The organism is Pectobacterium parmentieri, assembly GCF_001742145.1.
Lineage (GTDB): Bacteria > Pseudomonadota > Gammaproteobacteria > Enterobacterales > Enterobacteriaceae > Pectobacterium > Pectobacterium parmentieri.
This window is the reverse complement of the sequence record NZ_CP015749.1, coordinates 115,343-173,013: the sequence shown is the minus strand read 5'-3', so window position 1 is coordinate 173,013 and position 57,671 is coordinate 115,343. Positions and strand designations below refer to the sequence as shown.

At 51.8% G+C, this 57,671-nt stretch carries 54 protein-coding genes (1 of these 54 cut by a window edge); 26 read left to right on the top strand and 28 right to left on the bottom strand.

Annotation, left to right across the window (positions count from 1 at the left end; all coding sequences use genetic code 11):
• Positions 1-1,775, bottom strand: the 5' end (the start) of a protein-coding gene (gene tamB, locus A8F97_RS00760; protein ID WP_033071927.1) for an autotransporter assembly complex protein TamB. The gene continues 2,254 nt to the left of window position 1, outside the view; the window shows 1,775 of its 4,029 coding nt (coding positions 1-1,775); the start codon lies at positions 1,773-1,775; its stop codon lies beyond the left edge, outside the window.
• Positions 1,772-3,487 carry an autotransporter assembly complex protein TamA gene (gene tamA / locus A8F97_RS00755; protein WP_033072087.1) on the bottom strand — a complete coding sequence of 572 codons (1,716 nt, stop codon included), beginning with the start codon at positions 3,485-3,487 and terminating at the stop codon, positions 1,772-1,774. The genes tamB and tamA overlap by 4 nt, the downstream gene beginning before the upstream one ends.
• 615 nt (positions 3,488-4,102) lie before the next feature.
• Between tamA and msrA the strand changes: the two genes are divergently transcribed.
• Together msrA and paeA are read left to right on the top strand one after the other, a co-directional pair.
• Complete coding sequence (msrA, locus tag A8F97_RS00750) at positions 4,103-4,741, top strand: peptide-methionine (S)-S-oxide reductase MsrA (RefSeq protein ID WP_015731127.1); 639 nt, start codon at positions 4,103-4,105, stop codon at positions 4,739-4,741.
• Positions 4,742-4,913: 172 nt separating this feature from the next.
• Positions 4,914-6,239 carry a polyamine export protein PaeA gene (gene paeA, locus A8F97_RS00745; RefSeq protein WP_014701231.1) on the top strand — a complete coding sequence of 442 codons (1,326 nt, stop codon included), beginning with the start codon at positions 4,914-4,916 and terminating at the stop codon, positions 6,237-6,239.
• A gap of 59 nt (positions 6,240-6,298) precedes the next feature.
• On the opposite strand, the gene A8F97_RS00740 is transcribed toward paeA, so the two are convergent.
• The gene (locus tag A8F97_RS00740) at positions 6,299-6,505 is read right to left on the bottom strand and encodes a DUF1107 domain-containing protein (protein ID WP_005974755.1); all 207 of its coding nucleotides are present in this window, start codon (positions 6,503-6,505) and stop codon (positions 6,299-6,301) included.
• Positions 6,506-6,851: 346 nt separating this feature from the next.
• Between A8F97_RS00740 and A8F97_RS00735 the strand changes: the two genes are divergently transcribed.
• Positions 6,852-7,430 (top strand): YtfJ family protein, encoded by a 579-nt coding sequence (locus A8F97_RS00735; RefSeq protein ID WP_014701232.1) that lies wholly within the window; start codon positions 6,852-6,854, stop codon positions 7,428-7,430.
• 2 nt (positions 7,431-7,432) lie between these two features.
• On the opposite strand, the gene cysQ is transcribed toward A8F97_RS00735, so the two are convergent.
• Positions 7,433-8,173, bottom strand: a complete 741-nt coding sequence (cysQ, locus tag A8F97_RS00730; protein WP_015731130.1) for a 3'(2'),5'-bisphosphate nucleotidase CysQ — start codon at positions 8,171-8,173, stop codon at positions 7,433-7,435.
• A gap of 205 nt (positions 8,174-8,378) precedes the next feature.
• Between cysQ and A8F97_RS00725 the strand changes: the two genes are divergently transcribed.
• Both A8F97_RS00725 and A8F97_RS00720 read left to right on the top strand, forming a co-directional pair.
• Entirely contained in the window at positions 8,379-10,331 is a 1,953-nt protein-coding gene (locus tag A8F97_RS00725) for a bifunctional 2',3'-cyclic-nucleotide 2'-phosphodiesterase/3'-nucleotidase (RefSeq protein ID WP_014701234.1), read from the top strand.
• A gap of 186 nt (positions 10,332-10,517) precedes the next feature.
• Positions 10,518-11,072 carry a flavodoxin family protein gene (locus A8F97_RS00720; protein ID WP_033072089.1) on the top strand — a complete coding sequence of 185 codons (555 nt, stop codon included), beginning with the start codon at positions 10,518-10,520 and terminating at the stop codon, positions 11,070-11,072.
• Between the two features lie 53 nt (positions 11,073-11,125).
• On the opposite strand, the gene A8F97_RS00715 is transcribed toward A8F97_RS00720, so the two are convergent.
• Positions 11,126-11,548, bottom strand: a complete 423-nt coding sequence (locus tag A8F97_RS00715; protein ID WP_014701236.1) for a DUF2502 domain-containing protein — start codon at positions 11,546-11,548, stop codon at positions 11,126-11,128.
• A 345-nt stretch (positions 11,549-11,893) separates the two neighbouring features.
• On the opposite strand from A8F97_RS00715, the gene ytfE reads away from it, so the two are divergent.
• Entirely contained in the window at positions 11,894-12,559 is a 666-nt protein-coding gene (ytfE, locus tag A8F97_RS00710) for an iron-sulfur cluster repair protein YtfE (protein WP_014701237.1), read from the top strand.
• Positions 12,560-12,636: 77 nt separating this feature from the next.
• On the opposite strand, the gene fklB is transcribed toward ytfE, so the two are convergent.
• Complete coding sequence (fklB, locus tag A8F97_RS00705) at positions 12,637-13,257, bottom strand: FKBP-type peptidyl-prolyl cis-trans isomerase (protein ID WP_014701238.1); 621 nt, start codon at positions 13,255-13,257, stop codon at positions 12,637-12,639.
• 272 nt (positions 13,258-13,529) lie between these two features.
• Here fklB and A8F97_RS00700 point away from each other — a divergent pair, with 272 nt between their 5' ends.
• The gene (locus A8F97_RS00700; protein ID WP_014701240.1) at positions 13,530-14,243 is read left to right on the top strand and encodes an OapA family protein; all 714 of its coding nucleotides are present in this window, start codon (positions 13,530-13,532) and stop codon (positions 14,241-14,243) included.
• Here the strand turns inward: A8F97_RS00700 and A8F97_RS00695 are convergent.
• The 6 genes from A8F97_RS00695 to yjfP all read right to left on the bottom strand — a co-directional run bounded on the left by A8F97_RS00695 (position 14,240) and on the right by yjfP (position 17,107).
• Positions 14,240-14,602, bottom strand: coding sequence for a DUF488 domain-containing protein (locus A8F97_RS00695; protein ID WP_033072090.1), 363 nt, complete (start codon positions 14,600-14,602; stop codon positions 14,240-14,242). The two genes, A8F97_RS00700 and A8F97_RS00695, sit on opposite strands and share 4 nt — an antisense overlap.
• Positions 14,603-14,728: 126 nt before the next feature.
• Entirely contained in the window at positions 14,729-15,181 is a 453-nt protein-coding gene (rplI, locus tag A8F97_RS00690; RefSeq protein WP_033072091.1) for a 50S ribosomal protein L9, read from the bottom strand.
• Between the two features lie 41 nt (positions 15,182-15,222).
• Complete coding sequence (gene rpsR / locus A8F97_RS00685; RefSeq protein WP_005974788.1) at positions 15,223-15,450, bottom strand: 30S ribosomal protein S18; 228 nt, start codon at positions 15,448-15,450, stop codon at positions 15,223-15,225.
• Between the two features lie 4 nt (positions 15,451-15,454).
• Complete coding sequence (priB, locus tag A8F97_RS00680; protein WP_033072092.1) at positions 15,455-15,766, bottom strand: primosomal replication protein N; 312 nt, start codon at positions 15,764-15,766, stop codon at positions 15,455-15,457.
• A gap of 14 nt (positions 15,767-15,780) precedes the next feature.
• Positions 15,781-16,173 (bottom strand): 30S ribosomal protein S6, encoded by a 393-nt coding sequence (gene rpsF, locus A8F97_RS00675; RefSeq protein WP_005974793.1) that lies wholly within the window; start codon positions 16,171-16,173, stop codon positions 15,781-15,783.
• 181 nt (positions 16,174-16,354) lie between these two features.
• Positions 16,355-17,107, bottom strand: coding sequence for an esterase (gene yjfP / locus A8F97_RS00670; RefSeq protein WP_033072093.1), 753 nt, complete (start codon positions 17,105-17,107; stop codon positions 16,355-16,357).
• Positions 17,108-17,402: 295 nt separating this feature from the next.
• Between yjfP and A8F97_RS00665 the strand changes: the two genes are divergently transcribed.
• The gene (locus A8F97_RS00665) at positions 17,403-19,343 is read left to right on the top strand and encodes a methyl-accepting chemotaxis protein (protein ID WP_015731134.1); all 1,941 of its coding nucleotides are present in this window, start codon (positions 17,403-17,405) and stop codon (positions 19,341-19,343) included.
• On the opposite strand, the gene A8F97_RS24945 is transcribed toward A8F97_RS00665, so the two are convergent.
• On the bottom strand, positions 19,340-19,468 hold the full coding sequence (locus tag A8F97_RS24945; protein WP_257785657.1) for a hypothetical protein: 129 nt from the start codon (positions 19,466-19,468) through the stop codon (positions 19,340-19,342). The genes A8F97_RS00665 and A8F97_RS24945 overlap by 4 nt on opposite strands.
• Before the next feature lie 159 nt (positions 19,469-19,627).
• Between A8F97_RS24945 and A8F97_RS00660 the strand changes: the two genes are divergently transcribed.
• Positions 19,628-20,749: an RNA ligase RtcB family protein gene (locus A8F97_RS00660; RefSeq protein WP_014701246.1), complete on the top strand. Its 1,122-nt coding sequence runs from the start codon at positions 19,628-19,630 to the stop codon at positions 20,747-20,749.
• The gene (gene prfH / locus A8F97_RS00655) at positions 20,746-21,369 is read left to right on the top strand and encodes a peptide chain release factor H (RefSeq protein ID WP_014701247.1); all 624 of its coding nucleotides are present in this window, start codon (positions 20,746-20,748) and stop codon (positions 21,367-21,369) included. Before A8F97_RS00660 ends, prfH begins: the two co-directional genes overlap by 4 nt.
• 86 nt (positions 21,370-21,455) lie before the next feature.
• Here the strand turns inward: prfH and A8F97_RS00650 are convergent, their stop codons facing one another.
• Complete coding sequence (locus tag A8F97_RS00650; RefSeq protein WP_014701248.1) at positions 21,456-21,854, bottom strand: DUF350 domain-containing protein; 399 nt, start codon at positions 21,852-21,854, stop codon at positions 21,456-21,458.
• A gap of 355 nt (positions 21,855-22,209) precedes the next feature.
• On the opposite strand from A8F97_RS00650, the gene A8F97_RS00645 reads away from it, so the two are divergent.
• Entirely contained in the window at positions 22,210-23,742 is a 1,533-nt protein-coding gene (locus A8F97_RS00645; protein ID WP_014701249.1) for a methyl-accepting chemotaxis protein, read from the top strand.
• 55 nt (positions 23,743-23,797) lie between these two features.
• Here A8F97_RS00645 and rlmB read toward each other — a convergent pair whose 3' ends face one another.
• The 3 genes from rlmB to nsrR form a co-directional block, all read right to left on the bottom strand.
• On the bottom strand, positions 23,798-24,529 hold the full coding sequence (gene rlmB, locus A8F97_RS00640; protein WP_014701250.1) for a 23S rRNA (guanosine(2251)-2'-O)-methyltransferase RlmB: 732 nt from the start codon (positions 24,527-24,529) through the stop codon (positions 23,798-23,800).
• Between the two features lie 104 nt (positions 24,530-24,633).
• The gene (gene rnr / locus A8F97_RS00635) at positions 24,634-27,090 is read right to left on the bottom strand and encodes a ribonuclease R (RefSeq protein ID WP_014701251.1); all 2,457 of its coding nucleotides are present in this window, start codon (positions 27,088-27,090) and stop codon (positions 24,634-24,636) included.
• A 41-nt stretch (positions 27,091-27,131) separates the two neighbouring features.
• Entirely contained in the window at positions 27,132-27,557 is a 426-nt protein-coding gene (gene nsrR / locus A8F97_RS00630) for a nitric oxide-sensing transcriptional repressor NsrR (protein WP_005974824.1), read from the bottom strand.
• Between the two features lie 288 nt (positions 27,558-27,845).
• Here nsrR and A8F97_RS00625 point away from each other — a divergent pair, with 288 nt between their 5' ends.
• Together A8F97_RS00625 and A8F97_RS00620 are read left to right on the top strand one after the other, a co-directional pair.
• Positions 27,846-29,417 carry a methyl-accepting chemotaxis protein gene (locus A8F97_RS00625; protein ID WP_033072094.1) on the top strand — a complete coding sequence of 524 codons (1,572 nt, stop codon included), beginning with the start codon at positions 27,846-27,848 and terminating at the stop codon, positions 29,415-29,417.
• A gap of 504 nt (positions 29,418-29,921) precedes the next feature.
• Complete coding sequence (locus A8F97_RS00620; RefSeq protein WP_014701253.1) at positions 29,922-31,754, top strand: sensor domain-containing diguanylate cyclase; 1,833 nt, start codon at positions 29,922-29,924, stop codon at positions 31,752-31,754.
• Here A8F97_RS00620 and A8F97_RS00615 read toward each other — a convergent pair.
• A complete protein-coding gene (locus tag A8F97_RS00615) occupies positions 31,723-32,739 on the bottom strand; it encodes a type IV pilus twitching motility protein PilT (protein ID WP_014701254.1) in 1,017 nt (338 codons plus the stop codon). The genes A8F97_RS00620 and A8F97_RS00615 overlap by 32 nt on opposite strands.
• A 21-nt stretch (positions 32,740-32,760) precedes the next feature.
• Here A8F97_RS00615 and A8F97_RS00610 point away from each other — a divergent pair, with 21 nt between their 5' ends.
• From A8F97_RS00610 to A8F97_RS00575, 8 genes are all read left to right on the top strand, one after another.
• Positions 32,761-33,474 carry a YggS family pyridoxal phosphate-dependent enzyme gene (locus A8F97_RS00610; RefSeq protein WP_014701255.1) on the top strand — a complete coding sequence of 238 codons (714 nt, stop codon included), beginning with the start codon at positions 32,761-32,763 and terminating at the stop codon, positions 33,472-33,474.
• A gap of 76 nt (positions 33,475-33,550) precedes the next feature.
• Positions 33,551-34,372, top strand: coding sequence for a pyrroline-5-carboxylate reductase (gene proC, locus A8F97_RS00605; RefSeq protein WP_033072095.1), 822 nt, complete (start codon positions 33,551-33,553; stop codon positions 34,370-34,372).
• Between the two features lie 49 nt (positions 34,373-34,421).
• Positions 34,422-34,991 carry a YggT family protein gene (locus tag A8F97_RS00600; protein WP_014701257.1) on the top strand — a complete coding sequence of 190 codons (570 nt, stop codon included), beginning with the start codon at positions 34,422-34,424 and terminating at the stop codon, positions 34,989-34,991.
• Entirely contained in the window at positions 34,988-35,278 is a 291-nt protein-coding gene (yggU, locus tag A8F97_RS00595; protein ID WP_033072096.1) for a DUF167 family protein YggU, read from the top strand. The genes A8F97_RS00600 and yggU overlap by 4 nt, the downstream gene beginning before the upstream one ends.
• 17 nt (positions 35,279-35,295) lie before the next feature.
• Positions 35,296-35,889 carry an XTP/dITP diphosphatase gene (locus tag A8F97_RS00590; RefSeq protein WP_014701259.1) on the top strand — a complete coding sequence of 198 codons (594 nt, stop codon included), beginning with the start codon at positions 35,296-35,298 and terminating at the stop codon, positions 35,887-35,889.
• Positions 35,882-37,021 (top strand): radical SAM family heme chaperone HemW, encoded by a 1,140-nt coding sequence (hemW, locus tag A8F97_RS00585; protein ID WP_014701260.1) that lies wholly within the window; start codon positions 35,882-35,884, stop codon positions 37,019-37,021. The genes A8F97_RS00590 and hemW overlap by 8 nt, the downstream gene beginning before the upstream one ends.
• Before the next feature lie 370 nt (positions 37,022-37,391).
• Positions 37,392-37,961 carry a histidine phosphatase family protein gene (locus A8F97_RS00580; RefSeq protein ID WP_050512691.1) on the top strand — a complete coding sequence of 190 codons (570 nt, stop codon included), beginning with the start codon at positions 37,392-37,394 and terminating at the stop codon, positions 37,959-37,961.
• Positions 37,962-38,198: 237 nt separating this feature from the next.
• Positions 38,199-38,327 (top strand): entericidin A/B family lipoprotein, encoded by a 129-nt coding sequence (locus A8F97_RS00575; RefSeq protein ID WP_025919328.1) that lies wholly within the window; start codon positions 38,199-38,201, stop codon positions 38,325-38,327.
• 94 nt (positions 38,328-38,421) lie between these two features.
• Here the strand turns inward: A8F97_RS00575 and A8F97_RS00570 are convergent, their stop codons facing one another.
• From A8F97_RS00570 to aas, 3 genes are read right to left on the bottom strand one after another with little or no spacing between them, the layout of a single operon-like run.
• Positions 38,422-38,877 (bottom strand): GNAT family N-acetyltransferase, encoded by a 456-nt coding sequence (locus A8F97_RS00570; protein ID WP_015731144.1) that lies wholly within the window; start codon positions 38,875-38,877, stop codon positions 38,422-38,424.
• Between the two features lie 11 nt (positions 38,878-38,888).
• Complete coding sequence (gene lplT / locus A8F97_RS00565) at positions 38,889-40,112, bottom strand: lysophospholipid transporter LplT (protein ID WP_015731145.1); 1,224 nt, start codon at positions 40,110-40,112, stop codon at positions 38,889-38,891.
• Positions 40,113-40,117: 5 nt separating this feature from the next.
• Positions 40,118-42,295: a bifunctional acyl-ACP--phospholipid O-acyltransferase/long-chain-fatty-acid--ACP ligase gene (gene aas, locus A8F97_RS00560; RefSeq protein ID WP_033072097.1), complete on the bottom strand. Its 2,178-nt coding sequence runs from the start codon at positions 42,293-42,295 to the stop codon at positions 40,118-40,120.
• Positions 42,296-42,939: 644 nt separating this feature from the next.
• On the opposite strand from aas, the gene A8F97_RS00555 reads away from it, so the two are divergent.
• The gene (locus tag A8F97_RS00555) at positions 42,940-44,595 is read left to right on the top strand and encodes a methyl-accepting chemotaxis protein (protein WP_014701265.1); all 1,656 of its coding nucleotides are present in this window, start codon (positions 42,940-42,942) and stop codon (positions 44,593-44,595) included.
• A gap of 365 nt (positions 44,596-44,960) precedes the next feature.
• Here A8F97_RS00555 and A8F97_RS00550 read toward each other — a convergent pair whose 3' ends face one another.
• A complete protein-coding gene (locus tag A8F97_RS00550) occupies positions 44,961-45,413 on the bottom strand; it encodes a GNAT family N-acetyltransferase (protein WP_025919331.1) in 453 nt (150 codons plus the stop codon).
• A gap of 304 nt (positions 45,414-45,717) precedes the next feature.
• Between A8F97_RS00550 and A8F97_RS00545 the strand changes: the two genes are divergently transcribed.
• Positions 45,718-46,731: a LacI family DNA-binding transcriptional regulator gene (locus tag A8F97_RS00545; protein WP_015731148.1), complete on the top strand. Its 1,014-nt coding sequence runs from the start codon at positions 45,718-45,720 to the stop codon at positions 46,729-46,731.
• A gap of 61 nt (positions 46,732-46,792) precedes the next feature.
• Here the strand turns inward: A8F97_RS00545 and A8F97_RS00540 are convergent, their stop codons facing one another.
• The 5 genes from A8F97_RS00540 to lysA all read right to left on the bottom strand — a co-directional run bounded on the left by A8F97_RS00540 (position 46,793) and on the right by lysA (position 54,019).
• A complete protein-coding gene (locus A8F97_RS00540) occupies positions 46,793-47,947 on the bottom strand; it encodes a CdaR family transcriptional regulator (RefSeq protein ID WP_014701268.1) in 1,155 nt (384 codons plus the stop codon).
• Between the two features lie 325 nt (positions 47,948-48,272).
• The gene (gene pyk, locus A8F97_RS00535) at positions 48,273-49,715 is read right to left on the bottom strand and encodes a pyruvate kinase (RefSeq protein ID WP_033072098.1); all 1,443 of its coding nucleotides are present in this window, start codon (positions 49,713-49,715) and stop codon (positions 48,273-48,275) included.
• Between the two features lie 97 nt (positions 49,716-49,812).
• Positions 49,813-50,973 carry a glycerate kinase gene (locus A8F97_RS00530; protein ID WP_015731151.1) on the bottom strand — a complete coding sequence of 387 codons (1,161 nt, stop codon included), beginning with the start codon at positions 50,971-50,973 and terminating at the stop codon, positions 49,813-49,815.
• Between the two features lie 9 nt (positions 50,974-50,982).
• Positions 50,983-52,287, bottom strand: coding sequence for a GntP family permease (locus A8F97_RS00525; RefSeq protein ID WP_014701271.1), 1,305 nt, complete (start codon positions 52,285-52,287; stop codon positions 50,983-50,985).
• 469 nt (positions 52,288-52,756) lie between these two features.
• Positions 52,757-54,019: a diaminopimelate decarboxylase gene (lysA, locus tag A8F97_RS00520; RefSeq protein WP_033072099.1), complete on the bottom strand. Its 1,263-nt coding sequence runs from the start codon at positions 54,017-54,019 to the stop codon at positions 52,757-52,759.
• Between the two features lie 118 nt (positions 54,020-54,137).
• Here lysA and A8F97_RS00515 point away from each other — a divergent pair, with 118 nt between their 5' ends.
• Positions 54,138-55,061: a LysR family transcriptional regulator gene (locus A8F97_RS00515; RefSeq protein ID WP_033072274.1), complete on the top strand. Its 924-nt coding sequence runs from the start codon at positions 54,138-54,140 to the stop codon at positions 55,059-55,061.
• 11 nt (positions 55,062-55,072) lie between these two features.
• On the opposite strand, the gene A8F97_RS00510 is transcribed toward A8F97_RS00515, so the two are convergent.
• Positions 55,073-55,990, bottom strand: coding sequence for a LysR family transcriptional regulator (locus A8F97_RS00510; protein ID WP_033072100.1), 918 nt, complete (start codon positions 55,988-55,990; stop codon positions 55,073-55,075).
• A 107-nt stretch (positions 55,991-56,097) separates the two neighbouring features.
• Here A8F97_RS00510 and A8F97_RS00505 point away from each other — a divergent pair, with 107 nt between their 5' ends.
• Together A8F97_RS00505 and A8F97_RS00500 are read left to right on the top strand one after the other, a co-directional pair.
• On the top strand, positions 56,098-56,979 hold the full coding sequence (locus tag A8F97_RS00505; protein WP_033072101.1) for an MBL fold metallo-hydrolase: 882 nt from the start codon (positions 56,098-56,100) through the stop codon (positions 56,977-56,979).
• Positions 56,967-57,623: a DsbA family protein gene (locus A8F97_RS00500; protein WP_033072102.1), complete on the top strand. Its 657-nt coding sequence runs from the start codon at positions 56,967-56,969 to the stop codon at positions 57,621-57,623. Before A8F97_RS00505 ends, A8F97_RS00500 begins: the two co-directional genes overlap by 13 nt.
• Positions 57,624-57,671: the final 48 nt, after the last annotated feature.

Below are 57,671 nucleotides of genomic sequence, written 5' to 3'. Positions count from 1 at the left end.
CCCCGCAGTTCACCTCTGGCGGCGAGCTTATTCGCTTTCACATTGCCATCTAGCCGCAGTTCCGGCACCTGCAACTGCCAGCTACCGCCATAGACGCTGCCGCGCGTCGTAATCTTGCCATCTACTTTCGCAGGCCATTCGGGCCACTGTTTCGCCGTATTGATTCCGTTCAACTGTAGCTCACTACGCCAACTGATCGCTTTACTCCAGTCGATAAGCGCACTCAGATCGGCATTGCCCTGCAAGGCAGCCAGCCGCAAGCGGCCCAGCGTAAACTGCTGTTCGTTGCCTTTGCCATCCAGCAACAGCGTTGCAGGGGGAATGTCTGCCCCACTCAGGTCGCCGCGCAGCGACAGCGCATAGTCGGTCGCTTTGCCATTAAAACGCAGCCTTACATTGCTCGCCTGATACTGTGTTGCCCCCGTTAGCGGCCAGCGCACACGTTCGGTTTGCAGCGTCAACGACAGCGGTAGCCCGGCTTCCGCCAGTTTGGTTTGCAACTCCAACTGCGCACGCTGTGGCCCTGAGAGGTTCAGCGCTACATTCAACTGTTCGCGCAGACCGCCATCGACTGTCAGTTTCAGCGTTTCACCCTTGAGCGGCTCGACGTTCAATACGCCGTTCGCCGCCAGCGAGACGGGCCAGTTATCACGGAGCGTCGCCTCACCACGCACATTCAATCCACCCTGCGGCGATTGCACGATCAGCTTGTCCAGACGCAAATGCTGCTGTTGGGTCGACGCCTGTACGAACAGGTTAGTAATCAAAATGTCCTGATCGCCCGTCAGCCGCAGTTGTTCACCGTGAATCTCAACGATATTCAGATCCAGCGGCAGCGTGAACTGCGGTAAATCCGCCAGCAGCGGTTTGGAGAACAGTTCGCTGAGGCGCTCGCCCAGTGGCTTCTCAGGCACCGCGGGTTTGTCCGAGGCATTATCTGTTTTCGCCGTTGGTATCGGTGTCGTCGTCGTGGCAGCCGCGACCGTGTTATTTGCTTCTAGCACTTTATCGATGTGAAGCGTTTGTGAGGTGCCTTGCTCAGCGGCTTCACGGACATTTGCTGCCGTTTCTTTGATGACAGACGCCATTTCAGCCGCCGTCACTTTGCCATCTTCCAGCACATTGACAGGCGTTTTTGGCAAGGCCACCAGCAGCGCACTGATTTTGGTCGGCAACAACGTCAATGAGCGTCCTTCCCACTGCATTCCGGTGCGGAATTCGCCCAGTGAAATCGCCGTATCATCGACGGTAACCTGAACGCCGTTGAGCACCAGTTGACGCAGAGAGATAGGGAAAGGCGCGGAGATTTCTGTGACCGGTTCTGAAGGCGTTGTAGGTTCTTCTGATGCCGGCAACGCGTTGGTATCCACCACCACGTCAATGCGATTAGCCGAGAGGTCATTGATACACAACTGGCTTTTACGCAGACAGTCCAGCGCGAGCGACAGGTGAAATTCTTCACTTTTTACCGTTACGCCCGGCATCTCGTAGCTAACGTTTTTCAGCGTTAAATCACGCCAGCCGCCGCTCACGCTGGCAATATCCAGCCCCGGCACCACGCGCGCGACGGTATTCAGCAGCAGATGCAGGCCTGGTGTGGTTCCCACCAGCAGACCCACTCCAACAACCAGCAGCAATAAGAAGGCGACGATGCCAATGCCGATGCGTTTCCACCAGCGTCCTTTTCGTGCTGGCGTCGTCGGTACATTATCCTGCGCAACCTTTTCTTCCGTCACCGCTACTGGTGCGTTGTTGTCGTTTTTATCATCCATCATAATTCAGGCCCCAGTGCGATATAGAACTGAACATCGTTCTTCTTCTCTGCATCGCCGATCGGCATAGCGACATCGAATTTCACCGGGCCAATCGGCGAGGCCCAGCGTACGCCGACACCTGTGCCGGTCTTGAAGTTACTCCGTTTGATGTCATTCACCGCTTCACCTGAATCAACAAAAACCGCGCCCCACCATTTTCCCGTCACGTTGTATTGGTATTCGAGCGAACCGGTCGCCAGCTTGGACGCACCGGTCAGTTTGCCGTCGCTGTCGCGCGGAGAAATAGATTTGTATTTATACCCACGGATGCTGCGATCGCCACCGGCAAAGAAACGCAGTGAGGGCGGAACGCGGGAGAAATTATTGGTTTCAATCCAACCCAGATTGCCACGTGCGACAAAACGGTGTTTATCCGCCAGCGTGCGAATCCAGACGTTTTGTGCCTGAACCACGGCAAAATCGATATCCGATCCCCACATAGTGTCGGAAATATCGATGGAGTAACGCTGCGTATCCCCCCATACCGGCATCAGCCCGCCGCGTTGGCGGGTTCGGTTAATGCTGACGCCCGGATAGATCAACATCGTGGTATCCGTTACGCTCGCTTGCGTAAAGTGGTCGAGGCTCCAGCGCAGATTAATCGCCCGTTGCCAACCGCTGGAGAGATCCCAGTAGCGTGCCACGTTCAGCGTGGTGCCATCGGATTGGGTATCGTTGAGATCTTCGCGCTTGAAGCCACCTTGCAACAGGTAATACTGCTCAAGTGGGTTCTTCAACAAAGGGATTTTATAGCTAAAATCAAGCGATTGCTCCGGTGCAGACACGCTCAGACTGCTTTCCAGGCTATGGCCCCGTGAATTCACCCAAGGTTTATTCCAGGTCGTTTTAACGCGGGGGCCGACATCAGTAGCATAACCTACCCCGGTTTCGATGCGGTTACGGGTGCGCGGCGTGACGACAGCTTCCAGCGGCAGCACCTTGGATTTTTTTGACTGGTCGAAATCGGGCGACACTACGACGGAATTAAACCACCCCGTCGCAGAGAGACGGCGATTTAACTCACCGAGATCTTCGCTGGTATATACATCACCGTCATGAAACGGCACCAGATTTTGCAGATAATCCTCGCGGATTTGTGAACCCTGAAAGTGTACAGCGCCAAAGCGATAGCGTTCCCCGCTATCAAAATCGATATCCCAAAAGGCTTCTTTCTCTTCGCGCATCACGCCGAGCTGACTTTGCAGGAAACGCGCGTCGAAATAGCCTTTGCGTAGCGACAAACCGTTCAGCCCACTTTTAAAACGATCGTAATCACTATGATTCAGCACCGAGCCGATGTCGGGGCGATCGTCTTTAACCAACTGTTGGTAATCTTTATCATCGTGCGCACCGCCGCGCAGCGTGATGTTCACCCCTGCAATTTTTACCGGGTCGCCGGGGGTGACAGTGGCAATCAATACCGGTCGCCCGCCATTAACGGCAGGTCGAAATTCAAAACCAATCTGCGGATCGTAATAGCCAAGCGCACGTAATCCCTGACGGATCGCTTCATCGACGCGTGAGCGGAAACGCCCGTCGGCATTCACCTCATCGCCCGCAATGGTGGATAAACGCGCCCGCACATTCTTCTGTAACGGCCCTTCCAGCCCCGTGACTTGCAGACGCACATTCGCCGCCTGGCTTTCAGGCACCAACATGAGCAACGCACACATCAGGCCAAATATCCGGTATCGCGGTACACCGCCACTGCCAGCAAGGCCGGTTTTTCTTCCCGCTATACCTTCTTTCCCGGCGGCACTTTTTTTTCCAATGAAACGGTTCTTTGAAGTGAAACGTCTTTTTGCAATGAAAATAGTCACTGAGCTCCCTGATCAATCGGTCTGTCACCCAAAATCCATATACCCGTCATACTTCAAGCTGCATGGGCGTTGGCAATACTTAGCTCATCTCTGAACTTCGCCCTGAAGGGCCGCTGCAAGCGGCGTTCAAATCGGTTAAGTCAATTTGTCCCGCAGCTCGAATTCTTTAGGGTATAGCATGGCTTCTATCACTTCGCCCGCCGCACTGACGGTCATAGAGGTTCATGTTTTCAAACAAAACATCATGTAAAGCAGAAACAGGCGAGTAACCTTGCATTAAATTAGTGATAAGTACTAATTTTTTACCTTAGTAGTAGATATTAACCTGCAATTGTCACTTTTTCGCGTTATGGACACGCATTACCTTAACAGTAAACACTTTTAAGATATAAAGACAGGTCAATACTTCTTGGTTATGCTCTCAGTGAAAGAGGGTCATTCACTAGTTCTGTTGGAGTCAACAACGTGATGAGTTCGATTGATAAGACACAGCGGATTACGCAATCCGATGCTTTACCGGGGCGTTCAACCCCAATGCCAGTGGCCAGGCTGCATGTCGTAAATGAACATTCGATGACGCATGTGCCAGATCACATGTCTGTGGCTATTTTTGCGATGGGCTGCTTCTGGGGCGCAGAGCGTTTATTCTGGCAGCAGCAGGGTATCTACAGCACGGCGGCGGGTTATATTGGCGGTTATACCCCCAATCCAACCTACCGTGAAGTATGCAGCGGCCAGACCGACCACGCTGAAGCAGTACGTGTCGTTTTCGATCCTGCGGTCATCAGCTACGGCGAGTTGCTGCAACAGTTCTGGGAAAATCACGATCCCGCGCAAGGTATGCGTCAGGGCGGCGATATCGGCAGCCAGTATCGTTCCGCTATCTATACGCTTACGCCTGAGCAGGAACAGGCCGCGCAGGAAAGCCTTCAGCGCTTTCAGCAGGCGATGAGAGAGAACGGCGATAGCCGCGCTATCAGTACAGAAATCGAGCCTGCGGGTCCGTTTTATTATGCAGAAGATGATCACCAGCAATACCTGCACAAGAATCCAAACGGCTACTGTGGATTGGGCGGTATCGGCGTCTGTCTGCCGCCACCGCGTTGACCACTGGCGGTAATTTCGCCGCTCCTGCTATAATGCGCCCGGACCGGGCCTATCCTCGCCCGGTTCGAGCCTTCAATAACGATCATAATGTGTTCACCTTTATGTGTTCACCTTTCTGAGGATCGCTGCGTCAATTTCGGCTCATGCGAAAACTTACCTAAAGTTAAAAACTATGTTAAACAGTCTATTACTGATTTTTTTCCTTATTGCCATCAGCGCATTCTTCTCGTTGTCCGAGATCTCGCTGGCGGCGTCTCGTAAAATTAAACTCAAACTGATGGCCGATGAGGGAAACCTTAACGCCGATCTGGTGCTCAAGTTTCAGGAAACGCCGGGCATCTTCTTTACTGTGATTCAAATTGGCGTCAACGCCGTCGCCATTCTGGCTGGTATCATCGGCGATGCGGCATTTTCTCCTACCTTTTCCATGCTATTTGAACGCTTTATGTCACCCGAAGCCGCCGATAAAGCCAGCTTCATCTGTTCATTCGTGCTTGTCACTAGCCTGTTCATCCTGTTTGGCGATCTCACCCCGAAACGCATCGGTATGATTGCGCCGGAAACCGTAGCGGTCCGCATAATCAACCCCATGCGCTTCTGCCTGTTCCTTTTCCGCCCGCTGGTCTGGATATTTAACGGCCTGGCTAACGTCATTTTCCGTCTGCTCAAGCTGCCGATGGTACGTAAGGATGACATCACGTCCGATGATATTTATGCCGTAGTGGAAGCGGGGGCGCTGGCCGGTGTACTGCGTAAGCAGGAACATGAGCTCATCGAGAACGTATTTGAACTGGAATCTCGCACCGTACCTTCCTCAATGACCTCGCGCGAAAGCGTGGTTTACTTCGATCTGCGCGAGCAGGAAGACAGTATTAAGGAAAAAATTGCCCAACAGCCGCATTCCAAGTTTCTGGTGTGCGATGGCACAATTGATCAGATCGTCGGCTACGTGGATTCCAAAGACCTGCTGATCCGGGTGCTGGGAAACCAAAGCCTGACGCTGAGCAGCGGCGTGCAGATTCGTCCGGCGCTGATCGTACCGGATACGCTGACGCTGTCTGAAGCATTGGAAAGCTTCAAAACGGCAGGCGAAGATTTCGCAGTCATTCTGAACGAATACGCCCTGATCGTCGGCATCATCACGCTTAATGACGTGATGACCACCCTGATGGGCGATCTCGTCGGTCAGGGCATGGAAGAGCAGATTGTGGCACGCGATGAGAACTCCTGGCTGGTCGAAGGCGGTACACCGATAGAAGACGTGATGCGGGCGCTGAATATTGATGACTTCCCGCACTCCGGTAACTACGAAACCATTGGTGGCTTCATGATGTATACGCTGCGGAAAATCCCCAAACGTACCGATGCAGTGCGCTTCTCAGGCTATAAGTTTGAAGTAGTAGATATCGATAGCTATAAGATCGATCAGCTATTGGTCACTCGTCTGGAAGACCGCCCTGTCGTCTCATCCAGCGAGCGGGCTGATAGCGCGGACTAACGGTTATAATCAGCGAGTGATATACCAGAACGGCCCGCTACGGGCCGTTTCTTTATCATTCATCCCATCTCGGCCTGAAGCCGGATGACCTGGCGATTCACTTCGGACATCACCAGAAGATGTTGCTTATCCTGTTTCTTTGGCAAAAGAATTTTGCCGTAGTCGAACTCAAAAGCACCAACCCCTTTTATATACAGCCGCCCGCGAAACAGGGTTTTCACATACTTGGCGACTTTCAAAGGATTGTAACGTTCGAAGATCCTCATCGTTTTACTCTCCCGTTTTATTTTTCTACGCTCTCCCTGTCGCCAACATGGCTGAGGTTCTGGAGCGCTAATGAGATAACGGATACTGCTAATTAGTACTGTAAAACGGCTTTTAGTTCCCCACTATTCAGTATTCTTAACTGCTTTTACAGATTTTTACAGAACAGTGTTTAAATAAACCCCTACCCATCAGTATAAACCTTCAAAAATAAGGGTTTTGTGCACTAAACCACAAACCGTTTGAGCACGAAGCAGGACAGACCGGTTTCCTGACTCTACGCTTATGCCATCGCTCGACGTTTTCCATCATTGACATCGCATCGGGCCCCCCACAGAAGGAAATACCATGATAAAAATACGTCGCCTGCTCCTCGCGCTCTTTATCACGCCCTTATTGGGATTTGTTTCACTCACAGCCTCAGCGCATACGCTGGTACTCAACCAATTGGTTCCCCCCGTCGGCATCGCAGACAAAGGAGAACTTCAGTACCAGAATAATCAGTTTAGTTATAAAAACTGGAACAGCGCACAATTGCCCGGAAAAGTACGGGTGATACAACATATCGCTGGCCGAACCGCCGCCAAAGAGATGAACGATCCGCTTATTTCCGCACTGAAGGCCGCTAACCTACCGCATGATTATTACCAAACGACGACAATCGTGAATACCGACGATGCCATTATCGGCACCAGCATGTTTGTGCGTAGTAGCCTTGAGGACAACAAAAAGGCGTTTCCGTGGTCGCAGTTTATTGTCGATAGCAATGGCAATGTGCGCAAAACCTGGCAGCTACAGCCGCAAAGTTCAGCTATCGCCGTACTGGATAAACAAGGGAAAATTCGGTTCGTGAAGGATGGTGCGTTAAGCGGGCAGGAAGTGCAGCAGGTGATGTCCCTGCTGCGTCAGTTGCTGGAAGAGAAATAACGCTAAAATAAAGAGACGCGAAAACCGGGGTTGAGGAAGGATTCACGCGGCGTGTAGGACAGCGGTTGCCCCTGCCAATCGTGAATCTGCGCCCCGGCGGCCACAGCCACCGCATGGCCCGCCGCCGTATCCCAAATGTTAGTCGGTCCAAAGCGGGGGTAAAGCTGCGCGTCGCCTTCTGCCACCAGACAAAATTTTAGCGATGACCCAATCGCCACCGTCTGGTGCTCGCCCAGTTGGTTGAGATAATCCTTTAACTCACTATCGGCATGAGAGCGGCTGACCACCACCAGCGGCGGGTGCGCGTGCTTCACCGAAATTTGCCAACGCTGACCATTTTCTTCTTTCCAGGCTTTGCCTTCCGCTGCGGAATACATCACGCCCGTAACTGGCACGTAAACCACGCCCAGCACCGCCTGACCGTTCTCGATCAGCGCAATGTTTACCGTGAATTCACCGTTGCGGCTGAGAAACTCTTTCGTACCGTCCAGCGGATCGACCAGCCAATAACGCTGCCAGTGCCGACGGGTTTCCCATTCAGGCGGATCTTCTTCTGACAGCAAAGGAATATCGGGAAACGCGGCGGCCAGCCCATCCTTAATGACCCGATGTGCCGCAAGATCGGCGGCGGTCACGGGTGAATCATCTTTCTTGTGCGCAACATCCACCGGATGTTGGCCGTCGTAAACCTGCATAATGGCAGCACCGGCGTCACGAGCCAGTTGGCAAATAGGTTCTAGCATGATCGACCTCGTCGTTATTGGTTGCGCGTAACGCAGATTTCATCTCTGTCATTCATTATACATCTGTGAGGCAATCTACGATTATTGCCATTATTGATGTCATCCTCAGAATTTAGAGACGATAATCACTTTAACTTCATCATGATATGAAAGACACCCCCCGGTCGCCTCACACATCGATAATCACTGCACAAGGAGTTACGCAATGAAGCATTCACTGGCACTCAGCCTACTTGCTACGCTGGTCGCCACGACCGTTCATGCCGCTACCGTTGATTTACGGGTATTGGAAACTACCGATCTGCACAGCAATATGATGGATTTCGATTACTACAAGGATACGCCAACCGATAAATTTGGTCTGGTGCGTACCGCCAGCCTGATTCACGCCGCGCGCGACCAGGCCACTAACAGCGTGCTGGTTGATAATGGCGACCTGATTCAGGGCAGCCCGCTAGGCGACTACATGGCGGCGAAGGGGCTGAAAGCAGGCGATGTACACCCGGTTTATCAGGCGATGAACACGCTGGATTATTCCGTCGGCAATATCGGTAACCACGAATTCAACTATGGCTTGGACTACCTGCACAAAGCGCTGTCAGGCGCGACATTTCCTTATGTGAACGCCAACGTGCTGGATGCAAAAACGGGTAAGCCGCTGTTTACGCCATATCATATTGAAAACAAATCGGTTAAAGATCGCGATGGCAAACAGCATACGCTGCGCATCGGCTATATTGGCTTCGTCCCGCCGCAGGTCATGGTGTGGGATAAAGCCAATCTGACAGGCAAAGTCACCGTAGAAGACATCACGGAAAGTGCCAAAAAATGGGTGCCAGAAATGCGTAAGCAAGGTGCCGATCTGGTGATCGTTATCCCTCATTCCGGCCTGTCTGCCGAGCCATATAAAGCCATGGCAGAAAACTCCGTTTACTACCTCAGCCAAATTCCTGGGGTTGATGCCATCATGTTTGGCCATGCTCACGCGGTTTTCCCCAGCAGTGACTTTGCCAATATCAAAGGCGCGGATATCAAACAGGGAACGCTTAACGGCGTGCCTGCCGTAATGCCGGGACAATGGGGTGACCACCTCGGCGTTGTCGATTTCACGCTGAATAACGACAGCGGCACCTGGAAGGTGGAAAAAGCAAAAGCAGAAGCCAGACCGATCTATGACAAAGCGCAGAAGAAATCACTGGCAGCGGAAGACGACAAGCTGGTGAAAGTGCTCTCCGATGCGCATAAAGATACGCGTGAGTTCGTCAGCAAACCCATCGGCAAATCCGCAGACAACATGTACAGCTATCTGTCGCTGGTTCAGGACGATCCGACCGTGCAGATCGTCAACAATGCCCAGCGCGCCTACGTAGAACACTTTATTCAGGGTGATCCCGATCTGGCCGATCTGCCGGTACTTTCCGCCGCCGCACCGTTTAAAGCCGGCGGACGTAAAAACGATCCAGCCAGCTATGTCGAAGTAGAAAAAGGCCAGCTCACCTTCCGTAACGCTGCCGACTTGTATCTCTACCCGAATACGCTGGTGGTGGTGAAAGTCAACGGACAGCAGGTGCAAGAATGGCTGGAGTGCTCTGCGGGGCAGTTCAAACAAATCGATCCGAACAAGCGTGAACCGCAATCTCTACTCAACTGGGACGGCTTTCGCACGTATAACTTCGACGTGATCGATGGCGTCAATTATCAGATTGATGTCACGCAGCCTGCCCGCTATGACAGCGAGTGCACGTTAATCAACGAGAAATCGCACCGTATCAACGCTCTGACGTTTAACGGCAAACCGCTCGATCCCAAAGCAACCTTCCTGATCGCCACCAATAACTATCGCGCTTATGGTGAGAAATTTGCCGGTACGGGTGAGAAATCTGTGGCCTTTGCATCGCCGGATGAAAACCGTTCCGTACTCGCGGCTTACATCAGTGCGGAAACGCAAAAGTCGGGAGAAGTGAAGCCACAGGCGGATAACAACTGGCGCCTGGCGCCTATCGTCAGCGATACGCCGCTGGATATCCGTTTTGAAACATCACCGTCAGAGAAGGCCGCCGCGTTTATCAAAGAGAAAGCACAGTACCCGATGACGTCCGTCGGGAATGATGAGACGGGCTTTGCGGTTTATCGTATTGATCTGCAACACGCGAAATAAGCACTGACAGCCTTGTCAGGCTCCTGCTGCGGTGGGAGCCTGAATTCCCCGTAATTCAAACCCGGTTATCTCCCATTTTCACTCCGGTATCATAATGTTACAGAGTAATGAAACAGGGATAATCTTTTCTCGGTGTAAAGTAGGTTATCTACATACCGATACAACATAGAAAAAATGGGGACAATAATGTCAAAAAACGTCGTTATTTATCATTCCGGCTATGGCCACACACAACGTCTGGCACAATCCGTAGCAGAAGGTGCGCAAGCAGCGCTGATCGCGATTGATGCAGAAGGAAATATTACCGATGCCGAGTGGGAGCAACTCACCGCTGCCGACGCGATTATTTTCGGTGCGCCGACTTACATGGGAGGCGTTCCCTGGCAGTTCAAGAAATTTGCGGATGCCAGCTCTAAAGTTTGGATGTCCCGCAGTTGGAGCAACAAAGTGTTTGGCGGCTTTACTAATAGTGCCAGCCTGAATGGGGACAAACAGGTTACGCTGATTTATCTGCAAACGTTGGCTTCACAGCACGGCGGGATTTGGGTCAGCCTGAACCAGTTGCCTTCTAATGCCAAAGCAGCAAAACGTGACGATCTGAACAACCTAGGTGGTTCCGTGGGCCTGCTGGCACAAACGCCTTCTGATGCCAGCGCAGATGAAGTGGTCGCTGGCGATCTGGCGACCGGTAAGCTGTATGGCCAGCGCATCGCTGACATCGCCGCGAAACTGGCAAACTAAACCCCCTTCGCTGACGGACACGCGCCGCCCTTTCGCGGCGCTTTTTTATTTAGCTAATCGCGGAACGACCCTCGCCCATTGCGGTAATAGCCATTTCCTCGCTCATGCCCGCGCCTGTCCCAATCACCACGACGCGGACCCCGCTCGTCAACATAGCGCGGTGGATCAAAGCGTCGATTGTCATAACCGCGTCTGTCGTGCTGGCTCTCACGCCACCAGCGGGCATCACGCCAGCGCCAACCATCCCAGTAGTAACCGTGCCGATTACGCTCACCACGGTAGTAACCCCGGTGCTCCTGCCACCAGCGCTCGCTGCGCCAATCATAGCCATCCCAGTAGTTACCACGTCTGTCACGCTCGCCGATATTCAACGTGACGCCGGGCATCAGATCGATGCTGGCCCCCTTAGCCTCTGGCGCTGGCATAACCGCAAACATTCCCACAAACAGGGCGCTGATAACGAGTGGCTTAAACATAGGGGTACTCCTTGCTCACCGCGACTGCGGCCTGGCAAAGATATACGGGGAATTCCTCTATCCCACTATCAGATAAATACGCATTTTCCTGATTTTACCCTTCTTAACGTTTCGCTCACATGATTCATCGGTGGGCTATTCATCCACTATAAATTCTGCCATTTCCGATCGGTATCCAATTTCTCTTTCTTTTGGGCTACAACAACTCACCATCGCTGAGATCCGGTCATAGGCGACGTTAATCGCGCCATGCATTTTACCGCCTACCTCGTAAGCGGTATATTCAACACATAAAGATGCATTTAAAATGCAATTTATAAACTGCATTTGTTGAGAGGCATCATCATGGCATATCGCGATCAATCCTTGGGTGAGCTGGCTATCGCTATTCCGCGCGCTACCAAACTCTTTCGTGAACTCAATCTGGACTTCTGCTGCGGCGGAAAACAAACGCTAAGCCGCGCGGCTGGCAAAAAAGATCTCAATATCGATGAGCTAGAAGCTCAGTTAAATGAGCTGGCCGCACAGCCTTCTGATGCACGAGACTGGCGTGAAGCCCCGCTGGCTGACATTATCGCGTACATCATTCCTCGCTTTCATGACCGCCACCGTGAACAACTGCCTGAGCTGATTTTGATGGCAGAAAAAGTAGAACGCGTGCATCACGATAAAGCGGACTGCCCACACGGCCTCGCCGCACAGTTGACCGCCATCTATAACGAACTGTCTCAACATATGATGAAAGAAGAGCGCATCCTATTCCCGATGATCGGTCAGGGAATGGGGGCAAATGCTGCTGCACCGATTTCAGTGATGGAGCATGAGCATGATGACGCCGGGCGTGACGTGGAAGTGGTAAAAGAGCTAACCAATGGCGTCGTACCGCCGGAAGGTGCCTGCAACACCTGGCGTGCCCTGTACTCTGGTATTAACGAGTTTATTACCGATCTAATGGAACACATCCATCTGGAAAATAATTTGCTGTTCCCACGCGCACTGCGCGGTGAGTAATGTCGCTTCAATAAAAAATAAAAAAGTCAGTAAAAACCAGAAAGGCGCTCAGTGAGCGCCTTTCTTTTGTCTGGAATTTACAGAATTTCCAGCAGTTCCACTTCAAAAATCAGTGCGCTGAACGGCGGAATGGAAGCACCCGCACCACGTTCACCATACGCCAGATTGTGCGGAATATAGAGTTCCCACTTAGAACCCACTGGCATCAGCGTCAACGCCTCAATCCAGCCGGGGATCACACCGCTTACGGGGAACTCAGCAGGTTGACCACGCTCAACGGAGCTATCGAACACGCTGCCGTCAATCAGGCGACCGGTGTAATGCACACGAACACGATCCTGACGAGCAGGAATCGCCCCTTCACCCTGTGTTAACACGCGGAATTGCAAACCAGATTCCGTGCTATCTACGCCTTCTTTTTGCGCGTTTTCCGCCAGGAATTGTTGGCCTTCTACCGCCAGCACCTGTTGGCGATCGCGGCGGACGGCGTCAGCACGCTCATGAACTTCACGCAGCGCACGATGAACCACATCCACAGGCACCGCTGGCGCATTACCTTCCAGCGCATCGCGTAGACCAGCAAGCAGAGCTTCTGGGATCAGACCTTCAAGACCTGATTCCTGTAACTGTTGACCAACCTGTAAGCCGATGCCGTAACTTGCCTGCGCTTCGACGCTATCAAAAGAAGGAGTTGTCATGGATGTTCCTTTTAATCTGTAAAAAACTGAAAGCGCAGCATAACAGCGACGAGGATTGGGGTAAAATCTTGTGTGCAGATAATCACGTTAACCGAATACCAGCTAAACCATTGCCGGAAGCTGGCCTATACTGGTAGTTCTGCTCTTTCTAACGCGTCGGTAGTCTTGATCATCAACGTGTTAACTAGTCACCTAAGGAAAATTATCGGTATACTGAACGCATTCTTATCCTGATACTGTTTTTATACTGAATGGTAGTAAGAGAGGTCACCATGGGCAGAATTGCGCCCAGGAAGCGGAAAAACACCTGGGATTATCAAACGCTAGTACGCTTCTGCCGGCGAATCATCCAGCGGCAGCCCTCAGATGCTGTAGCCGTAGAGAACGATGAGGCTAATGAAGAGCAGACGCGTCTGTCCCCCCCTTCCCTGCGCGAGCGTATGGGTGCCACACTGCAAAAAATCTGGCATCTGCCCGACAGTTACCACTGGATGGAGCCATTGCCGCTCCTCCATCGTCGCTGGATTTTAATCGCTATTGCCCTATTGCTGATGGTATTGCTCTGGCCTTACAGCCCACAACACCCACAGCCTCTCCATTCTACGCCCGTTCCTCTGACTCAGGCGGATAATCAGGCTGCGATGCAGGCCGTAATTATTGAAAACCCGCCTTCCACGTCACAGCAACAGCATGCGACGACACCGCCGCCGGATCAGCAGTCAGCGCCGTGGCGGAATTATGAAATATCATCAGGGCAAACGCTGGCCCAGCTCTTTCGCGATAACAATTTGCCCGTCAGCGATGTGTTCGCTATGGCGCAGGTGGAAGGCCGGGATAAGCCGCTCAGCAATTTACGGGCAGGTCAGGCAGTCAAATTACAGTTGAATGCACAAGGCATGGTGGCAGAGCTGGAAATCGAAACCACAGCGAACCAGACGATTCGGTTCACGCGAGGTGCGGACGGCGCATTCACCCGCACACGTTAGTGGGCCAGCCGCTCCAATAGGAAATTGCGCAGGACGATAGCATGATTGTGCTGCGCATCTTTACTGCCATAAAGCAGCGTGATGGTCTTCTTCTGCTCAAGTAACGCCAACAGCTTGTTGCGTGCCGTCCCCTGCGCCAACTCATTACGATAGTAATCCACAAACTCCGACCAGCGTTCAGGTTCAGCGTGGAACCATTTCCGCAATTCACTGCTCGGCGCAATGTCTTTAAACCACTCAACCCCTTCCAGACGCGTTTTACTGATGCCACGCGGCCACAGGCGGTCAATAAGAAAAGTGGGAGAAGAGAAAGGGGCATACGCGTCATACACGCGGGTGAGGTGAATCAAATCAGACATGTGACCGCCCTCCTTGCCAGGTATCGATAATGATAGATCATTTTCCAATCCCTAAAATGCAAAACGCTGGCACAAGGCCAGCGTTTCACATGTTAACTAAAGTGTTAATTCAGCGACGAACGCGAATTATTCTTCAGCAACAACAACGACATTCAGTTCAGCAAATACATCGCTGTGTACCTGGAAGCTTACTACGTGCTCACCTACAGTACGCAGAACGCCGTTCGGTAAACGAACTTCGCTCTTAGCAATGTCAACACCGGCAGCCGTTACCGCATCAGCGATATCGCGAGTACCGATGGAACCGAACAGTTTACCTTCGTCGCCTGCTTTAGACGCGATGGTAACGCTAGCCAGTTCTTTGATCTTGGTGGCGCGAGCTTCAGCAGCAGTCAGAACGTCAGCCAGTTTGGCTTCCAGTTCAGCACGGCGTACTTCGAAGAACTCAACGTTTTTCTTCGTTGCCGGCACAGCTTTGCCCTGCGGAACCAAGAAGTTACGAGCATAGCCCGCTTTAACGTTTACCTGATCACCCAGGCTGCCCAGGTTTGCTACTTTATCAAGCAGAATAACTTGCATTACTTTATCCTCTCAAAGTCTCGTTAATGGACAGTGGCCGATTACTGATGACGGTCAGTGTACGGCAACAAAGACAAGTAACGCGCACGCTTGATAGCGCGAGCCAGCTGACGCTGGTATTTTGCACGAGTACCGGTGATACGGCTCGGAACAATCTTGCCGCTTTCAGTGATATAGTTTTTCAGCGTAGCGATATCTTTATAATCAATCTCTACAACGCCTTCCGCGGTGAAACGGCAGAATTTGCGACGACGGAAATAACGTGCCATGTGGCTAGTCTCCAGAATCTATCAATTCAATCTGCTCGGCATGTAACACTATCTTGCTCAGACCATTGCGCCCTTGATGGCAGCTAATGAATCCGTGCACGGTAAGTTGCGTGCCGACCGTTATACTGTGGGTAACTGCTTGTGACGAAAGTCCGCTGACAATCACGGGCATACGACACCATGCTTGTCGCTTCAATCCGGCTTCCTCTTGCGTCGAGCGGTGCTCAAGCACGAACTGACAGTGAGGAATACCTGACGGGCTGACCTTACGAATGGGCGTCTTGCACACGGTGCCAGACAACACCAGACGGTTCATCGTCACCACAACAATTACTCTTCAGAATCCCCTGCATCCACATCATCGCCAGCTTCAGCGAAATCTTCACGACGCTCACGGCGTTCGTCTTTCGCTTTCACCATTGGAGATGCTTCAGTTACCGCGTGCTTAACGCGCATAACCATGCTGCGGATAACGGCATCGTTAAAGCGGAAGTTTGTTTCCAGCTCATCGATCGCTTCCTGCGGCGCTTCAACGTTCAGCAGAACGTAGTGAGCTTTGTGCAGTTTGTTGATCGGGTAAGCCAGTTGACGGCGGCCCCAGTCTTCCAGACGGTGGATCGTGCCCTGCGCACCAGTGATGGTAGCAGTGTAGCGCTCGATCATGCCCGGAACCTGTTCGCTCTGGTCAGGATGAACCATAAATACGATTTCGTAATGACGCATCGAATTGCTCCTTACGGATTATTCAGCCTCCTGTCTGGGTCAACCGCGGCCCGTGGAGGCAAGGAACGTGTATGTGTGCGGCTGAAAAAATGACGCGTAAGTATAGTGCTCGACATTAAAGAACACAAGGAAGAAACACAGGAGTTTTCTACGCTGTGATATTTGCAGAATCAATGTGGAATTACAGCGTCCGCTGGAAGAAATCAGCCCCCGCCTGCAACGCCGTCGGCGTAATGCGGTGCGCCACACCCGGCTCGGTCAAATACGTCAGATTAACCAGCTTGTCGCGCGCCTGTAATGCCTGATAGAGACGGGCGCTTTCTGCCGCTGGCACGACATCATCCGCTTCACCGTGCCACACCAGCAGCGAACGTTCGGACAGCGCGTCCAGACGTGCAGTGACATCATATTCAGCCAGTTTGCTCGCTAACGTCTGTAACACCGCCTGATTTTCCTCACTATCGGCAGGAACCGGAGGAAATAGCATTGAAGATAACGTGGAGAAATAGCCAGAGCCCATAAATGCCGCCACCGCCGTAATCCAGGGATAGCGAGCCATGCACCCCAGCGCGCTCATTCCACCAAGTGACGCGCCGCAAACGCCAACACGTTCCCCGTCGATCAGGCCACGCTGCCGATATTCCGCGACATAATCAGGAAGTTCTTCAATGTTCGATTGCAGGATATCCCAAAAATGACGCAACCGCTGCGCGTCATCCCCGTCATAGCGGGCACCGTGCATGGCAGCATCGGGGAGAATCACTCTGAATCCAGCCTGGGCCAACGCATAGCCAAAATACGAATACACCTCTTTTGACGAGCAATAACCGTGGAAGAAAAAAATCGTCGGCAACCGTTGATCTCTTCTTCCCGCAGGCACCGCGTGAATTGCTTCGATACCGCTGTCGAGCTTATCCAGTGACATTTCGACCATATTTCCCTCGCTTTCAGTTCTGTCAGCACGTTTTTATGTAGCGAAATCGTATTTAGCGGCAGAGCCACTACCTTTTACGATAAATCCGCACACAGCACTCTTCCTATTCTCAGCACCGCCATTAATTTCATGCTGATTTAATAAGCGTATTTATGTAAATAAAAAAAATGCATTGATCGGGATCAATTACTGAAATGGACATTTACACTCCGTGAGTAAATTTTTTTTATTTACTGCCGTTAACGCATATGAAGTAAGACTAAAAAATAACCTTTTTATTATAAGAGACACACATATGTTGGGACTTTCCTTTAAGCACTGGGGTTTGGGTATCAAGTTATCAATTATCGCCTCCCTAAGCGTGGCGATATTGTTCATTGCCTTCACCCTCACTCTTACCCGCTCTGCAGGCGATCAACTAAAATCGTTGACCCTCAATGACATGCAGAGCCAGGTGAATGGAGTCACCGACATGATCAACATGTACGATACCAGCCTACAAGCCGAGGTTAGCAACTATACGCGGCTGCTGGCGAGCTTTCTGCCGACGCGCTTTTCACTGGATACCGTTAACCGCACCCCGTTTGGCAGCACACCTCAGCCGACACTAAAGGCTGGCGATACGATACTGAACCTCAACACCGAGGTGCCAGATGACTTCCTGAGCCGTACTCACGCGATCTCAACGATTTTTGTCCGCGATGGAGAGGATTTTACGCGTATCGCAACTTCACTGAAGAAAGAAGATGGATCGCGTGCAATGGGCACCCAACTCGATCGTGAAAGCCCGGCCTATGCACTTGTAATGAAAGGTGAAACCTACAGTGGGTTAGCAACGCTGTTCGGCAAACAGTACATCACCCAGTATCAGCCAATACGCGATAGTGAAAACAAGGTTATCGGTATTCTGTTCGTCGGCGTCGACATCACGAAGCAATTTACCGAGATGCAACAAACTATTCTGAACAAGAAAATGGGTGAAACAGGTCATTTCTTTGTCCTTAGCACGAAAAAAGGAAAGGATGCAGGTAACTATCTTTACCACCAAAGCAGTGCCAACCAACGCCCTGACTGGTCAGAAGGTGCATTAGAGAAAGTGCTGGCAACCGGTAATGGTACGATCGAATATGACAACAACACGATGACGGGCGAAGAAAAAACCCGGATCATGGTGTACCGCAGCATTCCACAGTGGAACTGGATTGTGGCGGGTACTATCAGCAAAGAAAGCCTGATGGCGGAGATTAACCGGACCCGTAACCTGTTTTTGGGCGGTGGCATTATTCTGGTTCTGCTTTTCGCTGCATTCTTTGTCGTGCTGACGCGCAAATGGCTGAGTCAGCCGCTGGTTGAAATCGTCAAAGTGGCGGAACAATTTTCTGCCGGTAACCTGACGGCCACGCTTTCCAGCAACCGTGGTGATGAAGTGGGTCGTCTGATCGATGCGATTAACGGTATCGGACAGGGGCTAACGACTATCGTATCGCAGGTAAGAAGCTCATCTGAGGAAATCAGCGCCAGCACCGATGCGCTGGCTGCCGATAGCGAGAACATCAGTGAGCAGATTGCCCGTCAGGCCAGCAGTGTCGAAGAAACCTCTGCCAGCATGGAACAGCTCTCTGCCAGCGTGAAGCAGAATGCCGATAACGTCTCCGCCGCCAAAGATCTGGCAGAGCAGAGCGCAGCGGCGGCACGCAATGGCAGCCAGACCGTTACTGACTCGGTTTCTACGATGAGCGATATTAAAAACTCATCGCAGCGGATCGCCGATATCACGACGGTGATCGAATCCATCGCTTTCCAGACCAATATTCTGGCGCTTAATGCTGCCGTGGAAGCCGCTCGCGCGGGCGAACACGGCAGAGGCTTCGCTGTGGTTGCTGCTGAAGTGCGAGCGCTGGCACAGCGCAGTTCTACTGCGGTGAAAGAGATCGAAAGCTTAATTGATGAATCGCTGGAAAAAATCGAAGCGGGCTACCATTTCTCAGAAAAAACACAGGCGGTAATGGACGACTTACGTAACCGCATCCTGCAAGTCAGCACCATTGTAAACGATATTGATATCGCTTCACGCGAGCAGTCCGCTGGTATCAGTCAGGTGAACATCGCGATTGTACAGATTGGTCAGGCAACGCAGGAAAACGCCATTCTGGTCAATAACTCGGAAGATACCGCGCAGAGTCTGCGTCAGAAAGGCCACCATCTCAGCGAGCTGGTCAGCGTCTTCCGTATTTAAAATACCGGTAAGGTATCCGCTTTTGTGCCACCATTTTTATCCCGTGGCACAAAAGCGGAAAAAACCATAACGCCATCGTATTGCACGATGGCCGTCACTTGAGTATCATGCTGGCGATTTTCCACACTTCCCCCAACTGACAAAGGAGACGACATCATGACAACACTTACTCTGATTCTTTGCAGGACATCTCGGGACTAATTCCGCATTCTTTTCCGCTTTGCGTTATCCCCCCTTTTGTAGCCTGCCTTACCCTATTTTTAAATTGATCAGCAGGATGATCTATGGGCAATGCTATTCGCTCTATTTCGGCGCGCGTCAGTGTGATCGCGACGGAAAACACTTGGATTGAAGATAAAGCAATCCAACAGCTTCAAATTACCTCACAACTTCCCGATATGGTACGCGTGGCCGGTATGCCAGACTTGCATCCGGGCCGTGGTTACCCGATTGGTGCCGCCTTTTTTTCACAACGGCGTTTCTATCCCGCTCTGGTCGGAAACGATATCGGCTGCGGCATGGCGCTATGGCGCACTGGTCTGAACGCAAACAAAATTTCGCTGGATAAGCTGGAAAAACGGCTTGGCAGTATCGATGGGCCACTGGAAGACGATGCCGATATTCCACCCGAACTGGCAGATTTCCGCTATTCGCTGGGCACCATCGGCGGCGGTAACCACTTTGCTGAATTGCAGCAGCTTGATGAAATTTATCAGCCCGATACGCTGCACGCTCTGCACATTGATCCTAAACAGTTGTTGTTGCTTGTGCATAGCGGCTCACGCGGATTAGGGCAAACCATACTGGAAGCCCACGTGCGGGAATTCGGTCATCACGGCCTTGAAGCCAATACGCCAGCCGCAGAGTCTTATCTGGCACAGCATCAGTTTGCGCTGACGTTTGCCACCAACAATCGGCGGCTGATCGCACAGCGGATGCTGGAACGTTGGCACACGGAAGGGGATGCTGCACTGGACGTGAACCACAATTTGGTGACATCAACAACGATTGAGGGCATTTCCGGCTGGCTGCACCGAAAAGGTGCGACTCCCGCCGACTGCGGCCCGGTTATCATTCCGGGCTCACGCGGCGACTACAGCTATATCGTGCAGCCGATCCCTCACGCCGACAGCCTGTATTCGCTGGCTCATGGAGCAGGCAGAAAGTGGATGCGCACGGAGTGTAAAGATCGACTGTCTTCACGTTATAGCGTCCAGCAACTGGCGCGTACTCGCTTCGGCAGTCGTGTGATTTGCCAGGACAGGCAACTGATTTTTCAGGAAGCACCAGAAGCCTACAAACCGATAGACAGCGTGATCGGTGCGATGCAGCAGGCAGGATTAATTACGCTGATTGCTCGCCTGAAGCCAGTGCTCACCTACAAAACGCGCGGGGAGGATAAATGATATTGCTTCAACTTTCCGCCGCACAGGGACCGGACGAATGCATGCTGGCAACGGCAAAAGCGTTACAAGCTCTGATTCGCGATGCCGCACGACAAGGCATCGAATCTGAAATCATCGAAACCGAAGCTGGGAAACGTGCTGGTACGCTACGTTCCGCACTGGTTTTGTTAAACGGTGAGCAGGCAGAACCGCTGGCTGCCAGTTGGTGTGGTACGCTTCAGTGGACATGCAATAGCCCCTGGCGTAAAGGTGGCGGACGTAAGAACTGGTTTATCGGCATCGCACGCTTTCATCAGGAGCGGGCGTTTGCCGATAACGAAATTCGTTTTGAAACTACCAAATCCTCCGGTCCCGGCGGACAGCATGTGAATAAAACCGAGTCTGCCGTCCGCGCCACGCATGTCGCCAGCGGCATCACGGTGAAGGTGCAGAGCGAGCGCAGCCAGCACGCGAATAAGCGTCTGGCCTGTTATCTCATCGCTTATCGGCTGGAAGCGTTGCAGCAACAGCAGCACGCCGAACTACGGGCACAGCGGCGTCTGTTCCATCATCAGATAGAGCGCGGCAATCCGATCAAAGTCTTCAAGGGCGAAGATTTTACGTTGGTTACCTTGCGCTAACCTCAACTCACGGGCAGGCACTGATTGCCTGCTCGTCATTTTCGCCCTCACTAAAGCGCGCGCCGGTATCGTCATGCAGGGACAAATTAATACGACATACACGCCGCATTCAGAATCCCACCGCTGAGCGAAGCAGCACAGAGAAAAGCACCGGACGCAATATCGTTATTCTGGATATGTTGGCTGAGACGCGGCATATACAGGCGCACCGCGAAATAAATCAACAGTTGCACCACCAGCGCGACCACGCCCCAGGTGATGTAATCTACCAGACTCACCGAATTAATCGCCGCACTGGAAAGCGGGATCACATAGCCAATCAACGCCCCGCCAAACCCAATAGCGGCCGTACCGTTGTTTTCTTTAATCAACGCCCACTCATCATGCGGCGTAACACGGGTGTAAATAAACAAAAAGGCCAGCACCATGGCAAACCCGATAAAGAAATAAGACGCGAAAGCGAGCAGCGACGTAATAATAGGCATAGCGATATTCCTTTTAAATGAGACACGTTGGCGCGTCAGCAACAGGTAAGGGAAAGAATGGAGAATTATAGATGATTCATGCAGAGCAAAGCGCTTCTTGATAAATAATGCAGGAATCCCCCGCACGGGGCTTTACCACTCTGGCCATTGTATCCGCACGAATATCCTCACAGGGTTTGAGAAAATGAATAAGTATTGCGCCTGAAATGCCGATAACGGATAAGGTATTTTTATCAGTAATATAGGAGCCTGTTCCACTTTCATCACCTGCCCTTTTTACACAACACACAACGACAACTAATCCGTTATTGGCCTGCTATGACGGTAATAATTAATGAAAAAAAGGAAGAAGTTTATGCTGCGCTGGATGTCATTTCAAAACCTATCAGTAACACGCAAGTTGTTGGTAGGGTTTGGTTTATTGCTCATCATGGGAGTGATTCTTTCCATGGTTGGCTTTTATGGATTATACAATAGCGACCAATCGTTAAAGCGCATCAGCCGCCTCGGTGCCATTTATGACAAGACCGTTGTCGCCCGAGAAGGCAACTTTGGCTATGCGCTGGAGCGTAAAGCACAGTATCTGGAACAGCATGACAACGCTATCGGTAATATCAGCGGAGAGCTATCAGCACTGCTGAAGGAAATTGATACGGGGTACTGGCCAGCGGAAGATAAAAGCGCCATTCAGGATATCAGTGCGTCACTCAATGCCTACCTGACCCAACGCCAGCAGGTCATGAGTCCAGATGTCAGCCAACAGCGGCTCAGTGAATTGAACGATCAAATGGCGCTATTGCAGGAAAATATCAATAAGCTTTACTTCACAGAAGAGAGTCGCGCTGGCCGTAACGTCATCAGCAGCGATATCCAACTGGGCGTGATTACGCTGATTGCCATCATCCTCGGTCTGACGACGGCGATTGTTATCTCACGGCAGATCGTTCGCCCACTACATCAGGCACTACACGCCACTCGCGCGATTGCGGAAGGCGATCTCACGGTACAACTTCACAATGAACGCCGTGATGAATTAGGCCAACTGATTTCAGCGATGGGACAGATGAACAACAATCTGCACAGCATGATTGATAAAATTCGCCTCAGCGCGAATCAGATATCGTCTGCCGCTGGGGAAATTACCGCCGGTAATGCCGATCTTTCCGTCCGAACCACGCAGCAAGCCGCCGCACTGGAAGAAACCGCCGCCAGTATGGAACAACTGACGTCAACGGTAAAACAAAATGCTGATAACGCCCATCACGCCAACCGGCTGGTTATGGATGCCTCTGCTACCGCAAATCAGGGGGGAGAACAGGTTTCTAAAGCCGTGAATACCATGCACGGCATTGCACAGAGTTCCCACCGTATTGCTGAAATCACCTCAATGATCAACAGCATCGCATTTCAAACTAACATCCTGGCGCTCAATGCTGCGGTAGAGGCTGCAAGAGCAGGTGAACAAGGTCGTGGTTTTGCCGTCGTCGCCAGTGAGGTGCGCAATCTGGCACAGCGCAGCGCGCAGGCTGCCAAAGAGATCGATACGCTCATTGGCGAATCGGTTTCGCAGATTAATAACGGTGCGGCACTCGTTAACAGCGCAGGAAAAACGATGGAAGGGATTGTAGAGTCCGTGACGCAGGTTCACGCCATCATGAAAGACATTACTACCGCCTCAGACGAGCAGCATCGCGGTATTTCTCAGGTCGGCCAGACAATCATAGAAATGGATCAGAACACGCAACAAAACACCGTACTGGTCGAGCAATCCTCTTCTGCCGCTCACTCGCTGGCGCAACAGGCAATCATGCTTTCCGATGCCGTTTCCGTATTCCGGCTTTTACATCCTTCACAGCAAGACCTTCGCAGGCTGACATCTGCGGCATAATTCCAACAACAAAAAGGTGCCTATGGCACCTTTTTGCTATCAGTTATCGCTCTAATCACGCGCGCTGGCGAACGGCTTCAAACAAACACACGCCAGTGGCAACGGACACGTTCAGTGAGGAGACGCTGCCCGCCATCGGAATGCTGATCAGCTCATCGCAGTGCTCACGGGTCAAGCGACGCATGCCTTCCCCTTCCGCACCCATCACCAACGCCAACGGTCCGGTCAGTTTACTTTGGTACAGCGTATGGTCTGCTTCACCCGCCGTGCCAACGATCCAGATATTGCGCTCTTGCAACAGGCGCATCGTTCGAGCCAGATTGGTCACGCTGATAACCGGCACCGTTTCTGCCGCGCCACAGGCTACCTTCTTCACCGTCGCATTCAACTGTGCCGAACGATCGCGGGGTACAATCACCGCATGCACGCCAGCGCCATCCGCATTACGCAGACACGCGCCCAGATTATGCGGATCGGTCACGCCGTCCAATATCAACAGGAAAGGCGTTTCTATATTGTCTAACATCGCAGGCAGATCATTTTCCTGATATTTCCGCCCTTCTTTGACCTTCGCTACGATCCCCTGATGCACCGCGTCTTCAGCTTGCTTATCCAGCCATTGACGACTCGCCACTTGAATGACGATACCTTGCGCTTCCAGCTCGGCAATCACGGGCTGAAGGCGACGATCGTCGCGCCCTTTCAGAACAAAAACTTCCAGAAAACGCTGTGGGTCGCGCTCAAGCAATGCCTTAACCGCGTGGATACCGTAAATAATTTCGCTCATTAATACTCTTCAAATTAACCATAACAGGCAGAACCTGTTCATTAGAGATAGAGGTTTCCCCTACTCCTCCTCCTCTGCATCGAGAAGGAGTAGGTTAACTAACCTTACTCCGCAGACTTTTTCTTCGCGCGTTTAGCCTTGGTCGCGGCGGCAATTTTACGCGTTTTTTCTGCGTTCTTTTTCGCTTTATCGCGGTTCTTCTTCGGCTTCACTTTTGGTTTATCCGTCGTCGCGCTGCGATCGCCTTCTTTGCGGAATGCCGCATCTGGTTCAAAATTTGCGGCGGCCTTGCTTGGGCTACGACGGCGTCGACTTGGCTTCGCCTCACGAGACTCCGGTTTCTTCGTCCGATCACGGGCGGTTTTCCCTTCGCCGCGCACCTTGCGAGTACTGGAAATCAACGCGAAATCAATGTTGCGCTCGTCCATATGCACGGCTTCAACACGGATTTCTACTTCATCACCCAGCCGATAAACCTGCCCGCGCGATTCGCCGATCAGTCGCTGACCGATATTATCGTAACGGTAGTAGTCATTATCCAGCGTAGAAACGTGTACCAGCCCATCGATAAACAGATCTTTCAGGCGCACGAAGAAGCCAAAACCGGTCACGCTGGCGATAATCCCCGTAAAGACTTCGCCCACATGGTCCTGCATAAAATCGCATTTCAGCCAGTCCGCAACGTCGCGAGTGGCTTCATCCGCACGGCGCTCCGTCATCGAGCAGTGCATACCCAACTGTAGCATCTCGTTAATATCGCTATGCCAACCGCCCGTTGACGTCCAACGCTCATGACGATCGCTCAACAGATACTTAATCGCACGGTGCAACGACAGATCAGGATAACGACGAATTGGCGACGTGAAGTGGCCGTAAGACGTCAAGGCCAGCCCGAAGTGACCGCGGTTTTCCGGATCATAAATCGCCTGTTTCATTGAACGCAGCAGCATGGTTTGCAGCATTTCCCGATCGGGACGCTCCGCCACCTCGTTCATTAATTCCGCGTAGTCTTTCGGCTGTGGCTTCATTCCGCCTTTCAGCGTAAGCCCCAATTCACCCAGCACGCTGCGCAAGGCTAAGACATGGTCTTCGCTCGGCTGATCGTGTACGCGGAACAACGCAGGTTCTTCGTTTTTCTCCACAAATCTTGCAGCGGAGATGTTCGCCAGAATCATGCACTCTTCGATCAGCTTGTGCGCGTCATTACGCACCACGGCTTCCACACGATCGATACGGCGTTCGGCGTTGAAAATAAACTTCGCTTCCTCGGTTTCAAACGCGATGCCACCACGTACTTCACGCGCGTGTTCCAACGCTTTATACATGTGATGTAGCTCTTCCAGCCCGCCGACCAAAGGCTTGTAGTGCTCACGCAGTTCGGCATCGCCTTGCAGAATGTTCCAGACTTTGGTGTAGGTCAGACGCGCGTGTGAACTCATCACCGCTTCATAGAATTTGTAGGACGACAGCTTACCCTGTGCCGAGACGGTCATTTCACAGACCATACACAGGCGATCAACCTGCGGATTAAGCGAACACAGCCCGTTCGACAGCACTTCCGGCAGCATCGGTACCACCTGCGACGGGAAGTACACCGATGTGCCACGCGCCCGCGCTTCATGGTCAAGCGCCGTATTCGGCCGCACGTAGTAGCTCACGTCCGCAATCGCGACCCACAAGCGCCAGCCGCCACCGCGTTTCTGTTCACAGTATACGGCGTCATCAAAATCGCGGGCATCTTCGCCATCAATCGTGACCAGCGGCAGCTTACGCAGATCCACACGGCCTTTCTTCGCGGCTTCCGGCACCTCTTCGGAAAGATCCTTCACCTGTTCTTCGACTTTAGGCGGCCAGGTGTGCGGAATATCGTGGGTACGCAGGGCAATATCCACTGCCAGCCCGGTGCCCATGTTGTCACCGAGGATCTCAACGATCTTACCGACCGCTTTCGTGCGGCGCGTGGCGCGTTGTGTCAGCTCAACGACAACCACGAAGCCCATGCGAGCGCCGTTAATTTCTTCTTTCGGGATCAGAATATCAAAGCTCAGGCGGCTATCATCCGGTACGACAAACCCGATACCAGCATCGACAAAATAGCGGCCGACAATTTGTCCGGTACGCGGTTCTAGCACTCGTACAATACGCCCTTCGCGGCGTCCTTTACGATCGGCACCCAGCGGTTGCGCCAGCACAACATCGCCGTGAATCGCCCGTTTCATCTCTTCAGCCGACAGGTAAAGATCGTCTTTGCGGCCTTCCACACGCAGGAAACCGAAGCCATCGCGGTGACCGATGACCGTACCACGCAGTAGATCGAGCTTTTCCGGCAACGCATAGCATTGGCGGCGGGTAAAAATAAGCTGGCCATCGCGCTCCATTGCACGCAGACGGCGGCGCAGCGCTTCGAGGGCTTCTTCTCCGGTTAATTGCAGGTCGGCGGCCAATTCTTCCCGACCGATCGGGGTATCGCGCTTGGCGATGTGCGCCAAAATATATTCACGGCTAGGGATAGGGGATTCGTATTTTTCTGCTTCTCGTTCCAGGAATGGATCTTGTGACATTGCGGTTCCTCCGTTGTCATCAGCAGGAGGCTGAACAAAATTCATTCAACCAACAATAATTTATAAAGCGGCGGGTTTTCTTTGACCATATCAGCTAGCGTGTATTGATCCAGCTCATGCAGAAAATTTTGTACCGCCTGTTGGAGCACCTGTTTCAAGCGACAGGCTGGCGTAATGTGGCAAAACTCATGGCTACAGTTAACCAACGTGAGCGGCTCCAACTCGCGCACAACATCGCCAATTCGGATTGTTTCTGCCGGTTTTCCAAGACGGATACCGCCGTTTTTACCGCGCACGGCCATCACCAACCCAGCACGGCTAAGTTGATTGATAATTTTGACCATATGATTACGAGACACACCATACACTTCCGTTACCTCCGAAATGCTGGTCATTTTCCCACTCGGCAGTGACGCCATATAAATTAGCGCCCGCAAACCATAATCCGTGAAACTTGTTAACTGCACATAAACCTCGGATACCTCTGGGTATCATTGACAGACGTATGGGGTACGCCCCTGAAAAACCAATGCTATTGACAGATAATAAACCAGGCACAAACACTACAGCTAATTATTTATACCCTTTGGGTTACAAGATATTGATTGGTGGTGCTCTGCTTACCCAACCTTTTTACGTCAGCCATATCTTTTTACTTTTATCTCACTGCAACACAGATAACGTATTCTCTTTTGTTACACACCATATCTAGCGTGGACAATCACCCACGAGGGCGGCGTAAGGAAAAAAATACTATGGGGTTGAAAAATATTTCTATTCGCACCGGCTTATTAACGTTATTGCTGTTAACAACCCTGTTGCTGCTTATCGTCAGTAGTATGGGCGTGATCGCCATTAAGAAAGACAGGGAAACCCTGGCTGCACAAAATCAAATTCAGGGGATTGAGTTAGGCAACCTGATGAGCGGTTATAACCAAACGCTCAACGCCCGCGCCTCGGCAACACTCGCCGTCAGAAAAATTGAAATCGGGCTGCTGGATGATGGCGCACGGGAAACCAGCAGCGTAGAGAAACATCTCCGTCAATCCGAGGCAGACATTGAACGTGCGATCAAATCGGTCGATGCCGACCCAAAACGGCAGGCACTGGCACAGGAGGTGTTGAAAACCTATCAAGCCTATTTTCAGCAGGGTATGACCCCGATGCTGATCGCGCTGCAAAAGCAGTATACCGACGAATATTATGACGTACTGGAAAAACAGCTCGGCCCACTGAGCGAAGCCTTTGATGTGTCGATCCAAAATTTCCGTCAGTATGCCCAACAGCTTTCTGAACAGGGTTTGGCGCAGTCTGAATATAATGAACGCATGATGCTGTTACTGATTGCCATTGCCAGCCTGTTATCCATCACGTTGGTCGCATTATCCTGGGTCGCGCTGCGGCACATGCTACTCAAACCGCTGGATTACGCCATTGCACAGTTGGAGCAGGTCGCCGCTGGCAACTTGACGAACCGCCTGATGCAAGGGGGAAACAACGAATTGGGTCGGCTCAACGATGCCATCGGCCGCATGCAGAGTGCGCTGCTGGAATCGGTTAGCCAGGTGCGCGATGCCAGCACGCAAATCGACTTAGGCAGCCGCGAACTGTTTGAAGAAAATTCCCAGCTTTCCCTGCGCACCGAAGAGTCCGTTGCCGCACTGGAGCAAACGGTGGCGAGCATGGAGCAGTTGAGCGCCACGGTGAAGCTCAATGCCGACCATGCCGAGCTTGCGCATCAACTCGCCAATAATGTCTCAAACACCAGCAGCCGCAGCAATGAATCGGTCTGTTATGTTATTGAAAAAATGCAGGAGATTGCCACCAGTGCCAAGCGCATCAATGACATCCTCAGCGTCATTGACGGCATCGCGTTCCAGACCAATATTCTGGCGCTGAACGCCTCCGTCGAATCCGCCCGCGCAGGCGAACAAGGCAGAGGCTTTGCCGTTGTCGCCGGAGAAGTGCGTAATCTGGCGCAGCACAGCGCGCAGGCTGCGAAAGAGATCCGTTCGCTGATTGTAGATTCACAAACTCGCGTGTCCGAAGGGCTTGAATTAGCCTCTAAAGCAGGCGAAACCATGGATGAAGTGACCGACGAAATCGTCCGTATTACGCAACTGATGCGAGACATTTCTACCGCTACGCAAGAACAACATCGCGGTATTGAGCAGGTGAATGTCGCCTTTACGCAGATCGACAAGGTTGCTCAGCACAACGCACAGCTCGTCAAAGCCTCATCCGCCACCACGCAATCGTTGGAACAACAGTCTCAACAGCTCATGCGGTCTATGTCGCTATTTCAGGTAGAACCTCGACTTTCCTAATCTACAGAGGTACACCACCAGTGGTCAGCCCCACGCTGACCACCAGCATTCTGAGAATCGGCGACGCTCTCTACTGACACCGTGCGCAGCATCGAATAATAATGAGAAGCGGCAGAAACTCTCTTCCTGCACATACTTCATATATATACTTTCAGATAATTTGAGTATTATTTTTTTGCCGCTATTCTCTGTTTTTACACATAAGCGTATAAATAGGGTTTCAGCGTAAAAACGACCAGAACAATCGCGTCAATACATTGAATAAAAAGACAATTAGAGAAACACCTTATTGGTGATAGGTGTCGTGCGTTTCAGGCCATTAATTATATTCCAATAAATATTTATTAATATAATTAATAGCGCGCTATTTTATTAATTCGACCCATTGCTTTTCGCGTAAAAAAAGGACTTCCGATAACACCGCAGACGGCATTGTGATAAACGAATGCCTCTGGCAACGGCGAATCAAGGGTAAAGACAGAAAGAACATAGGCAAATATAAACATGAATAATCAGTCAGTTGATGTTGATTTGATTACCAGGTTTGACAATGAAGCCAAACTGCACGCGCTCAATTCCGTTTATGCCATTGCCGAGTTTGATCTGGCTGGGAAACTGGTTGAAGCCAATCCTCTTTTTTGTAAAATACTGGGCTATAAAAAAGAAGATATTATTCAGAAAAATCACACATTTTTCCTGCCAGAAGGATTGCGACAAAAACACGATCATTTCTGGCACGATGTGGTTAAAGGAAATATTAATGCGGGAGAATTCCAACGAAAAAATCAAAAAGGGGACATTATTTGGCTACACGCCGCTTATACGCCCATTATGGATCATTCCGGCCGCCGTATTGGCGTAATAAAACTGGCGCTTGATATTACTCAGGAAAAGCGTCTGATGTCAGAACATCGGGCACAGTTGGATGCGATTGAAAATGCGCAAGGCGTAATCGAATTTGATAAAGACGGCTATATCACCCACGTCAATAAACACTATCTGATGCTGACAGGCTATGAAGAAAAGGAAATTCTCGGCCTGCACCACAAATCACTCTGTGAACCCCTTTATACCGAACAAGCTGACTATCAGACATTCTGGGAGACTTTGCATCGAGGCCATCCCATCAGCGGACGCTTCCACCGATTGGGTAAGGACAATCATTCATTCTGGATACAGGCAACCTACAGTCCAATCATGGATAGTGAAGGCAATGTGAGAAAAATCATTAAATATGCTCACAACATCACGCAAAACGTTGAAACCGAAAAAAAAGCCCATCAGCAAGGCATCATTCTCGATATCCTGCTGTCAGTCCATGACAGTTTTCTGCTCGACCATAATCTGCCTTCAGCCTGCGATAAAGTCTTTGAGCGACTGCTTGACGTGACCAACAGCAGCTTCGGTTTTATCGCCACATTGCAGGAAGATGAAAACGGCCAATCGCTATACCTGCCTGCGATTTCCAACCTTGCCTGGGACGAAGACACGCTGGCCTGGTACAGACACCAGCGCAGAACCCACGGCGGCCTGAGGCTTCGTAAACTTGATAATCTGTTTGGCCATGTTGTGACCCACAACACCGTGGTTTGCACCAATAACCTATTGAGGCAAAAAGCAGGCCGGGACCTTCCGCCCATCCATCCTGCGCTGTATTCCCTGCTTGGCATTCCTATCACCCACGACGGCAAAGCGATCGGAATGATCGCACTAGCTAACCGTCGGAACGGTTACGATCAAACGATGATCGAACTACTGGCTCCGTTGGTGAAAACGCTCGGTATCATTATTCACGCCCGTTCGCTGGAGGATAAGCGCGCACAGGTAGAAGCCTCTCTCCGCTTTAACGCGGGGCATGATTTTCTGACTGGCCTGCCGAATCGCAGCACCTTCTTCGAGCAGGCCAGTGCTTTTTTCCAACTCATACAGCAAAATCAGCACGCAGATAAAAGTTGCCTGGCCATTATTGATATCGATTCCTTCAAAAATATTAATGACAAATATGGCCATCTGGCTGGCGATGCCGTTCTCAAAGAACTGGCGATGTTGATGCGTATGTCATTACGTCAGGAGGATCTGGTCGCCCGTCTCGGCGGTGAGGAGTTCATCATTCTGTTAAAAGATGTCTCCTACCAAACGGCGGTGATGACGATCGAGCGTATTCGTAAAGCGATTGAGCAACATACGCTGGAATACGATCGCCAGAGCCTGCATTTTACGATCAGCGCAGGGATTGCTGCCTACCGACCTGAGTTTGCCTCCGTTGAGGACTGGATTCAGCTAGCCGATGAAAACCTTTATTCCGCTAAACGGCAAGGGCGTAACTGTGTGAAATAAGCCCATCCCGGCAACGCTGCTGGTCGCTTTGTTCGAACGTTTGCATTCCCGCAGCAACTCCGGTTTGCATCAGGCCGGGAAGCTGGTGCGTTTTCCCCTCACGAATCAAGTTGCTGACTGCCGCGGTGGCAGTCAGCACTTCATACAGCGCGATTCGGCCACCTTGTGCTGCGGGCAACAATTTTTGCGCCACCACGGCCTGCAAACAGGTGGCTAACTGGCTGCGAACATACGCTTTCTCTTCACCGGGGAAGACATCAATCAACCGATCAACAGCCTGCGGTGCACTACGTGTATGTAACGTTGACAGCACCAGATGGCCGGTTTCTGCCGCCGTTAACGCCAGCCGAATCGTCTCCGTATCGCGCAGTTCTCCCAGTAGAATAACATCGGGATCTTCCCTTAATGCCGCCCGTAGCGCCTGCGCAAAAGACGCGCTGTGTGCACCGATCTCTCGTTGTTGGATCAGGCAGCGTCGGCTGGTATGAATAAATTCGATCGGATCTTCCAACGTGATCACATGGCGATCGCTGCTGTCATTTAACGCCCCGACCATTGCCGCCAACGTCGTAGATTTACCGCTGCCCGTCGCACCAGTAATCAGGATCAGCCCATTTGGTTTCTCCAACAGCGTCGCAAGAACGGGTGGCGCATGTAATTCATCCAATGAAGGTTGAAAAAACGGGATAATACGCAGCGCGACAGACAGCCCTTCCCGCTGGTGAAACACATTGACCCGCAGCCGTTGCCCATCAGGCAACATTAACGTGCCGTCCACTTGCCCAATCTGCCGCAACTGCTCTCTCTGAACCGGTTCGAGCCAGGCATCACACCATTGTGCCACCTGTTCCGGCGTTAAACGTGGTAAGGTATTTTCAGGCTGTAGCCGCCCATCCACACGTAACACCGGAGGGTGCCCGCTACAAAGGTGCAGATCAGAGGCATTATGTTTTACACTACGCGCCACCCACTCATCCAACTCCATAGATTAACCTCCTGAATAACCATGACGACAATCCAGCAGAATCTACAGGACATCCGGCAACAAATCGCCACCGCCGCACAGCATTGCGCGCGGTCACCAGAAGACATTACGCTACTTGCAGTCAGTAAAACCAAACCTGTGAGCGCGATCGAAGAAGCCATTGCGGCAGGACAACGCGCGTTTGGCGAGAACTACGTTCAGGAAGGCGTGGAGAAGGTTCATTATTTCCAGGAAAACCACCCGGACACACCTTTAGAATGGCACTTTATCGGCCCGTTACAGTCAAACAAGAGTCGGCTAGTCGCTGAGAATTTTGACTGGTTCCACACGGTGGATCGCCTGCGCATCGCGCAGCGCCTGAGTGAACAACGCCCGACCACCTTGCCACCGCTAAATATTCTGTTGCAGATTAATATCAGCAGTGAACCGAGTAAATCCGGCATTATGGTGGCTGAACTCGCAGAGCTCGCCACCAGCGTCGCCGTATTACCTAACCTGCGTCTGCGCGGCCTGATGGCGATTCCGGCACCGGAAACCGATTATGAACAACAGCTTGCTGTTTTCAAACAAATGGCAGCGCTGCTCCAAACATTGTCAGTAAATTATCCGCATATTGATACACTCTCTATGGGGATGACGGATGACATGCGCGCAGCGATTACTGCCGGCAGCACGCTGGTGCGTATCGGTACGGCAATCTTTGGCGCACGGGACTATTCAGCAAAAAGCGCATAAATAAACAGTCAGCCAAAAGCGTATAAGCCGCAGAGGCACGTCATCTTTGACAAACAGGTGAGCAACGAGGATGCAGATGCAGCAACGTAAAATAGCGTTTATTGGTGCCGGGAACATGGCACAGGCCATTATCGCCGGATTGGTCAACGGCGGTTACCCCGCTCAACATATCAGCGTCTGCGCACCTTCGGGTAAAAACCGCGATGCGCTGGCTGCACAATATGGCGTCATCAGCAGCGCGGATAATGTGCGCTGTGCACAGGAAGCGGACGTCATTGTTCTGGCAGTCAAACCACAGATGATGGCGACCGTGTGTGAACCGCTGAGTGAGCAGGTCAATTTCACCGGTAAGCTGGTGCTCTCAATTGCGGCAGGAATCAGTATCACCCGTTTTCAGGCGCTGCTGGGTGAGCCGCTGAATATCGTGCGCATCATGCCAAATACGCCGTCTCTGGTCGGGAAAGGGATGAGCGGAATGTACGCCCCCGCCTCTGTCAACCAGGCAGATAAAGACTTCACCGCACAACTGATGCAGAGCGTCGGTAAAATTTGCTGGGTAGATAGAGAATCCGGCATTAACGGCGTGATCGCCGCGGCGGGCAGCGCACCGGCCTATTTCTTCCTGTTTATGGAAGCGATGCAGCAGGAAGTAATTCGCCAAGGGTTCGATCAAGAAACCGCTCGCCTGTTGGTGCAACAGGCTGCGTCGGGCGCTGCGGCATTGGTTGAAGCCAATCCCGATACGCCGCTGTCGACCCTGCGGGAAAATGTCACCTCCAAAGGTGGCACCACGGCAGAAGCGCTACGGGTATTTAACGAACAGCAGTTGACGCAAACCGTGGCTGAGGCCATGCAGGCGGCGATTGCTCGCGCACAAGAAATGGAAACGCTTTTTTAATTAAAAGCATGCCCCCGATTCTTTATCTTATTAAGGAAAAGACGTACTTATGCTCACCCTGACTTTTCTGATTACTCTGCTTGATATCCCCGTTATGGTGTTATTACTTCGCATCTGGATGCAGTGGTCACGCAGTGATTTCTATAACCCGCTGTCGCAGTTTGTCGTCAAGATTACTCAGCCGGCTGTCGGCCCACTACGTCGTATTCTGCCGTCGCTGGGGCCAATTGACAGCGCCTCACTGCTACTCGCCTTTATAGTGATAGCCTTTAAATTATTCATACTGGTTTATCTTGGCGCAATCCCAGTAAATTTGACGCTTATTTTAATCTCTGTATTTGCGCTAGCAAAATCTATCGGTCATCTCATTTTCTGGGTGATAATCGTTCGTTCCATTATGAGTTGGGTCAGCCAGGGCCGTAGCCCGATCGAATATCTGTTGCACCAATTGACCGAACCACTGATGGCACCGATCCGCCGGATACTCCCCGCCATGGGGGGGATTGATTTCTCAGCAATGGTCGTCATTCTGATCCTTTATTTGCTGAAAAGTCTCACTATTGATCTCTTTACCTCCCTGAATTTGGCGTTGTTTCCTGGGCTGTGGTCTTTACTGTGAGTGCCGTTACCCGCCACGGTGACGCGCTGGTGATTCGGCTGTATATTCAGCCGAAAGCCAGCCGCGATCAGATCGTGGGTTTGCATGGCGACGAATTGAAAGTCGCCATCACCGCACCGCCGGTGGATGGGCAGGCCAACGCCCATCTGACCAAATTTCTCGCCAAACAGTTTCGGGTCGCCAAGAGCCTGGTCGTGATTGAAAAAGGCGAACTCGGGCGGCATAAACAGATTAGGATTACCCATCCGCAACACATCCCGGCTGACATCGTGGACTTCATTGAATAAATACGCAGGACAAGATGATGCAAAAAGTGGTTTTGGCTACCGGAAACCCCGGTAAAGTGCGCGAGCTCGCCAGCTTGCTGGCCGATTTCGGTCTGGATATTGTGGCGCAGACCGAACTAGGCGTGGATTCCGCCGAAGAAACCGGTCTGACCTTCATCGAAAACGCCATCCTGAAAGCACGTCATGCAGCGCATATCACGGGATTACCAGCGATTGCCGATGATTCTGGTCTGGCTGTCGATGCGCTGGGCGGTGCTCCGGGCATTTACTCGGCACGCTACGCGGGCGTGGATGCCAGCGACCAGCAAAATCTGGATAAGCTACTGCTGACACTAAAAGACGTACCGGACGAACAGCGCCGCGCCAGCTTCCACTGCGTGCTGGTGTATCTGCGCCACGCGGAAGACCCGACACCAATTGTCTGCCACGGTAGCTGGCAGGGTGTGCTGACGCATGAAGCGGCGGGCAACGGTGGCTTCGGCTATGACCCGATCTTCTTCGTGCCGGAGCTGGGTAAAACGGCAGCGGAACTGACGCGTGAAGAGAAGAACGCGCAGTCTCACCGCGGTCAGGCGCTGCGCTTGTTGCTGGATGCGCTACGCAATGCTTAAGCTTCCCCCGCTCAGCCTGTACATTCATATTCCGTGGTGCGTACAGAAATGTCCGTATTGCGACTTCAACTCTCACGCGCTGAAAGGCGACGTGCCGCATCAGGAATATGTCGATCACCTGCTGGCGGATCTGGATGCCGATTTGCCGCTGGCGAGCGGTCGTGAACTGCATTCGATCTTTATCGGCGGTGGTACACCCAGCTTGCTAAGCGCAGAGGCAATGCAGGCGTTGCTCGACGGTGTGCGGGCAAGAATTCCTTTAACGCCGGACGCCGAAATTACGATGGAAGCCAACCCCGGTACGGTTGAAGCCGATCGTTTCAGCGGCTATCAGCGCGCGGGTATTAACCGTATCTCCATCGGCGTTCAGAGTTTCGATGCGCAAAAGCTGACGCGCCTCGGTCGTATTCACGGCCCCGACGAGGCCAAACGCGCGGCACAGCTAGCGACGGGTCTGGGATTACGCAGTTTTAATCTGGACTTGATGCACGGCCTGCCGGATCAGTCGCTGGACGAAGCGCTGGACGACCTGCGTCAGGCTATTGCACTCAATCCGCCGCATTTATCGTGGTATCAGTTGACCATCGAACCTAATACGCTGTTTAGCTCACGCCCGCCAACGCTACCGGACGACGATGCGCTGTGGGACATCTACGAGCAAGGTCACGCACTGCTGAGCGCGGCCGGTTACCAGCAATATGAAACCTCCGCCTACGCCAAGCCGGGCTACCAGTGCCAGCACAACCTGAACTACTGGCGTTTCGGTGACTATTTAGGGATTGGCTGCGGAGCGCACGGCAAGCTGACCTTCAGCGATGGTCGCATTCTGCGCACGGTAAAAGTTCGCCATCCGCGTGGCTATATGCAGGGCACGTATCTGGATAAGCAGCACGATGTTGCCAACGACGATCGACCTTTTGAGTTCTTCATGAACCGCTTTCGCCTGCTGGAAGCCGCCCCGCGCGCGGATTTCACGGCCTATACCGGTCTGGAAGAACACAGCATCCGCTCACAGTTGGATCAGGCGTTGGCACAAGGCTATCTGACGGAAACCACCACGCATTGGCAAATCACCGAACACGGTAAACTGTTTCTGAATTCCCTGCTGGAGCTGTTTCTGGCGGAAGAATAGCAACAATCAAGTGGGCACGTTTTCTCTGGTAAATCGGCCCACCGCTTTCCCTTCTGGTTCTCTTCTGTAACGTTTACCACGCTTACAGAGCGGCATCGAACGCAAAGGACTTGGGCAATACCTGTACTCATTTTCCGTCGTCAGACATACGCTATTTTTTCTTTCAGTCCTCCATAAGCTGCATTAGCTCAGATTTGAACTGACAGCGAAAAGCAGACACTGAGCTATTTAAAAATATTGTGGTACTTTCAGCCGATTTTGTCCGGCATCCTCTGGACTCTTGCAACCTACATGGTCAATTCAAAAATGGTGGTATAACATCATCGCTTCAACGCATTAATCTGCGAAACCGATAAACAAGAAGCAATATATGGAAATTATTTTGATGCGTCATGGAAAGCCCACTTACATTGGCAATCCGAAAGTGAATTGCGATGAAATGGCTGACTGGGTTGCACAATACAATCTTTCGGATACGGGCAGCGATATGCCTCCAGAATCAAGAAAATCAATGGCATCCAAAGCATCGCTGATCATAAGTAGCCCTCTGCCAAGAGCACTTTCCTCTTTAAGTGCGCTCGGATGTGAACCTGACATCATTGACGACGTGTTCAGGGAAGCGGACCTACCTTTAATCAGGATACATGGCGTTAAGTTACCCCCCACATACTGGGCAGTTTTTTTTCGTGTCATGTGGCTCTGTGGCATGTCAAATAGGGCTGAAAGTTTAGGAATGGCAAAAAAACGTGCTTTCAAGGCCGCAGAATTACTGGTAAATCATGCTAAAAAATCAAATCGTCCCGTGTTGCTGATGGGACACGGCGTTATGAATCGGCTTATTGCAAGAGAACTCATCTCGTTGGGTTGTATAGAAAATTGTCGCCTGGGAAGAGAGCACTGGAACGTCGGCGTTTACAAACTTCCGCAAGTAAAACCTTAAGTTCATATCACAATGTATTTTCACTGCTACCACAAAACTACCTGCCTGATTAGGTTTAACCCTGTGTAGTACCAAGCCAGGTCTGAACTAATACCCATCGGTAGCAACATAATTTCAAACGATATCAGCCGGTTCAGGCCATACAAGGATTGAATTTTCATCTGCGGTTATGACACAGTAGGAACCTATCACGCACGACTTATCACCCCTGTTTACAACCACCTGCGGGTAACGATGATGAAACGTATAACAACAATCGTAGTAGCGCTGCTGGTCACAGCAACATTGAGCGGCTGTAATACCACACGCGGTTTTGGCGAAGATGTGCAGAAGCTGGGGAGTAAAATTTCACACGCCGCCAGCTAACCTACCGTCAAATAACAAAGAACCGGCAACACGCTATGCCGGTTCTTTCTTTACGCCGCGACCTCCGATTCCTTTCGCCGCTTAGTCATATACCTCAGAACGCCGACAACATATCAATATGCGGAATGCCGTCTTCGTCATATATCTCACCGGTCGCCACAAAGCCGAATGCGCCGTAGAATGCTTGCAGATGAGCCTGCGCAGAGAGGAAAAGAGGTTTCTGCGGCCAGTGGCGTGCGCAGGCAATCAGCGCGTGCTCCATGAGCTGATGCCCCAGATGTTGCCCGCGGGCATGCGGCGCGACAATCACTCGCCCAATCGTCACCACATCGTTGTTCGGATGCGGGGCGAGCAGCCGGGCATAGGCGGCCAGCTTGCCATCACGATACGCCGCAATATGGCGATTGCCTTCTAGCAGATCGCGCCCATCAATATCCAGATAGGGGCAGATTTGCTCAACCACGAATACCTGACTGCGCAACGCCAATATGTCATGCAGCGCATACACATTCAGGTCTGTCACATCCCAGTCATGCCATATCAGACTCATTGTAACCCTTCCTATTCCGCACCGGCGGAACGTGCGCGGCGTTTAGTCAGGATCAGCCATGTACACAGCAACGCAATCGCCAGCGCGAACAAGACACCAAAGCCTACCCCGATTGCGATAACCGAAACACCCAGTTTCACCACCAGAGAATAGAGCCCCAGCATTAGCAGCATAGCGCCGTTCTCACCCAGATTCTGTACCGCGATCGCATTTCCCGCACCGACGCTGGCCTTCCCACGCTCCTGTAACAGCGCATTGAGCGGCACAATGAAGAACCCGCCAAGCGCCCCCAGCAGAATTAGTAGAGAATAGGCACTAATAAGGTTGTGCTGAAGCGTGAAAATCACCACCACTACGCCGATCAAGAACCCCGCAGGCAGGCAGCGCCGCACGTTATCGAGCGTAACCAGTCTGGCAGCACCACCAGCCCCCAGAACAATCCCAACGGCAACCATCGCATTAAGCAGCGTCGGCGTCGCGTTATCGGTAATCCCAAGCGCGTGCGGCACCCACAGTACCAGCAGAAAACGCAGCGTTACGCCCGCGCCCCAGAACATACTGGTGCCAATCAGAGAAAGCCGGGCATCGCCATCACGCCACAGAACCCGACAGGCAGAAAAGAAACTGCTCGCCATCTGCACCGGGTGCCACGGCTGCCCCGGTCGGGCGGCATTAAGATGCGGGATCAGCATATTCGCCCCCAGCGCCACGCCGTAAGCCACCGCACAAATCGACAGCGCAGCGTAAATATTCCAGTCCGCCAGCACGCCGCCTGCTACGGAGCCGGTCAGGATCGCCGCAATGGTCGACGCTTCCATCAACCCATTAGCCTTGACCAACTGATCGCCGCGTGTGATCTCACCCAGAATGCCGTATTTCGCAGGCGAATACGCAGCGGCACCAATACCGACCAGCGTGTAGCCTATAAACGGATTGCCGCCCACGCAAATCAGCAGTGCCCCCGCCAGCTTCAGGGTATTGGCAAACATCATCACCCGTCCTTTGGCGAAGCTATCCGCTATTTGCCCGACAAACGGAGCCAGAATGATGTACGCCGCCACAAACCCCATCTGCAAAAACGGCTGGCTCCAGTCGGGATACAGCAATTGTTTGATCAGTGCTAACGTGGCAAACAGCAGTGCATTATCACCAAACGCGGAGAAGAACTGCGCGATAATCACCGCGCTCATACTGCGCGACAGCAAAGGCGTCGCGGGTTCAGTCTGTTGACTCATGCACTCTACTCCGACGCTTGAGTAATGGTTTTTTCAGCACTCGACTCTTCGGCCATGTGGCGCAGTGTGACAAAGTCAGGCTTGCCGCTGCCGAGTAACGGTAACGCTTTTACATAGCGAATATCACGCGGCACTGCCAGTTCAGGAACCCCACTGCTGCGGGCCTGTGCAAGCAACGCATCACGGGTTATCTGGCTGTCCGTGGTAAACAGCACCAATGCCTCGCCTTTACTGCTGTCACTTTTTGCACTGGCGGCATGTTCCGCTTCCGGCGACACTTTCACTGCCAACTGCTCCACGCTTTCGAGCGAAACCATCTCTCCCGCCAGCTTGGCAAAACGTTTCACGCGGCCGATGATGGTGCAGAACCCTCTTTCGTCCAGTTCGACAATGTCGCCAGTGTCATACCAGCCCTGTTGTAATTCGCCTTCTGCATTTTCTGCCGCAGGTGTCTCAAGCACGCCGGGGTTTTCTACCCGCAGATAGCCCTTCATGATATTCGGCCCGCGCAGTTGCAGACGACCACCGCGCGTGATGCCCGGCACCGTAATCAAACGTGATTCGATTTCCGGCAACAGCAGACCAACGGAATGGATTTTGGTCGCCATCGGCACGTTGATCGCCACCACCGGCGCACATTCGGTCACGCCGTACCCTTCCAGAATGCGGATACCAAATTTATCCTGCCAGACCTGACGCGTCGTTTCTGACAGCTTCTCCGCACCAGCCACCACATAACGCAGACGAGCAAAATCATACGGATGGGCGAAGCGTGCATAGTTGCCTAAAAACGTAGACGTGCCAAACAGCACAGTACAGTTCTGGTCGTAAACCAACTCCGGCACGATGCGATAATGTAGCGGGCTGGGGTAGAGAAACACGCGCGCGCCCGTAATGAGCGGCGTTAACAGGCCAACCGTCAGGCCAAAGGCATGAAACAGCGGTAACGCGGACATAAAGCGGTCACGCGGCGTGAAATCCGCCACGGTACGAATCTGCTCGACGTTTGCCAGCAGGCTGTCATGGGAATGCACCACGCCTTTCGGGTTCCCCTCGGAACCGGAGGTAAACAGCACGATGGCCGCATCATCAGGTTTCTGCGGCAGCATCGCACGGGCAGGAAACAGCAGATGAAACACAATCCACAGCTTATCGGCCAGCGTCACGGTGTCTTTCAAATCTTCCAGATAGACCCAATTGGCCTCGCTGACCTGCTTCGGCAGATCCGTCAGCTTTCCCTTTTCAAGAAACTGGCGAGACGTGACGATCGTTTTTATCCCCGCGGCTTTCATCGCGCTTTGTAGCCCTTTCGCGCCCGCGGTGTAGTTCAGCATGGCAGGAATGCGGTTACGCAGCGATGCGCCCAGAATGGATGCAGCAGTAATGGTCGCGTTCGGCAACAGCATACCGACATGCTCATCGGCGCGGGTGAAGCGCTGTAAAATACGCGACACGCCCAGCGATTTTTTCAATAAGCCCTGATAGCTGTCTTCATTGAATGAGATATCCGCAATGCTGGCAGCGTTCCGTCCGTAACGGGTTCTCGCCGCCAAAAAGGCCTGATACAGTGTATGCTGCGGACGCGTGTCCATCCGTGCCTTCATCATAATCTGGTGCAAGCGTTCACCAGCCATCGCGCGACGTGCTCTGGCGCTACTGGCTTCCGGCATCGGCAACGTGGTAGGAGGCAAATAGGTGATAGTAATCTGTGGGAGGCAACGGCGTTTAAATACGCCCGCCAGTCGACCAAACGGCGTGAACTCAGCGCCATCAATACGCACAGGAATGATCGTTGCCCCAGATTTCGCCGCAACAAACGCCGCCCCGCTGTAAATCTTCATCAGCGATCCGGTGACGCTAATACGCCCTTCCGGGAAAACGACGACAGGCTGGCCGCGTTCGATCACTTTGATCAACCCCTTGATCGCCAGAGGTTTGGTAGGATCTAACGGTACAAAATCGATATAAGGCTTCAGCCAGCGCATAAACCAGCGATCGGAAATCGAGGAATACACGGCAAAGACGGGTTTTATCGGTAAGAATAACGCCAGCAGGACGCCATCAAGAAAAGAGACGTGATTGGGGGTGATGAGCAATTTGGATTGCTGAAATTGGCTACTGTCACCCTCGATCCGGATGCGGTACAGACGCTGGAACACCCAACGTAACAGGGTATGAATCATGCCTTCTCCCAATAGACAGATAAACAAGTAGCTTGCTGAGGTGCAAACCATCAAGCGATACGTCAAAATACTACATACATATCATACTTCAAGTGACGGGTACGCGACTGAACGCGAAGATTGCTGTCAGCACATCATTCACATAGCATTAATCGCGCTGGAGATAGCGAAAGCTGGGAGTTCAGACAAAAAAAAAACCTACGCATCCGCGTAGGTTGGTGTAATCAAATGATTTCAATGTACAGAGTACATTGATATATCACCAATCAATACCTCTGGGACTTGTTACTCTAAGGATCGCGACTTATCTTCACCAGCGATGAATCGAAAGAGTTATCCTATAAGTGCAACCAACTGTAAAATTTTAGCGAATCATGTAAGCCAACCGCCTTCTTTGCGCCCTTGCACCAGATAAATGCCGCTATTTGCCCCTAAAGGTTCCTTTTCACTCCGATTCCTATTTTTCGCCATTTCCCCATCAATAACCTCCCGATCACATTTCTTAGTTTTTTATGGAAAAATGACCCTTCAAACAAAGGGGTGTTAGTCCAGTTTTTCAGCAGAATCAATCAGAAAGTAAGGAGTAAAATCGCGGAGTCTGCATGGGGCAGACGCTAAATTTAACCAGGTGTGTGTAACGGATAATGAAGAACTACAAAATAGGTACCCGGCTGGCCAGCGGCTTTGGCCTGCTTATTGCGCTTTCGCTGGTCATGCTGACCAGCGGTATTTATCAACTCAACCAGGTGTCCCAGAGAACACAAGAAATGATGCAAGAGCCGCTGCGCAAAGAACGGCTGGCAGCGGACTGGCATGCCACGCTCGTCGCAGGGGTTCAGCGCAGTATGGCGGTAGCACGCAGCAATGACGATTCGCTGGTTGAGCTATTTGCCGCAGAAAACACTCGCGCCAGTAAAGAAAGCGCTAAACGGCAGGAGGATTTTGCCAGCCTGATATCAACGCCCGAAGAAAAAGCCTTATTCGATAAGGTTGGCGAATATCGTCAGTCCTACATCAAAAAGCGTGATGCGATTATCACGGAAAAAGGGGCAGGCAATTTCGATCGTGCCAGAACATTGTTCGACAATGAGTTCGTTCCCGCTTCCAATGGCTATCTGACAAGTGTGGAAGCGCTGCGCGACCACCAGCGCGCCAGCATCGACCAAATGGGACAAGACATTAACGCTGGCGCAAGCCGTGGCGATCTCATCCTTGCCGTCACTGGCGTACTGAGCGCCATCATCGGTGTTCTGATTGCCTGGGTGCTCACACGCAGTATCGTGCAACCGCTGTCGCGTGCCGTACAGGCTACGCAAGCCGTCGCGGCGGGCGATCTGACGCATAATATACAACCAGAAGGACGTGACGAAGCCGCCCAACTGCTACACGCCCTGCAAGATATGACCGTGCGCCTACGTTCCATCGTTGGCGAAGTTCGCCAAGGTTCCGAGTCCATCGCCGGGGCCTCTTCACAGCTTGCCGCAGGCAACATCGACCTTTCCAGCCGCACGGAAGAACAGGCCAGTGCTCTACAGGAAACGGCAGCCTCCATTGAGCAATTAAGCTCGACGGTCAGGCAGAATGCCGATAACGCTCGTCAGGCCAACCAACTGGCACAATCGACCACGCAGCAAGCGCAGTCGGGTGGACAATTAGTGACAGAAGTGGTGAAAACAATGGGCGCGATCGACTCTTCATCGAAGAAGATCGTCGATATCATCGGCGTCATCGACAGCATCGCCTTCCAGACCAACATTCTGGCGTTGAATGCCGCCGTAGAAGCCGCGCGAGCGGGTGAACAAGGACGTGGTTTCGCCGTGGTCGCGAGTGAAGTGCGCAGCCTGGCGCAACGCAGCGCCTCTGCGGCTAAAGAGATTAAGGAGTTGATCGATCGCTCCGTTCAGACCGTGGAAGCGGGCAACCGACTGGTGGTACAGGCCGGCGCATCGATACAGGATATCGTCAGCGGCGTGCGCAAGGTCAGCGATCTGGTTGGAGAGATCAGCTCCGCCAGCAATGAACAGACGATGGGAATCGAGCAGGTGAATGTTGCCGTGAACCAGATGGAAGTCACCACTCAGCAGAATGCGTCGCTGGTGAACGAAGCATCGGCCGCCACGCAGTCTCTACAACAGCAGGCGGCACAGTTGACCGAAACGGTCAGTCAGTTCCGCCTAGACAACAGCCATCAGATCGCCCGTACACCAGTGGCAACACCAACATTAGCCCTCCAACCTGCGCTGGCCGCACCAAGTAAAGGCAACGCTGCAACCGGTGAAGGAGACTGGACATCGTTCTGATGTCATATTCCCTTCAGCCCTCCTCTGCACAGTGCTGGAAGCACTACGACTTATAATGGGTTTTGCCGTTATCTGGCGTAAAAATTATGCATCGGTGGGCTTGGCCGCCGAGTGAGCGGCATGGACACCGCGAAAGCCAGTGCCGCGTCGGGAACGCGTCACTGGCGGCTCGGTTAGCGGTCAAGAGTACCGATGGAACCGCGTAGCGGCATAATTTAGCCGTAAGCCTGGGGTCACGGGGCGAGCGGCGCTTGAGCCGTCCCGTGTCGGGCGCGTGCTACGAGCTAGCATGAAAATAACGGTATTATCGCGCACGAAACTGCCTCTGAATTTGCATAGAAACATGACTAAGACGAAGGGACAGCCTACAGCGACTGGTGATACAACCGCACCGCTTTATCCGGGTAGTCCAACCCATCGCCGATGTAACACCAGCCGTGCTTTTCGTAATAGCCGCTAAACGTGGCATACAGGTACAGATCGTCAAAGCCTGCACGGCGACAGAACTCCAATACGTGCCGTTGCAGCGCCGCGCCCAGCCCTTTATCACGATAACTTTCTGCCACATACAGCGACGCCAGCCAAGGCGTCAGATCCTGTCGGCTAATTAAATCGCAGCGCCAGAGCCCCACCGTCCCGACGATACACTCGCCATCCAGCGCGATAAACGTCAGCGGCAGCGCCGCAGGGTTCAGGCTATTGCGCACCACGCTGGCAAAGAATTCACGGCTGTTCTGGCTACCGAATGCCTGCCATATCCAGTCGATCACCTGCTCCTGATGCTGGGGATGATCCGCCAGATAAACAATCTCCACCATAGTGATACCCAACCTGTAAAATATTTATAGAATCAAAAAAATTACCATCAAATCACTGATACCTATCGGCAGTACCTTCTCGCTCGTCTACGCATCTGTAAATACCTCGCCTGGCTAACGCCATACGTTTCCACATGTTATTCAGGAGGAAAGTGCGAAATGGCGACATCACAAAACTGACAAAAATTTGGTTAAGAAACGAACATCAACCGTTAAATCCGACAATATGCCTGTGATATCATGCCATATGAACAAGGATGGATAGGCATTTCAGCCCGTCATCATACTCAATTAAGGCACAGCTATGAAAACCATGCTTGAGGTGGCGAAACGCGCAGGGGTGTCTAAAGCCACCGTATCCAGGGTGCTAAATGGCACCGGGCAGGTCAAACAATCTACGCGCGATGCGGTATTTCAAGCCATGGATGAACTTGGCTACCGCCCTAATTTTCTCGCGCGCTCGCTGGCTCGCCGCACTTCAAACAGCATTGGGCTCGTCATCTCCAATTTTGACGGCCCCTACTTTGGCCGCCTGCTGCGCCGCGCCGCAGAAATGGCCGAAAGCAGTGGTAAACATCTGATTGTGACCGATGGACACGATACGCCGGAAGACGAAAAGCGCGCAGTGCAGTTGCTGTCTGACAGACAATGCGACGCCATTATTCTCTACACCCGTTATATGTCCGAAGCCGACCTCATGGTGCTACTCGATACGTTAACCATTCCGATGATGGTGATGAATCGCGATCTGCCACAGGCGCGGGAACGCTGTATTTTCTTCCGCCAGCAGCAGGCGGCATTTGACGTGGTGAATTACCTGATAGAACAGGGCCACCGCGAGATTGCCTGCATCACCGCACCGATGAAAACACCGACGGCACAGGCGCGGCTCGCGGGCTATCAGCAAGCCTTACTCGCTCATCAGATCGAGGTTGACCCACGTCGAGTGGCACACGGAACCAGCATGGTTGCCAGCGGTTATCAAGCCGCACGCCAGTTGCTGAATAACGGCGTTAACTTTAGCGCGTTGTTCGTCAGCAACGATGACATGGCGATTGGCGCGATGAAAGCGCTGTACGAGGCGGGGAAAAAATTACCGCAGGATGTCTCCGTTTTTGGTTTTGACGACGAACCCTGTGCGACCTACCTGCACCCTTCACTTTCCACCGTTTACATGCCGATTGAAGAGATGGCCGCCACCGCGATTACGCAGGTGCTGGATCTGATTGCGGGCAAAGACATCAAACCGCTGCAACCTTTTACTGGCGAACTGAAGCTACGTGAATCGGTACAGAAAGGGCCATACTTTACTGCGTAATACTACCGACTCGGACACTTCAGCACGTCATTACCATGATGAACATTCCCGTTTTCACGCTTTAGTCATCGTCCAACTGTACCGCGACATAAAGCAAGAAACGATCGTCAAAATTTGCCAGATTGAGTCCTGTCAGTTCAGAAATACGCCGCAGTCGGTATTCCAGCGTATTCTTATGAATATAGAGCGCATTCGCGGTGACGGCGGCCTGTAAATTATGTCTGAACCAGGTATGCAGCGTTTTTCTGAATACCCCATTGCTATCCATCGCTTTTAGACGGCGCAGTGGACGCACCAGTTCGTTGGCCTGCCATCCTCCACGTAGGCTATCGAGGAGGACAGGTAACTCCATGTCCTGATAGCAGTAGCATGGTGTTTCTGGCATGCGCTGCTTACCTGCTTTCATAGTGGTTTTTGCCGTATGGTATGAACGCTCAACGCCGCCGTCACCGGGAAAAAAGTTGCCTAATGCCAGACGCACACGCAGAGAGCTTCCTTCTTGCAGTCGATGATATAACTTCTCCATTCGCCGTTTATGTTCTTCAGGCTCCCACCGTTCTGCATGGATAAACGCGGGCTTAAGTACCACCATCTCAGTCAGAGAGACTATCGCCATCAGGTCATCTTTATCGGTTTCCATCAACAGTGACTGCAACTGCTGGAGTTCTGTCATCGCAGTGCTGACCCCCAGTTGCCCGCTGTCCAATTCAACAACCATCGCAATCCGGGGCTTTTGCAGATCGACCCCTAATCGCTGCGCCCATTCGCACTGCGTGGCTGAATAGGCAGAACTGCGCACCAGACTGAGTACCAACTCTTCTCGCAAACGGCTATTTTGTGCCAGTAGTTGGAGTAATCGTGCCTGTTCCAGCATCATTTCCGCTGTCATACAGACTAATTCACCATATTGACGCAACCCCGCTGGCGTACCCGTTAGCCCAATCACGCCGACAATATTCCCATTTAAACGTAGCGGCAGATTAACACCCGGTCTGACCCCCTGTAGCATATGCACGGATGCGTCATCAATATTAACAATACGTTCCTGCGTGAGCGCTAACAGTGCGCCTTCATGTATTTCGCCAACACGTTCCTTATCACCACTGCCGATAATCCGCCCTCGCGCATCCATGACATTCACATTGCAATCAATAATCTGCATAGTCCTTGTCACAATAGAGCGCGCCAATTTATCATCAAAATCATAGTCAGCCATAAATTATCCCCGGCGTAGGTGGCATAAAATATAACGTGAATGTTAAGCTCTCACTTAATATCTATTTATCGTCATCATGTTTCACGTTAATAAAACCACGCCAATTATTATTACAAAAAAGAAAACAGCCACTCATTGTTTCCCGACGGGAATGAAAATCAACTTTAATTAGTTAAATTAGCTGTTATCAATTATTTATTATCGTCAACATAAAAACCCAAACAAAAGCATCAATAAAAATGAATTAAAAGATGTTACGTACCTGAAATAATTTATATTTCAGGTATATAACCAATATATATCCAATTTAACGAATAAGGATATATTAGGAGACCTGCATGATGCGGCAGGTATTTGAGCTGCCAACCAGACTCATTTGATCGCCCTGCGTGAGTAACACTAAATCTCCAGAAGCCAGATAGCCCTTTTCGCGCAGTAACGTAATGGCATCGTGCGCAGCCGCAACCCCTTCAGCTTTGCTAGCAAAAAATAACGGCGTTACACCACGATAGAGTGCCGCGAGATTCAATGTCTTCTCATGACGGGACAGTGCAAAAATCGGTAAGCCCGACGTAATACGCGAGGTCATCCGTGCAGTACGCCCTGATTCGGTCATAGTGACAATTGCTTTTACACCTTTAAGGTGGTTTGCTGCATACATGGTCGACATGGCGATCGTTTCTTCAACATTATCGAATTCAACGTCAAGCCGGTGCTTAGATACGGTGACCTGAGGCTCTTTTTCTGCCCCCAAACACACGTTCGCCATAGCGATGACCGTTTCTTCCGGGTAGCTCCCCGCGGCGGTTTCTGCCGATAGCATGACGGCATCCGTACCATCCAATACGGCATTCGCGACATCCATCACTTCAGCACGCGTTGGCATCGGGCTGGCAATCATCGACTCCATCATTTGCGTCGCCGTAATCACAACGCGATTAAGACGACGAGCGCGTTGGATCAGCGCTTTTTGCACACCAACCAGCGCAGCATCACCAATCTCCACACCCAGATCGCCACGCGCGACCATCACCACATCAGATGCCAAAATGATGTCATCCATACATTCTGGTGTAGCGACCGCCTCAGCCCGTTCAACCTTGGCGACAATGGCAGCCTGGCAACCCGCCTCACGCGCCAACTGGCGAGCATAACGGAGATCGTCACCATTACGTGGGAATGATACGGCCAGAAAATCGACGTTAATCTTCGCGGCAACCAAAATATCGGTTTTGTCTTTCTCGGTCAGTGCATCAGCAGATAACCCACCGCCTAGTTTGTTAACCCCTTTATTATTGGATAAAACGCCGCCGACGGTAACGAAAGTGGTAATTTTTTCGTCTGCCACACCCATCACTTTTAACTGAACGCGACCATCATCCAACAACAAGATATCGCCGGGTACAACATCGTTTGGCAGATTTTTATAATCGATACCAACCTGATGATTATCACCTAGCCCTCTTTCCAGACAGGCATCCAGAATAAACGTATCACCAACATTCAAAAAAACCTTCCCCTCTTTGAACGTTGACACCCTGATTTTAGGCCCCTGTAAGTCCCCCAAAATCGCCACATGTTTATTAAGCTTACGTGCAATATTACGAATTTTTTCGGCACGAATAATATGATCGTCCGATGTTCCATGGGAGAAATTAAATCGAACAACATTCACGCCCGCTCTAATGATTTTTTCCAGATTATCATCACGATCGGTGGCTGGCCCCAGTGTTGCAACAATTTTGGTTCTTCTTAAAAACGCAGTCATTTTCTTTCCTGTTTTTATTCTAAAAGGCGATGCTGTGTATCCATCTATATAAAAAATGGAAAGCAATCCGCTGCAAAAATAATGACAAAAATAGGGACTAATGATGGATAGACGTCGCCTTAATTAAACGTCCAATATTTTCACAGGCACGCTCCATATTTAACGCCCCTTCTTTTAATAAACCATCAATACTTTTTGCGTGGGGAATAATACCGAAGATGGCATCAATACCTTCCTGATAGAGATCTTCAACACCGCTTCCTACACAGCCAGATACCGCAATCACCGGGACGCTATTCTCCTTCGCCGTTCTTGCCACACCGTAGGGGGTTTTACCAAATTTGGTCTGGCTATCAATGCGCCCTTCCCCCGTAAAACAAAAATCGGCTTCAGACAATTTCTCCCTTAGCCCGCTGTACTCAATCACAATATCAATGCCTTTTTGCAGCGTGCAACCAGTAAACGCCATCAAGCCTGCTCCCAATCCCCCCGCCGCTCCCGCGCCGGGCTGGCTGGCAATATCTTTACCCAACTGTGCCTTAATAAGGTTGGCATAGTGGGACAGATTGCCGTCGAGCATGCTGACCATTTCAGGCGTTGCTCCCTTTTGCGGCCCAAAAATATGGGAAGCACCATTTTCACCACACAATGGGTTAGTCACATCACACGCCACCAGAATATCGATGTCAGCAAGACGCTTATCAATACTTGAAATATCAATATGATGTAGCCTTCCTAATGCACCACCACCACGACTTAACCGTTCGCCGGCCTCATCATAGAATTTCACCCCCAGCGCTTCTGCCATCCCTGCACCACCATCGTTGGTTGCACTACCACCGATACCCAGGATAATTTTTTTGATCCCCTTATCCAGGCAGGCACGAATCAACTGGCCTGTGCCGTAAGTCGTCGTGATTAACGGGTTTTTAGTGTCCTGATTGACATGGTGAATACCACTGGCAGAAGCCATTTCAATCACGGCAATGTCGCCGTCGCCCATTACACCATAAGTTGCTTCCACCGGTTCACCCAGTGGGCCAACCACCGTTTGCTGGAAAATATGGCCCTGTGTCGCATCAATCAATGATTGCACGGTGCCTTCACCGCCATCTGCCATGGGTACGTGAATATACGTCGCTTCAGGGAATATCTTTTTCAGACCTTTTTCCATGGCAATACACACTTCTTTTGCCGTCATACTTTCCTTGAAGGAGTCCGGTGCCAAAACAAACGTTTCATTTTTCATACTCATCATCTCGCTACCTTATAAAACAAAACCGTACAAAACCGTTGAGACAATGGCCATTGTCCCCCCCACCAGCGCCTCATAAGGAATTAAGGCCATACGTTGCCGAATACTCATATTCATGCTTTGTGCTGTGACGTGGAAATAATTACCCTGCGGCAAAGAGTCAATAACGGTAGCGCCTGTATGAACCATAACGGCAGAAGAAATAGGAGGAGCGCCAACATGTGAAATAGCATCACCAAATGTTCCTGTCGCTAAAATAACGCCAGTGGATGTTGATGCCGTAGCAGCAGCCATCAAAATACCTGATATCGGTGCCAGGAAGGTGCCAGAAATACCAAGAACATTAATTAATGCGACAACCTGTATCGATAAATTTGAAGCGGAAATTAACCCAGCAATCGCGCCTGCACCAATTAAAATCAGCACGGTAGCAGTCATTTTCTCCAAACCGGATGCCGTATAAGCCAACATTTTGTGTTGCTGCCCCATCGCGACCAAACCAATAAATCCCGCCAGCGGCAATACATACATCGCATCAAGTTTAAAGGAAGAGAGCAGGTTGATATGCAAAATAGAACCAATGGGATTAAGCATCAGCAGAACAACGGCAACCAACGGTGCCACAATCGCTTTGCCAAGCGTCGGATAGGCCTTGTCACTGGTTGTCGCAGACAACGCATTCGCTTCCTGTTCGCTGACCTTGACGCCTTTGTTTTTCAGTAATGTGGCGACGATCACAGCCATTACCATGCCGCAAACCGCAGGAATAAAACCGGCAATCATCACATCACTCAAGCTCAGGTGAAACCCATTCGCGGCAGCAATAGTATTTGGATTCGGTGAAATAATATTGCCCGCTTTTCCGCCGCCAGACAGTGCCAATAACAATGCCAACTTTGACACGCCCATTTTATTCCCAACAGATAGCGCGATCGGTGCAACAATTAACACGGCAACAGGAATAAATACGCCAACGGAAGTAATAATCATCGTCGCTAACGTCAGGGCTAAAATGGCTTTTCCTTCCCCCATTTTTCTTACGATTGCCTGAGCAATCGTTTCTGCGGCCCCTGACTCCATCATCACACCCGCTAAAACACCCGCCGCCAATACACGGATAACGGTGCCCATCACGCTTTGTGTGCCGGAGGTTAATAATGAAATGGTTTGATCTAAATTGGCTCCGCCAATCACAGCGCCAATGATGGCACCAAAAAATAAAGAATAGACGGGATTAACCTTTCTTAGAATAAGAATTATAGCAACAAACAAACCTATTAAAGCCCCATACCAGCCAAGGGGTTCCATTGCATGCATAATTAAACCTCTTCTTGTTTTTTATAAAAAATAGACAGCAGGGTACGAATACAAATCTTTTCTCTGGCCGATTTGTATTAAATGATGTTTTTAATTTTATTAACACTTAATGAATAATAGCGTTCAAACCTCGCCCTATTAATATTTCACGATAGTTATTCTATGCTTTCCTAATAAATCGACCTATGTGTCCAGACACGAAAAAAATGGGCATTTGAATAAAAAAAACTGTGTCAGAGAACAAGATAGCGAGAGGTTTATCACATTGTGATTTGACTACATCAGAAACGAAGGTTGGTCAGGCAGGGGTAAAAAGGCACAAAAGACCAGCGCAAACAAAAAGGAGGCCGCGTGCTAATCCACACTCGCGGCCCCCCTTAATATTATTAGTACACGCTACGCGCCGTAAAGGTGATGTTCCGGCGCTGCGCGTTCAGTGCGTTGACAACACTAGGAGTATACGAGTTGATTAAAGCGCTTCCAGCGCCAGCAGCGCTTCCAGCGTCTGACGGCGGCGGATTAGGCGCGGTTCGCCGTTTTCAAACAACACTTCCGGCAGCAATGGACGGCTGTTGTAGTTAGAGGACATCGATGCGCCGTATGCACCGGTATCATGGAAGACCAGATAGTCGCCAACCTGTGCTTCCGGTAGCGGGAAGGTTTCTACACCACCGCCTGCTTGCTGGGTAAACACATCGCCGGATTCACACAGCGGCCCTGCAATCACACTGTCTCGCAACGTGGACTGGCTGATATCGCGGCCGTCGCCCGACAACAGAGACACATGGTGATAGCTGCCGTACATCGCAGGACGCATCAGATCGTTAAACCCGGCATCGACCAGCACAAAGTGGCGGCTGCCCATGGATTTTATCGCCCGCACTTCCGCCACCAGCACGCCAGATTCCGCGACCAGAAAGCGCCCAGGTTCAATTTCCAGCGTGACCGGATGGCCGAGATGCGTAGCAATTTTCTCCCGCGCGGCGTTCCACAGCCCGTAATAGTGTTCGGTATCAATCGCTTCTTCGCCGTGACGATAGGGAATCGACAGCCCGCCGCCCGCTGAAATCGCCTCAATATCCTGACCCAGCTCAACGACCTGCTGAACCATCGCCTCGCACACTTGTTCCAAATGGCCGTAATCCACGCCGGAACCAATGTGCATGTGGATCCCCACCAGCTTCAACTGATAGCGCTGAATGTGTTCCAGCGCCAGCGGCAAATCGCCATACCAGATGCCGTGCTTGCTGTTCTCGCCACCGGTATTGGTTTTCTGACTATGACCATGACCAAAACCCGGATTCACACGCAGCCATACCGGATGCCCCGGCGACTGTTGCCCAAGCTGTTCCAGCATATCGACCGAACCCGCGTTCACTGGGATATTCAGTTCGGCAACGCGTTGCAGCGTCGGGCGATCCAGCAGATCGGCGGTAAAGACGATCTCATGAGCATCAGTACCCGGCACAAACCCCGCCACCAGCGCACGCTCAATTTCCCCCAGCGAGACTGAATCGACTTTCACCCCATGTTCACGCATCAGGCGCAAAATATGCGTGTTGGAACACGCCTTCTGCGCGAAGCGAATCGTATCGAACTGACGAAGTTGGGCGATGCGGTTAACGATGGTTTGAGCGTCATAGGCCCACACCGGGCAACCAAAACGGGCAGGCAGTTCACGCAGGTTTTGCGCGTTCAGAGCATGAGTGAGGTCATTCAGATCGTGGGGCATAAATAATTACCAATTACGGGTTAATCGTGGTTGATAGCCACTATAAAAATTACCATTCTGGTAAACAAATATCGTTTTGAGCAGACTCTATTCATCTATGATATGGATAGGGGGGAACATAATGGCAATATCTTTACGACACATCGAGATTTTCCATGCGGTTATGACGACCGGGAATCTGACGGAAGCGGCAGCGCTACTGAATACATCGCAGCCGACCGTCAGCCGCGAGCTGGCACGCTTTGAGAAACTGATTCAGATGACGCTGTTCGAGCGACTGCGCGGCAGGCTTTACCCCACCGCACAGGGGTTACAGCTATTTGAAGAAGTGCAGCGCTCTTACTATGGACTAGAACGGATCATCAACGCCGCCCGTGATATTCGCCGTTTTCAGCAGGCTCAGCTTTCCATTGCCTGCCTGCCCGTGTTCTCACAGTCGCTACTGCCTGACGTTTGCAAGCCGCTGCTGGCCCGCTATCCGCTGCTTAATCTGCACATCATTCCGCAGGAATCGCCGCTGCTGGAAGAGTGGCTATCCGCACAGCGTCATGATTTAGGGTTAACCGAAAACAGCCTCACGCCAGCCGGTACAGATCGGCAAACGCTGATGTTATTAAATGAAGTGTGTGTGCTGCCTGCCAGACATCCACTGGCACAAAAAGCGGTGCTCACACCGCAGGATTTTTCTCATCAACCCTTTATTAGCCTGTCGAGTGCCGACAGCTATCGCCAGTTGCTAGACAACCTGTTTCAGGATCAGGGCGTGTCCCGCCGGATGGTGCTGGAAACCCACAGCGCAGCATCGGTGTGTGCGATGGTGAGGGCAGGCATCGGGCTGTCCATCGTTAACCCGCTCACTGCTTTGGATTATGCGGCCTCCGGCGTGGTCGTGCGGTCTTTCAGTATCGATGTCCCCTTTACCGTCAGCCTGATCCGCCCGCTACACCGCCCAGCGTCAGCGCTCGTCGATACCGTCATTGAACAACTCAAGCAGTACGCCGCAAGCGTGCCTTCACGTCTGGAACAAGTCTTACGGCAGTAGCGCCTAGCTCGTTACACCGCTTTCTGGGTCAGCGTCCGCCAGCGCGGATCGTGAGCAAACCAGTCCACCAGAAAATCTAACAGCGTTCGCAGCGCAGCGGGCATCTGACGGCGCGAGGTGTAAATACCGTAAATACCCATCGCCTGCGGGCGATATTCTGGCAACAGCGCGACCAACTGCCCGCTAGCGAGATAAGGCGTCACGGAATAGCGCGGTTGCAGCGCAATCCCCGCCCCTTCCAGCGCGCCTGACAGCAGCACGAGCGATTCATTACCGCTCAGGTTTCCGCTGACGGGAATCGTAAACTTTTCATCATCGCGGGAAAAATGCCACAGGCTTTTGCCAAAATAGGTATAGGTCAGGCAGTTATGCACCGAAAGATCGGTAAGCTGTCGCGGAATACCATGCTCATTCAGATAAGACGGTGACGCACACAATACCGACTCACAGCTTGCCAGCGGGCGCGCGATCAAATTGGGATCAAGTTCGTTGGTAATACGCAACGCCAGATCGATACGCTCCTCAACCAGATTCACTGACCGATTGTTCATTTGCAGATCGATAGCGAGCCGAGGATGGTGCCGCAAGAAAGTGGTGATCGCCATGCCGATCGCCCCCTGCGCCAGCGACTGCGAACAACTGAGTCGCAGCAAGCCGCTTAACATGGCATTGCCAGTATCAGCCTCGACGCGCATGTCCGCCGTCAACGCTAGCATCTCCCGACAACGCACCAGCGTTTTTTCCCCCGCATCAGTCAGGCTCAACTTGCGCGTAGTGCGATGCAATAACCGCGCGCCTGCCCACGTCTCCATCTCTGCCAGATAGCGCGTTACCATCGCCCGGGACATATCCAGCGTCTCTGCCGCTGCGATCATGCTGCCGCGATCTATAATAGTGACAAACACTTCAGCAGCCGTAATGCGATCCATAGATTAGTCCGTTTTGTGCAACAAACAATTGCCAATTTTGCGGTTTTTCGTACGATTAATGCAACATAACATGAACCCACTTTCTGTCATACCTGTGGAGTATCACCATGTCTAAATCTATCGCTTTTACCGTATCGTTACTCGCTGCATCACTGGGTCTGGCTTCTGCGGCCAACGCCGCCGAGTTAAAAATCGACGTATTTAATCCAGGCGAAGCGAGTGTGTTCCCGGTTTCTTCTGAGATTATCAGCGGCGATAAAGAAGTTGCTCTGATTGATGCACAGTTCCAGCGTAACGATGCTCAAACGCTGGTTGATCGCATCAAAGCCACTGGCAAAAAACTGACTACCGTCTATATCAGCCATTCCGACCCTGACTACTACTTCGGTCTGGATGTGATTAAAGCCGCGTTCCCAGACGCTAAAATCATTGCGACCCAAGCCACTATCGATGCCATCAACGCGAGCAAAGACGGCAAAGTGGCACACTGGGGCCCGGTTCTGAAAGAAAACGCACCGAAAGAGATCGTTGTTCCTCAACTATTGGCAGGCGATAGCTTTACCGTTGATGGTAAAAAACTGGAAGTGAAAGGACTGAAAGGGCCAACGCCGGATCGCACTTACGTCTGGATTCCTTCGCTGAAAGCCGTTGTTGGCGGTATTCCAGTGTCTGCCAACATCCACGTCTGGCTTGCCGATACCCAAACACCGGAATCTCGTGTTCACTGGCGTGAAACATTGAAATCCATTGAAGCGCTGAAACCGACCACCGTTGTACCGGGCCATTTCATCGCGCCAACAGATTACACCCTGAAAAACGTGACGTTCACGCTGCAATATTTGGAGACGGTAGAAAAAGAGCTGGCGAAAAGCAAAAATTCTGCCGAACTGATCGCCGCAATGAAGAAACACTACCCGACGCTGAAAGAAGAATCGGGTCTTGAACTGAGCGCGCAAGTTCTGAAAGGTGAGATGAAGTGGCCGCAGTAAGACTGCATTATATTTACGATCCCTTGTGCGGCTGGTGCTACGGCGCCGCCCCACTCGCGCTGGCGGCGCAGGAGATTGACGGACTGGACCTGATCCTCCACGGTGGCGGTATGATGACCGGCAGCAATAGCCGGACTATCACCCCAGAGTGGCACGATTATGTCATCCCTCACGATCGCCGTATTGCGCAGTTAACCGGGCAGACTTTCGGAGAAGCTTATTACGAAGGGCTGCTGCGCGATACCAGCGTCGTACTGGATTCTGCGCCGCCGACGGCTGCTGTACTGGCTGCGGAAGCCATGGACGACAAAGGCATGGCAATGCTGTACCAGATTGAGCAAGCACACTATGTTTCCGGTCTCAAGATCGTCGATACCGCAGTGCTGCGTCAATGTGCAGAAGCAATCGGCCTGGATGGCGATGCCTTCTGCACGGAGTTGGCGTTTGTTCGAGCAGAAACACTGTCACAGCATATCAACGCCAGCCGGGAACTTCTGGCAAAAGTGCGCGGACAAGGTTTTCCTACTTTTGCGCTAGAAGATGCCAACGGGAATTTCCAACAAATACCCGCGGCAAACTACCTCGGTCAGGTAGAAGCGTGGCGTAACATGCTCACACAGATGGTCAATCACGCAACCGCATAATCACAGCGCCCCACCTTTCTCAAGGGAGCAAGCCAATAGCCTGCTCTC

What these genes read in the sequence shown, in the direction of transcription:
- msrA (WP_015731127.1), top strand. Translation starts at nt 4,103, where the DNA reads ATGAGTTCGATTGATAAGACACAGCGGATTACGCAATCCGATGCTTTA.
- A8F97_RS00525 (WP_014701271.1), bottom strand. Translation starts at nt 52,287, where the DNA reads ATGCATGCAATGGAACCCCTTGGCTGGTATGGGGCTTTAATAGGTTTG.
- A8F97_RS00610 (WP_014701255.1), top strand. Translation starts at nt 32,761, where the DNA reads ATGACGACAATCCAGCAGAATCTACAGGACATCCGGCAACAAATCGCC.
- rlmB (WP_014701250.1), bottom strand. Translation starts at nt 24,529, where the DNA reads ATGAGCGAAATTATTTACGGTATCCACGCGGTTAAGGCATTGCTTGAG.
- lysA (WP_033072099.1), bottom strand. Translation starts at nt 54,019, where the DNA reads ATGCCCCACGATCTGAATGACCTCACTCATGCTCTGAACGCGCAAAAC.
- A8F97_RS00620 (WP_014701253.1), top strand. Translation starts at nt 29,922, where the DNA reads ATGAATAATCAGTCAGTTGATGTTGATTTGATTACCAGGTTTGACAAT.
- cysQ (WP_015731130.1), bottom strand. Translation starts at nt 8,173, where the DNA reads ATGCTAGAACCTATTTGCCAACTGGCTCGTGACGCCGGTGCTGCCATT.
- proC (WP_033072095.1), top strand. Translation starts at nt 33,551, where the DNA reads ATGCAGCAACGTAAAATAGCGTTTATTGGTGCCGGGAACATGGCACAG.
- fklB (WP_014701238.1), bottom strand. Translation starts at nt 13,257, where the DNA reads ATGACAACTCCTTCTTTTGATAGCGTCGAAGCGCAGGCAAGTTACGGC.
- A8F97_RS00550 (WP_025919331.1), bottom strand. Translation starts at nt 45,413, where the DNA reads ATGGTGGAGATTGTTTATCTGGCGGATCATCCCCAGCATCAGGAGCAG.
- rnr (WP_014701251.1), bottom strand. Translation starts at nt 27,090, where the DNA reads ATGTCACAAGATCCATTCCTGGAACGAGAAGCAGAAAAATACGAATCC.
- A8F97_RS00625 (WP_033072094.1), top strand. Translation starts at nt 27,846, where the DNA reads ATGGGGTTGAAAAATATTTCTATTCGCACCGGCTTATTAACGTTATTG.
- A8F97_RS00590 (WP_014701259.1), top strand. Translation starts at nt 35,296, where the DNA reads ATGCAAAAAGTGGTTTTGGCTACCGGAAACCCCGGTAAAGTGCGCGAG.
- ytfE (WP_014701237.1), top strand. Translation starts at nt 11,894, where the DNA reads ATGGCATATCGCGATCAATCCTTGGGTGAGCTGGCTATCGCTATTCCG.
- prfH (WP_014701247.1), top strand. Translation starts at nt 20,746, where the DNA reads ATGATATTGCTTCAACTTTCCGCCGCACAGGGACCGGACGAATGCATG.
- hemW (WP_014701260.1), top strand. Translation starts at nt 35,882, where the DNA reads ATGCTTAAGCTTCCCCCGCTCAGCCTGTACATTCATATTCCGTGGTGC.
- priB (WP_033072092.1), bottom strand. Translation starts at nt 15,766, where the DNA reads ATGAACCGTCTGGTGTTGTCTGGCACCGTGTGCAAGACGCCCATTCGT.
- rpsF (WP_005974793.1), bottom strand. Translation starts at nt 16,173, where the DNA reads ATGCGTCATTACGAAATCGTATTTATGGTTCATCCTGACCAGAGCGAA.
- paeA (WP_014701231.1), top strand. Translation starts at nt 4,914, where the DNA reads ATGTTAAACAGTCTATTACTGATTTTTTTCCTTATTGCCATCAGCGCA.
- A8F97_RS00715 (WP_014701236.1), bottom strand. Translation starts at nt 11,548, where the DNA reads ATGTTTAAGCCACTCGTTATCAGCGCCCTGTTTGTGGGAATGTTTGCG.
- A8F97_RS00545 (WP_015731148.1), top strand. Translation starts at nt 45,718, where the DNA reads ATGAAAACCATGCTTGAGGTGGCGAAACGCGCAGGGGTGTCTAAAGCC.
- A8F97_RS00645 (WP_014701249.1), top strand. Translation starts at nt 22,210, where the DNA reads ATGCTGCGCTGGATGTCATTTCAAAACCTATCAGTAACACGCAAGTTG.
- lplT (WP_015731145.1), bottom strand. Translation starts at nt 40,112, where the DNA reads ATGAGTCAACAGACTGAACCCGCGACGCCTTTGCTGTCGCGCAGTATG.
- rplI (WP_033072091.1), bottom strand. Translation starts at nt 15,181, where the DNA reads ATGCAAGTTATTCTGCTTGATAAAGTAGCAAACCTGGGCAGCCTGGGT.
- A8F97_RS00615 (WP_014701254.1), bottom strand. Translation starts at nt 32,739, where the DNA reads ATGGAGTTGGATGAGTGGGTGGCGCGTAGTGTAAAACATAATGCCTCT.
- tamA (WP_033072087.1), bottom strand. Translation starts at nt 3,487, where the DNA reads ATGTGTGCGTTGCTCATGTTGGTGCCTGAAAGCCAGGCGGCGAATGTG.
- A8F97_RS00600 (WP_014701257.1), top strand. Translation starts at nt 34,422, where the DNA reads ATGCTCACCCTGACTTTTCTGATTACTCTGCTTGATATCCCCGTTATG.
- A8F97_RS00555 (WP_014701265.1), top strand. Translation starts at nt 42,940, where the DNA reads ATGAAGAACTACAAAATAGGTACCCGGCTGGCCAGCGGCTTTGGCCTG.
- yjfP (WP_033072093.1), bottom strand. Translation starts at nt 17,107, where the DNA reads ATGGTCGAAATGTCACTGGATAAGCTCGACAGCGGTATCGAAGCAATT.
- pyk (WP_033072098.1), bottom strand. Translation starts at nt 49,715, where the DNA reads ATGACTGCGTTTTTAAGAAGAACCAAAATTGTTGCAACACTGGGGCCA.
- A8F97_RS00695 (WP_033072090.1), bottom strand. Translation starts at nt 14,602, where the DNA reads ATGTCTGATTTGATTCACCTCACCCGCGTGTATGACGCGTATGCCCCT.
- A8F97_RS00665 (WP_015731134.1), top strand. Translation starts at nt 17,403, where the DNA reads ATGTTGGGACTTTCCTTTAAGCACTGGGGTTTGGGTATCAAGTTATCA.
- A8F97_RS00720 (WP_033072089.1), top strand. Translation starts at nt 10,518, where the DNA reads ATGTCAAAAAACGTCGTTATTTATCATTCCGGCTATGGCCACACACAA.
- A8F97_RS00505 (WP_033072101.1), top strand. Translation starts at nt 56,098, where the DNA reads ATGTCTAAATCTATCGCTTTTACCGTATCGTTACTCGCTGCATCACTG.
- A8F97_RS00725 (WP_014701234.1), top strand. Translation starts at nt 8,379, where the DNA reads ATGAAGCATTCACTGGCACTCAGCCTACTTGCTACGCTGGTCGCCACG.
- aas (WP_033072097.1), bottom strand. Translation starts at nt 42,295, where the DNA reads ATGATTCATACCCTGTTACGTTGGGTGTTCCAGCGTCTGTACCGCATC.
- A8F97_RS00570 (WP_015731144.1), bottom strand. Translation starts at nt 38,877, where the DNA reads ATGAGTCTGATATGGCATGACTGGGATGTGACAGACCTGAATGTGTAT.
- A8F97_RS00510 (WP_033072100.1), bottom strand. Translation starts at nt 55,990, where the DNA reads ATGGATCGCATTACGGCTGCTGAAGTGTTTGTCACTATTATAGATCGC.
- A8F97_RS00540 (WP_014701268.1), bottom strand. Translation starts at nt 47,947, where the DNA reads ATGGCTGACTATGATTTTGATGATAAATTGGCGCGCTCTATTGTGACA.
- A8F97_RS00650 (WP_014701248.1), bottom strand. Translation starts at nt 21,854, where the DNA reads ATGCCTATTATTACGTCGCTGCTCGCTTTCGCGTCTTATTTCTTTATC.
- A8F97_RS00575 (WP_025919328.1), top strand. Translation starts at nt 38,199, where the DNA reads ATGAAACGTATAACAACAATCGTAGTAGCGCTGCTGGTCACAGCAACA.
- A8F97_RS00530 (WP_015731151.1), bottom strand. Translation starts at nt 50,973, where the DNA reads ATGATGAGTATGAAAAATGAAACGTTTGTTTTGGCACCGGACTCCTTC.
- rpsR (WP_005974788.1), bottom strand. Translation starts at nt 15,450, where the DNA reads ATGGCACGTTATTTCCGTCGTCGCAAATTCTGCCGTTTCACCGCGGAA.
- A8F97_RS00740 (WP_005974755.1), bottom strand. Translation starts at nt 6,505, where the DNA reads ATGAGGATCTTCGAACGTTACAATCCTTTGAAAGTCGCCAAGTATGTG.
- A8F97_RS00580 (WP_050512691.1), top strand. Translation starts at nt 37,392, where the DNA reads ATGGAAATTATTTTGATGCGTCATGGAAAGCCCACTTACATTGGCAAT.
- A8F97_RS00700 (WP_014701240.1), top strand. Translation starts at nt 13,530, where the DNA reads ATGGGCAGAATTGCGCCCAGGAAGCGGAAAAACACCTGGGATTATCAA.
- A8F97_RS00735 (WP_014701232.1), top strand. Translation starts at nt 6,852, where the DNA reads ATGATAAAAATACGTCGCCTGCTCCTCGCGCTCTTTATCACGCCCTTA.
- A8F97_RS00660 (WP_014701246.1), top strand. Translation starts at nt 19,628, where the DNA reads ATGGGCAATGCTATTCGCTCTATTTCGGCGCGCGTCAGTGTGATCGCG.